Origin of the sequence: Parvibaculum sp. (genome assembly GCF_049671045.1) — a bacterium.
GTDB lineage: Bacteria > Pseudomonadota > Alphaproteobacteria > Parvibaculales > Parvibaculaceae > Parvibaculum.
Window position 1 is genome coordinate 1 of record NZ_JBATUH010000103.1, and the last position, 48,094, is coordinate 48,094.

Consider the following 48,094-nt stretch of genomic DNA (forward strand, 5'->3'; position numbering starts at 1 on the left):
CACCCGCGCCGCTCGGCCCGGAGGAGGCGGCCGCCCTGCGCGCGGCGGAGCTTCCCAGAAGCGATGCGCCCGCTCATTTGCGCCTCAACTATCCCGAATGGCTCCACGCCGAATTCGAGCGCGCTTATGGCGCGAGCCTCGAGCGCGAAATGGCGGCCCTCATGGAGCGGGCGCCGACCGACCTTCGCGTCAACCTGCTGAAGTCGGGCCGCGAGGCGGCGCGAGAGGCGCTCGCGGCCGAAAATGTCGAGACGGAGCCCACGCCCCATTCGCCCTGGGGGCTGCGTCTTCTGGGCCGCGCCAATATTCCGGGCCTTGGCGCCTTTCGCGACGGGCTCATCGAGGTGCAGGACGAAGGCTCGCAGCTTGCCTGCCTGCTGACGGGTGCGAGGCCCGGCGAACAGATCGTCGATCTCTGCGCGGGCGGCGGGGGCAAGTCTCTCGCCCTTGCAAGCCTCATGGCCAATCGCGGCCAGATCCACGCCTGCGACACGGATCGCCGCCGCCTCGGCAAGCTGATGCCGCGCGCACAGCGCGCAGGCGCGCGCAATATCCAGACGCGCTTCATCGGCCCGCTCGCAATGCCCGCCGCGCCCGATGCCGAATTTTCCGATCTCGCGGGCCGCGCCGATTGCGTGCTTGTCGATGCGCCCTGCAGCGGCTCGGGCGCCTGGCGCCGCAGCCCCGATGCCCGCTGGCGACTCACCCCGGAGCTTCTCGAAAGCTACAGGGCGATCCAGCGCGAGGTGCTTGCGCGCGGGGCGGCGCTCGTCCGGCCGGGCGGACGCCTCGTCTATGTCACCTGCTCGTTGCTGCCTTGCGAGAACGAGGATCAGGTCGCGGGCTTTCTCGCCTCGCATCCCGATTTCGCGGCGCGTCCATGGGCCGCTCTCTGGCCCGAGGATCTCCCGCGGCCGCCTGCCGCCGAGGGCGAGGCGCTGCGTCTCTCGCCTGCCTCGACGGGGACCGACGGCTTCTTCATCGCGGTCATGGAGAGGCGCCGATGACCCGGCTGGGACGGCAGAGCTGCGGGCTTGACGCCACGGGGCAGGGATGGTCTACCGGGCGAAGGTTTCCCGCGAGGCCCCCACGGATGACGGCCGCTTCCCTCCGCCACGCTTGCATAATGGCGCTACTGCTCGCATTCGCGGCGCCCGCTAGCGCGCATGCTGTGAACGCGGAGATGCAGAGGGCCTCCGTTTCGCTCGCAAGCAAGGGTGTCGCCGCCAGCGATGCGGGAGACACGGCGCGCGCCCGGCGCCTTTTCGAGGAAGCCATCGTGGCCGACCCCGCAAACGCCCATGCGCTGAGCAGGCTCGGCCTTCTTTATGCGGCAAAGGGCGAAGCGGCCACGGCGCGCAAATATTTCAACTTCGCGCTCGAGGTCGAGCCGACGGAACCCGACGCCCTGCTTGGCGTTGGCCGCCTCGACCTCGCCGATGGAAAGGCGGCCGAGGCGCGCGACAGGCTGCGCATACTCACCGTCGCTTGTCCGGCCTGCGAACAGACGAAGGAACTTTCTCGCGCGCTCGAGGCCGGACCCAATGCCGCCGCCGCCAGCCAATTGCCGACACCGGCGCCCACTCCGAAAAACAATCCTTAGACGGACCATGACCGATCGCATCCTCATCATTGATTTCGGCAGCCAGGTCACCCAGCTCATCGCCCGGCGCATTCGCGAAAGCGGCGTCTATTGCGAGATCGTCCCTTTCAACAAGACGCAAGGGCTTCTGGAGAGCTTCAGGCCGAAGGGCATCATCCTCTCGGGCGGCCCCGCCAGCACGACCGGCATAGGCTCGCCGCGCGCTGACGACTGGGTCTTCACCTGCGGGGTTCCGGTCCTCGGCATCTGCTATGGCGAGCAGACCATGTGCGCCCAGCTCGGCGGCAAGGTCGAAAGCTCCGACCACCGCGAATTCGGCCGCGCCGTCATCAGCGTCACGGAGGATTGCGCGCTCTTCGAGGGGCTTCTCTCCGTCGATGAGCAGGAGCCGGTCTGGATGAGCCATGGCGACCGCGTCATCGAGATTCCGCCGGGCTTCAAGGTCGTGGCGGTGAGCCGCAACGCGCCCTTCGCCGCCATTGCCGACGAGAAGCGGCGCTTCTATGGCGTGCAGTTCCATCCAGAAGTCGCGCACACGCCGCGCGGCCGCGACATGCTGCGCAACTTCACGCATCGGATCTGCGGCTGCACCGGCGACTGGACCATGGCCGCCTTCCGCGAAACGGAGATCGCCAAGATCCGCGCGCAGGTCGGCGACGGCAAGGTGATCTGCGGTCTTTCGGGCGGCGTCGATTCTTCCGTCGTCGCCGTGCTTCTGCATGAGGCGATCGGCGACCAACTCCAATGCGTCTTCGTCGATACAGGCCTCATGCGGGCCGGCGAGGCCGAGCAGGTGGTGAACCTCTTCCGCCACCACTACAACATTCCGCTCGTGCATGTGGATGCGAGCGATCTCTTCCTCTCCAAGCTCGATGGCGTGAGCGATCCCGAGCGCAAGCGCAAGATCATCGGCGCGACCTTCATCGACGTCTTCGAGGCGGAAGCGAAGAAGATCGGCGGCGCCTCCTTCCTCGCGCAAGGCACGCTCTATCCCGACGTCATCGAAAGCGTGTCCTTCATCGGCGGCCCGTCGGTGACGATCAAGAGCCATCACAATGTCGGCGGCCTGCCCGAGCGCATGAACATGAAGCTCGTGGAGCCGTTGCGCGAACTCTTCAAGGACGAGGTGCGCGAGCTTGGCCGCGAGCTTGGTCTGCCGGAGGAATTCGTCGGTCGCCATCCGTTCCCCGGACCCGGCCTTGCCATCCGCGTGCCGGGCGAGATCACGCGCGAAAAGCTCGATATTCTCCGCAAGGCCGACACGGTCTATCTGGAGGAGATCCGCCGCGCCGGTCTCTACAATGAAATCTGGCAAGCTTTTGCCGTGCTGCTTCCCGTCCGCACTGTCGGCGTGATGGGCGACGAGCGCACCTATGACTATGTCTGCGCGCTCCGCGCCGTGACATCGACCGATGGCATGACGGCCGATTACTACCCGTTCAGCCACGACTTCCTCAGCCATGTCTCGACACGGATCATCAACGAGGTGCGCGGCATCAACCGCGTCGTCTATGACGTGACCTCGAAGCCGCCGGGAACGATTGAGTGGGAGTGAGGACGGCGCCATTGATCCATATCAATGCGGGGCCGCGCTGAAGGGCTGAAGTTCACGGTTCTACGGAATCAACAGTGAGCCTCAGCCGAATTCTGATCGTCATGTTCGGTGCGGCGTCTTTCGGCGCGCCCTGCAGCGGTCCTGGTTTGGCCGCGGCGGTGTCCGCACAGCATGGATCAGGTGTCGCGAGACGCGCAGCAGGGCCAGGGACTGCCTGGCCCGAACTTGCGCGGCCTGACTGGAGCGGAGGCGCGGCGTCGTCTCGATCAGTTCGGGCCGAATGAAATCCCCGAGCAGCGGAGCCACCCGCTGGTCACGCTTCTGGGCAAATTCTGGGGACCGATCCCATGGATGCTCGAAGCGACCATTCTGCTTCAGCTCTTGCTGGGGAAGGGCGGAGAAGCGGCTGTCATCGCAGCGCTTCTCACCATCAACGCAGGCATCAGCTTCTTCGAGGAAGGCCGCGCGGGCAAGGCGCTCGAGCTGCTGCGCCATCAGCTGACGGCCACGGCTCGCGTGCTTCGTGACGGGGTCTGGCACACCACGGCCTCAGCGGGCCTCGTCCCCGGCGACGTGGTCCATCTGCGCATGGGCGATCTCTCGCCCGCGGATGTCCGGATCGTCGAGGGCGAGGTCCTGCTCGACCAGTCCGCGCTGACGGGGGAATCCGTGGCCGTCGAAGCTGGCGCGGGCGCGATGGCCTATGCCGCTTCGGTGGTCAGGCGCGGAGAAGCCACAGGCGAGGTCACGGCCACCGGCCAGCGGACCTATTTCGGCAAGACGGCCGAACTGGTCCGGACGGCCCGCTCGACGAGCCATCTGGCGGTAACGATCTTCAAGATCGTCCGCGTTCTCATTGCCATCGACGCGATGCTGATCGCGGCCCTGCTGGTCTATGCCGCCCGGGCCGATCTTCCGCTGCGGGATGTGTTGCCGTTCGCCCTGATCCTTCTGGTGGCGTCCGTCCCCGTCGCGCTTCCGGCGACCTTCACTCTGGCGACGGCCCTTGGCGCGGCGGAGCTCGCGCGGTCCGGTGTGCTGCTCACCCGTCTCTCCGCAATCGAGGAGGCGGCGGGAATGGATGTTCTGTGCACGGACAAGACGGGCACCCTGACCGAGAACCGCCTGAAGCTGACCGCGACCCGGGGCTTCGCCGCGACGTCGGACGAGGATCTCCTGAAGTTCGCGGTGCTCGCCTGCGATCCGGCGACGCAGGACCCGATTGATCTGGCCATTTTGACCGCGGCGGAAGAGCGCGGCGCGCGCGCCGGCCTGCCGCCCCGGCTCAGCTTCGTTCCCTTCGACCCGGCGACGCGCTATTCGCTCGGCTCCTACCGGCAGGCTGGCGGCGAGCTCTGGGTCGTGAAAGGCGCTCCCCAGGCCGTCGCCGCATTGATCGGCGCGGGGCCCGAAGTCGTGGAGGCGGCCGACGGCTTGGCAGCGTCGGGAGCGCGCGTCCTCGCGGTCGCTCATGGCGACAATCGCGCGAGCTTGCGTCTCTCCGGCCTGATCGCGCTCGAAGATCCGCCGCGTGCCGATTCCGCGGCTTTGGTGAAGGGCCTCAAGGATCTCGGAATTCGCGTGGTGATGGTGACGGGCGACAATGGCGCCACCGCGCGCGCCATTGCCGGGCGCGTCGGCGTGGATGGGCCGCTCGCGCCCGCCGATGCGCTCGACCATATCGATGGCGGGCACGCGCTTGACTATGGCGTCTATGCGCGCGTCTTTCCGGAACACAAGATCAGGCTGATCCGGCTACTTCAGAAGGCCGGTCACGTCGTGGGAATGACGGGCGACGGCGTCAATGACGCGCCCGCGCTGAAGCAGGCCGATGTAGGCATCGCCGTCTCCAGCGCCACCGATGTCGCCCGCGCGGCCGCGGGCGTCGTGCTCACTTCGCCTGGCCTCGTGGACGCGCTGACCACGGTTCAGATCAGCCGGCGGATCTATCAGCGGATGCTCACCTATACGATCAACAAGATCATGAAGACGCTGGAGGTCGCGATCTTCCTGACCATCGGCGTCATCATCACCAATACCTTTGTGATTACGCCGCTGCTGATCGTGCTCATGCTGTTCACCAACGATCTCGTGACCATGTCCATCGCGACCGACCATGTCGGCTACTCGCAGCGCCCGGACAGGTGGAATGTGCGCACACTGATGCTGATCGGCAGCGTGCTCGCGGCATTGGTGCTGGTCCTCTCCTTCGCCGTCTTCTTCGTCGGCCGCGATGCGCTCGGGCTGAAGCTCGCCGAATTGCAGACGCTGGTTTTCGTCATGCTGGTCGCAACCGGGCAGGGCAATGTCTATCTGGTGCGCGAACGCGGTCCGTTCTGGCGGTCCCGACCGAGCCGGTGGCTGGTCGCAAGCTCGCTGGCCGATCTTGTGGTTGTGACCGCGATGGCCGCCACGGGCATCCTCATGGCGCCGGTCAGCCTCACGCTGATCGTGCCGCTGCTGCTCGTGGTCGCCGTGTATCTCTTCATCCTCGACCACCTGAAGGTGCGGATATTTCGCCGCCTGGCGGTGAAGTGACGTTTGGCCCGAGGGCCGGACATAGCCGTTCAGCATCGCCCCCGTTCCCTCCGGGGCCGAACAACGCTACCCTTCATCCGTTCCATCGGAGGAGCCGGATGAAGGGTTTCGTTTTTTTCAGCCTTGTCGTGATTGTCCTGTCGCCGGTCGCCGCCCATGCGGATGCGATCGACGACAATACGCTCTGCTATGAGCAGTTCAGCACGGGCAACGACAAGGCGGCTGTCGATTACTGCAGCAGGGCGATCGAGTCCGGCAAGCTTCCCACGGAAGATCTCGTCGCCGCCTTCATCAATCGCGGCGTCGCCCTTCGCAATCTCGGCCAGTCGCGTCGCTCCATCGTCGATTACAGCATGGCGCTGAAGCACGCGCCCAAGGATGCGATGATCTATGCCAACCGGGCGAACGCGCTGCGCGACATTGGCGAGCTTGATCGGGCTCTGGACGATGCCAACATGGCCGTGAAGCTCGACGGGAAGCGCCCGGCCTCCTATTTCGTGCGCGGCGCGGTCTATGAAGCGCAGAGCCGGTTCGATTCCGCGCGCCGCGACTACATGCAGGCGCTGTCCCTCGATCCCGCCAATCGCGACTATCAGGATCACATTCTGGCGCTCGATGCCAAGCGGGCGAAGCAGGCGCAGCAGGGGGGAGGGATGCGATGATCGATCTGATGGATCATCCCGCGGACCCGCGAAAGCTCGATGTCTTCGCCATTACGCGCGAAGCCTATCAGGGCGGGTGGACGCATTTCGGCGAAATGGTCAGGCTGATCTGGCTTCCGGGCCTGCTCTATATCGCCGTTGCGCTCGTCTCGGGCGCGCTCGGCAGCGAGGGCAATCCGGGCCTGCGTCTTCTCTGCGATCTTGCGGTGTTCTTTCTCTGGCCGATCATCGCCGTCGCCTGGCATCGCTTCATTCTCGTCGGCGACGCGACGCCGGGGCGCTTCATTCTCCATTTCGGCAGGCGCGAGGCGCGCTTCCTCGTCGTTTCGATCTTTCTCAGCCTGCTCGCGCTGCCGGGCATTCTCATCGCATCGATGACGGCAGCCCTCAACGACCCGTCGCTCGGCACATCGGCATCGCTTCTGGGCTTTCTCGGCCTCATCGTGCTGATGGTCGGCCTCTACTATTTTGTCCGCCTGCTGCTTCTTCTGCCCGCTGTCGCCGTCGACGAGCCGATCAATGCGCGCCTCATTCTCGAGCGTACGCGCGGCAATTTCTGGCGCCTGCTCTCGCTTGTGATTTTGGCGAGCCTGCCGCTCGTGCTCGTCATCTTCGTCGGCACGAGCGTCGTCCTCGCGCTCGGGCTGCCGGGTGTCATCCTCCTCGTCCTCGGGGCGCTGGTGGGCGTCTTCTTCATGATCGTCAATGTCGCGGTCATCTCCATCGCCTATCGGGAACTCATCGGTCCGCCGGGAACGCTCGCCTTCGATCTCGAAGGCCCCGATGCACCGTTGAATTAGCGCTTCCTCTCCGCTAAGGTCCGGCTCGCAAGGATCAGGAACGGTGCCAGTGGGCACCTAAGAGCTTGTTTTGTAAGCTCTTTTCGCTGCGGCGTCCGGCCGCCTCGATATTCCCGGCGCTCGCTCCCATATGTGGCGAGGCCCATGAGTAAGGATGATCCGACATGTCGGTACAGGCGAAGATCAAGCGCATCACCGTTCCGGAACTTCGTGCGCGCAAGGGCGGCGATCCCATCGTCAGCCTGACCTCCTATCACGCGCACACGGCGCGCTATATCGACCCCTATGTCGACATGATCCTCGTCGGCGACTCGCTCGGCATGGTCATGTACGGCATGGAGACGACGCTGGGCGTCACCCTCGACATGATGATCGCCCATGGCGCGGCCGTCGTGCGCGGCACGGATCGCGCGCTCGTCGTCGTCGACATGCCCTTCGGCAGTTATGAGGAAAGCCCGGAAGTGGCGTTCCGCAATGCCGTCCGCATCATCAAGGAGACGGGCTGCACGGCGGTGAAGCTCGAAGGCGGCAAGCGCCTCGCGCCGACGATCCGCTATCTGATCGAGCGCGGCATTCCCGTCGTCGCGCATATCGGCCTGACGCCGCAGTCGATCCAGGTCATGGGCGGCTTCAAGACGCAGGGCCGCGTCGAGGAAGAGTGGGGCGCGATCGAGGAAGATGCGGCAGCCGTTGCGGAAGCCGGCGCCTTCGCCGTCGTGCTCGAGGGCATGGCGGAGCCGCTCGCCGCGAAGATCACGAGCGAGATCGACATTCCGACCATCGGCATCGGCGCCTCGCCGGCCTGCGACGGGCAGATCCTCGTTCTCGAGGACATGTTGGGCCTCTCGCCCAAGCCGCCCAAATTCGTCAAGGAGTTCGCGACTCTCGGCGCCCAGATCGCCGGTGCCGCGGAGGCCTATGCCCGCGAGGTACGGGCGCGGACCTTCCCGGCGGTCGAGAACACCTACGGCATGAAAAAAGTAAAATAAGAACAGGCGTTTGCGCTGTTTTCCTGCCGGTTGGCGTTTGCCATCTCCGGGCGCGCGGGCTATTTTACGCGGCCTGCCTGAGCAGGTGCGGGGGAGGTCGCCGCGCCCCGATGGGGTGCAACGCTTTCCTGCGCTATCCTGGTCATCCCTTGGAGTGCGCTCTTGACCGATCTCTTCCGTGAAATCGAAGAAGACATTCGCCGCGACCAGCTCAACAAGCTCTGGGAAAAATACGGCATCTACCTGGTCGGCCTCGCCGTCGGCATCGTCCTTGTAGCGGCGGCCATTGTCGGCTGGCGGGCGTGGGAGCGATCGAAGAGCGCGGCTGCCTCCGCAACCTATAGCGAACTGATCACCAAGGCCGAGGGGGAGAAGCCGGCGGAAGCCGCGGCCGCCTTTGGCGAGTTCGCCGAGCACGCACCCTCGGGCTATGCCGCGCTCGCCCGGCTGCGTCAGGCGGGGCTGCTCGTCGATGCGGGCGATACGAAGGGCGCCGTGGCGGTCTATGACACCCTTGCCGCGAGATCGTCCGCGCCGGACGTTTTCCGCGACATGGCGCGGGTCAAGGCCGCGCTGCTGCTTCTCGACCAGTCGACCTATGACGACATGAAGGCGCGGCTCGGTTCGGTCGATGTGGCCGGCAATGCCTGGCGCAACAATGCGCGCGAGATTCTCGGCCTTGCGGCGTGGAAGGCCGGAAAATATGCCGAAGCGGGCGCCTATTTCGACGCCATCGTCGGCGACAGCGAGGCATCCGCCGGGCTGCGCGACCGCGCGCATGTGATGCAGGCGGTGATCGCGCCGCATCTGCCGCGCCCGGAGGCGAAATCCGAGACGAAGCCGGAGGAGGCCAAGCCCGCCGCGGCAGGCGCCAAGGCTGAAACCAGCAACGCAGCGCCCGCCGAAGCGGCCGCGAACCCGAAGGCGGAGTGACCTTGATGGCTACGGGCGTGGATGTGAAACCTTCGGGCCTTCGGGCGGCGCTCAGGGCGGCGGGCTTTGCGGTTGTCGCCATCGCGGCCCTGGGGCTCGCCGGCTGCGACACGGTGGGCGATATGTTCTCCTCTGCTCAGAAGCCAAAGCTTCCGGGCAAGCGGCTCTCGGTGATGGAGCTCGAGACAAAGCTCGAGGTCGACCCGGAAGCGAAGGAAACGCAGATCGAGCTGCCGCAGGCTTACGAGAATAGCGAATGGACGCAGCCGGGCGGCACGGCGGACAACGCCATGTACCACCTCGAAGCGCCGGGCAAGCTCGACAGGGCGTGGAGCGTCAGCGCCGGTTCCGGCTCGAGCCGGGCGGCCCGTCTCGTCGCCACGCCGATCGTCGCGGATGGCAAGGTCTTCGTGCTCGACTCGCGCGCGACCATCCGCGCCTTCGATGCGAAATCGGGCAAGCAGCTCTGGAAGCAGGACGTCACGCCCGAGGATCAGGATTCCTACAAGGCGCGCGGCGGCGGCGTCGCATATGACAACGGCAAACTCTTTGCCGCCACGGGCTTCGGCAAGGTGCATGCGCTGAACCCGGCGACCGGCGCCATCCTCTGGACAGCGGATGCGGCCGTGCCCTTCCGCGCCTCGCCCACGGCCAATGGCGGCCGCGTTTTCGCGGTGACCTCCGACAACCAGCTCATCTGCTTCGCCGAGGAGAACGGCCAGATCCTCTGGCGCCATCGCGGCATCACGGAGAGCGCGGGCATTCTGGCGGCGACGAGCCCGGCCGTTGCGGGCTCCATCGTCATCGTTCCCTATTCCTCGGGCGAACTCTTCGCGCTCCGCGTCGAGAACGGTGCCGTGCTCTGGTCGGATTCGCTCACCCGCACCGGCAATCTCACCTCGCTTTCCGAGCTCAATGACATCGCCGGCCGGCCTGTCATCGACCGTGACCGCGTCTTCGCCATCAGCCATTCGGGCCGCATGGTCTCGATCGACCTGAGAACCGGCGAGCGCGTCTGGACGAGGGATATTGCGGGCGTGCAGACGCCCTGGGTGGCGGGTGAGTATATTTTCGTCGTCTCGACCGACCAGGAAGTCATTGCCATCTCGCGCCGCGACGGGCGCATTCACTGGCTGACCAAGCTCGATCGCTATGAGGACCCGGAGGACAAGGAAGACCCGATCGAGTGGAGCGGGCCGATCCTGGTGAGCGACCGCCTCGTACTCGTCTCGACCACGGGCAAGGCCATCTCCCTCTCGCCCTATACCGGCGAGATCAAGGGGCAGGTCGAGCTTCCGGGCAAGACGCTCATCGCGCCCATCGTCGCCAACGGTACGGTCTATATTCTGACCGACGACGCCGATCTGGTCGCGCTGCGCTGAGCCGCAATCGCGCGTCCGGTCGCATAAAAAGGGCCGCAGGCCGTGTCATTCAAGGTTGCTATTGTGGGGCGGCCCAATGTGGGCAAGTCCACTCTCTTCAATCGGCTCGTCGGCAAGAAACTCGCTCTTGTCGACGATACGCCGGGCGTCACGCGCGACCGGCGCGAAGGCGAGGGCCGTCTCGGCGACCTGACCTTCACCGTGATCGACACGGCAGGACTTGAGGAGGCGACGGGCGACAGTCTCGAAGCGCGCATGCGCCGCCAGACCGATGCGGCGATTGCCGAGGCCGATGTCTGCCTCCTGCTCATGGATGCGCGCGCGGGCGTTACGCCGCTCGACAAGCGCTTTGCGCAGATCCTCCGAAAGTCGCCGACGCCGGTGATCCTTGTCGCGAATAAATGCGAGGGCGGGGCAGGCGAGGCGGGGCGCATGGAAGCCTTCGAGCTCGGCCTCGGCGCGCCCGTTCCGCTCTCGGCCGAACATGGCGAAGGGCTCGCCACGCTTTATGAAGCGATCCAGCCCTTCGCGGACAGCATCGCCGAGGAGGAGCGCGAACGCGCCGTCGAGGATGCGCTCGCCTCCGACGACGAGGCCGCCAGCCGCTTCGATCCCGAGGCGCCCTATGAGCCCGACCTCGAAGCACCGCTTCGCATCGCCGTGGTCGGCCGCCCGAATGTCGGCAAGTCGACGCTTGTGAACCAGCTTCTCGGTGAAGACCGCATGCTGACCGGGCCCGAGGCCGGTATCACGCGCGACGCCATCGGCATCGAGTGGGAGTGGCGCGGCCGCCGCGTGAAGCTCTGGGACACGGCCGGCATGCGCCGCCGCTCCCGCGTCACGGAGAAGCTCGAAAAGCTTTCCGTAGCGGATACGCTGCGCGCCATCCGGTTTGCCGAAGTCGTCGCCGTCACGCTCGATGCGAGCATTCCCTTCGAGCGGCAGGACCTCCACATCGTCGATCTCGTGGAGCAGGAAGGCCGCGCGATGCTGATCGTCGTCAACAAGTGGGACGCGGTCGAGGATCCGCAGGCAAAGCTCCGTGAGCTGAAGGAAGAGCTGGAGCGCCTTCTGCCGCAGGTGCGAGGCATACCCATCGTCACCCTCTCGGCGCTGACGGGGCGCGGCCTCGACAAGCTGATGCCGGAGATCGAGCGCGTTCACACGATCTGGAATGCGCGCGTCTCGACCGCGCGTCTCAATCGCTGGCTTGAGGAGGCGATTTCGCGCCACCCGCCGCCCGCGGTCAAGGGGCGTGCCATCAACCTCAAATATATCTCGCAGGTGAAGAGCCGGCCGCCGACCTTCGTCGTCTTTTCGAGCCGCGCCGAAGAAGTGCCGACGGCCTATCGCCGCTACCTCATCAATTCGCTGCGCGAAACTTTCGGCCTGCCGGCCGTGCCCATCCGCCTCTTCATGCGGGCGCGCAGAAACCCCTTCGCAGAAAAGAAATAAGCCGGTCGAAAAGCCCGGCTTATGCTGTCTGGTGGTTCCTGCGCCTGAGGCCGCGGATGGCGGCGGCGCCGTTCTATGCCTTCGCCTTCTGATATTCGACGATCTCGCCGTTCCGCGTGCAGGAGGGAAGGGCAAGCTCGATGAAGAGCGGCACGAGATCGGCCGGCTTTGTGAGCGCCGAAGGGTCTTCGCCCGGCATCGCCTGCTTGCGCATGGCCGTGCGCACCGGGCCGGGGCTCAGCAGATTGACGCGCAGGTTCGTGTTCGCACATTCCGCCGCCCAGGTTCTGGCCAGCGCCTCGAGCGCCGCCTTGCTCATGGCATAGCCGCCCCAGAAGGGCTTTGCCTTGTGCGCGGAACCGGAGGTCACGAAGATGGCGCGGCCCGCATCGGAACGCTTGAGCAGGGGCTCGAAGGAGCGCATGAGCCGCCAGTTCGACGTGATGTTCGTCGCGACGAGCTTGTCCCACGCCTTCACTTCGAGATGGCTCACCGGTGTCAGCACGCCGAGCGTGCCCGCATTGCCGACGAGAATGTCGAGCTTGCCCCAGCGCTCGAAGATCGTCGCGCCGAGCCGGTCGATGCCGTCGAAGTCGGTCAGGTCGAGCGGAACCAGCGTCGCCTTGCCGCCCACCTTGCGGATCTCGTCATCGACTTCCTCAAGACCGCCGACCGTGCGTGCGACGAGGATGACATGGGCGCCTTCCGCCGCGAATCCGAGCGCGACCGCGCGCCCGATGCCGCGCGATGCGCCGGTGATGACCGCGAGGCGGTCCTTAAGCCGTCCGCTCATACTCTCTTCTTTCAGGCGATTTCGGCGAGCAGCGACAATTGCCGCGTGCGTTGTTCGCCGACTTTGTCGGTGAGGGGCGTCGGATAATCGCCCGTGAAACAATGATCCGTGAACTGCGGATGTTCCTGATCGCGATGCGTGTAGCCAAGCGCGCGATAGAGGCCATCGACAGAGATGAAGGCGAGGCTGTCCACGCCGATATAATCGCGCATGCCTTCGAGGTCGTATCTGGCGGCTAGAAGCTGCTCGCGCTCCGGCGTGTCGATGCCGTAGAAATCGGGATGCGTGATGGGCGGGCTCGCGATCCGCATGTGAACCTCGCGCGCGCCGGCCTCATACATCATCTTCACGATCTTGACCGATGTGGTGCCGCGCACGACCGAGTCGTCGACCAGAATGATCCGCTTGCCCTCGACGATGGCGCGATTGGCGTTGTGCTTGAGCTTCACGCCGAGCTGGCGGATCTGCTGCGTCGGCTCGATGAAGGTGCGGCCGACATAGTGATTGCGGATGATGCCAAGCTCGAAGGGGATGCCCGACGCTTCCGCGAAACCGAGCGCGGCGGGAACGCCTGAATCGGGAACGGGGATCACGACATCGGCTTCGGTGGCGCTTTCCCGTGCCAGCTCGCGGCCGAGCTGCTTGCGCACATTGTAGACGCTGCGCCCCGCCACGATGCTGTCGGGCCGGGCGAAGTAGATATATTCGAAGACGCAGGGGCGCGGGCGCTGGGGCGGGAAGGGGCGGATCGATTCGATGCCCTCGCGCGTGCAGACGACGATTTCGCCGGGCTCGATCTCGCGCACGAATTCGGCGCCGATGATGTCGAGGGCGACCGTCTCCGAGCAGAGGATGGGCGCGCCGTTGAGCTCGCCGAGAATGAGCGGGCGGATGCCGAGCGGGTCGCGCGCGCCGATGAGTTTCTTCGGCGTCAGCGCCACGAGCGCATAGGCGCCTTCGATCTGGCGCAGCGCGTCGACGAAGCGCTCCATGACGCGCGGGCTCTGGCTGCGGGCGATGAGCTGAAGGATCGTCTCGGTATCGGAGGTGGACTGGAAGATCGCGCCCGCGCGGACGAGTTCGTTGCGGAGCGTGATGGCGTTGGTCAGGTTGCCGTTATGCGCGATGGCAAAGCCGCCGCCCCAGAGATCGGCGAAGAGCGGCTGCACATTGCGAAGGATCGTTCCACCCGCGGTCGAATAGCGCACATGGCCGATGGCGATGTCGCCCATGAGGCGCTCCATGACCGTGCCGCTGGAGAAGTGATCGCCGACAAGGCCGAGGCGGCGCTCCGAGTGAAAATGCTCGCCATCGAAGCTGACGATGCCCGCCGCTTCCTGTCCGCGATGCTGGAGCGCGTGAAGCCCCAGCGCCGTCAGCGCGGCCGCATCCGGGTGCCCGAAAACGCCGAACACGCCGCACTCTTCGCGCAGCGTGTCACCCATGAGTTCTTCGTCCGTGATGCAGGTCGGGCGCAGGCCGCCGTGGTCATGTTTTTCCGATGCGGCGATGGTGGTTGGGGTCATGGTTCGGGCCGCATTCGGAAAGGAAAAGGATAATTGTTCATTCATCCGATGCGCTCCCAAACGGGTCCGGTCACTCTGTGCTCTCGAAAAGCCTGTCGAGCCCCCTCCGCTCGGAGGTGTTATAGCCGTCGTCCCGCGCGCTGTCAGCGCCCGATTTGCCGCTGCTTGCCGCGGGGCTTGCCGCGGGCGCGCTGGCTGCGGGATAGCGCTTATCGGGCGCGGGCGCAACTGCCCGGGGCTGCGTGAGCGTGCCGGGCGCGGGTTTCGCGCGGCTTTCGTTGTTCGGCGCGGGCGCGGTTTTCGGCACGGTCGGCGCCAGAGTGAAGAGCGTCGATGCCGAGGATTCGACCAGCGGCCGCAGCCTCGCATTCCTGATCCAGTCCGGCTGGTCGGCCGGGTTCGGCACCAGCCACGCGAAAAATAGGTAGGCGACGGTCACGATCAAGAGCCCGCGCGTGAGCCCGAACAGGAAGCCGAGCGTGCGGTCGAGCATTTCGGCCTGATCGTGCAGGGCGAGAAGGTGGTCGGCCCAGCGCATCGTGAACGCCGCAACGAGCACATATCCGGCAATGAAGATCGCCAGCGCCGCGACGACGGCGGCAAGCCAGCCCGGCGAGATCATGCTCCGGAAGAAGGGTGTCGCATAGGGAAAGAGCCAGAGCGCAGCGAGCGCCCCCACCACCCAGGCGAGGATCGAGAGAACCTCATTGGTGAAGCCGCGCAGAAGCGCGAGCACGCTCGATATGAAAAGAACCGCCAGGACGATGCCGTCGAATAGCGTCACCTATGTCCCTCCTTGAGACATTTATCCTATCACAATTCGCTGGCCCTGCGCTCGCGGGGCCGGCCGGCGCTTCCCGCCGCAAGATGCGCGACAAGACCGGCGAGGTCGGAGATTTCGGTCATTTCAAGACCGCTGGAGGGTTTTTGGCGCGATGCCGAGGCGGGCAGGATAGCACGGCGGAAGCCGAGCTTTTCGGCCTCTTTCAGCCGCGCCTCCATCTGGTTCACGGGCCGGACCGCGCCTGAAAGGCTGATTTCGCCGAAGATGACGCAATCGGGGGGCAGGGCGGAGCCCGTAATCGAGGAGATGAGCGCGCCCGCGACGGCAAGATCGGCCGCCGGCTCGTTGATTCGCAGGCCGCCCGCGACATTGAGATAGACGTCCTGCCCGGCAAGGCTCAGCCCGCAGCGCGCATCGAGCACGGCGAGCACCATGGAGAGCCGTCCCGTGTCCCAGCCCACCACGGCCCGGCGCGGCGTGCCGAGCGAGCTTTGCGCGACGAGCGCCTGGATCTCGACGAGCACGGGCCGCGTGCCCTCGATGCCCGCGAAGACCGCGCTGCCGCTCGTCTCCCCGTCGCGCTCGCCGAGAAAGAGGGCGGACGGGTTCGGCACTTCGGCAAGACCCATCTCGCCCATTTCGAAGACGCCGATTTCGTTCGCGGGTCCGAAGCGGTTTTTCACCGCGCGCAGGATGCGGAACTGGTGTCCCCGCTCGCCCTCGAAATAGAGAACGCAATCGACCATGTGCTCGACGACGCGCGGGCCCGCGATCTGGCCGTCCTTCGTCACATGGCCGACGAGAATGATTGCCGTGCCGTGCCGCTTGGCGAAGCGCACGAGGTCCTGTGCGGTCGCGCGTACCTGCGCCACCGTGCCGGGCGCGGATTCGAGCGCATCCGTCCACATGGTCTGGATGGAATCGATGACGACGGCGGCGGGCGCCTTCGCGCCGTCGAGCGTCGAGAGAATGTCCTTGAGGTTCGTCTCGGCGCCGAGCCGGACCGGCGCATCCGCAAGACCGAGGCGCCGCGCCCGCATGCGGACCTGCGCGATCGCCTCTTCGCCCGAGATATAGACGACATCGGCGCCATTGCGCCCGAGCGCGGCCATGGCCTGAAGCAGAAGCGTCGACTTGCCGATGCCGGGATCGCCGCCCACCAGCAGCGCCGAGCCGGGCACGAGCCCGCCGCCGCAGACGCGGTCGAATTCGGCGACGCCGGTGACGAGCCGCGGCGGATCGGCCGTTTCGCCCGCAAGCGAGACGAGTTCGATCTGCCGCCCCTTGCCGCGCGCGCCCTTTTGCGGGCCGCCGCCGACGCCGGAACTTTCGGCCGCTTCCTCGACGATGGTGTTCCATTCGCCGCAGGATTCGCACCGTCCCGCCCAGCGCGGTGTCACCGCGCCACAGGCCTGGCAGACGAAGATGCGCGAGGCGCGGGCCATGTGTACTCCCGTTTCGCGGCGGTTGCCGCCGTCAGCTTGGCCGGGCGAGGCTCGCCCGGTGGCGTGGAAACATCAGGGCTTCAGCACATCCATCTTGATCGGCCCTTCGGCGCGGCCATGGATGAACTGGTCGACATATTCGTTGCCGCTCGAGTCGATCCTGTCGCGCGCGCCTGTCCAGATGATCTGCCCCTTGTAGATCATTGCGAGTTCGTCGGCGATCTTGCGCGCGCTCGCCATGTCATGCGTGATCGAGAGCGCCGTCGCGCCGAGGTCCCTCACGCTGGCGATGATGAGATCGTTGATGACGTCGGCCATGATCGGGTCGAGGCCCGTCGTCGGCTCGTCGAAGAAGATGATCTCCGGGTCCGCCGCGATGGCGCGGGCGAGCGCCACGCGTTTCTGCATGCCGCCGGAAAGCTCGGCCGGATAAAGCTCGCCGACTTCCGGCCCGAGGCCAACCTTGGCGAGCTTGGCGATGGCGACGTCCTTGGCTTCCTTGCGCTTCATGTTGCGGCCCTGGATGAGGCCGAAGGCCACATTCTGCCAGACGGGAAGGCTGTCGAAGAGCGCCGAGCCCTGAAACAGCATGCCAAACTTGCGAAGCGTTTCCTCGCGCTCGCGTGCCGCCATTTTGAGGACGTTGCGCCCGTCCACGAAGATCTCGCCCTCGTCGGGGCGGAGGATGCCGAGCACGCATTTGAGCATCACCGACTTGCCGGTGCCCGAGCCGCCGATCACGACCAGCGACTTCTCTCGCGGGATCACGAGACTGAGTTTGTTGAGCACCACCTTGGAGCCGAAACGCTTGGTGACGTTCCTGAGCTCGATCTTCGGCACGTTCCGGTCGTCGGTCTTTTTCTGGTTGGCCATGGCCGGTCTCACTTCGCGAAGAGCAGCGACGTCATCACATAGTTCGACGCCAGAATGAGGATCGAGGCGGTGACGACGGCATTCGTCGTGGCGCGGCCCACGCCCTGCGCGCCGCCCTTGGAATGGAAGCCGTGGAAGCAGCCCATCAGCGCGATGATGAAGCCGAAGACGCCCGACTTGATGAGGCCCGATGTCACATCCTCCAGCTTGAGGAAATTGACGGTGTTCTGGATATAGACGCCGGGGTTGAAATGAAGGCTCGTCGAGCCGACGACGAAGCCGCCCATGACGCCGAGAATGTCGGCCACGAGAATGAGGATCGGCAGCGTGATGACGGCGGCCGCGATGCGCGGCACCACGAGATATTTGTAGGGGTTCGTGGAGAGCGTCGTCAGCGCGTCGATCTGCTCCGTGACCCGCATCGTGCCGAGTTCTGCCGCGATCGCCGCCGAGACGCGGCCCGCGACCATGAGGCCGCCGATGACGGGTCCGAGTTCGCGCGTGATGCCGAGGGCGACGATAGTGGCGACGATGTTCTCCGAATTGATCGTATTGCCGCCATAGTAGATCTGGAGCGCCAGCGCGCCGCCGGTGAAGAAGGCCGTGAGGGCGACGACGGGGAGCGAGAAATAGCCGATCCGTATCATCTGCTGGCCGAGCAGCAGCCAGAAAAAGGGCGGGCGGAAAATGTGGCTCACACTCGTCCAGGTGAATTGCGAAAGCCGTCCGATCTCGGCGAGCAGGGCCAGTACGACCCGGCCGATGATAGCGAAGAAATTCAAGGCAGCTCCCCGTGAGTGGTTTTGCCGGATGCCCCCGGGCGGGGGCTGGCGACAAGGTAGGTCATGATTCCGTGGTCGAACAACCGGCGCCAGTGTAAATCCGCTTGTACCGGTCTCCGAGATTGGTGAGAACCTCATATCCGATGGTTCCGGCCCTTGTCGCCACCTCGTCCAGCGTCACATGAGGCCCGATCAGCTCCGCAAGGTCGCCCCGCTTGACGGCGCCTTCGGACAGCTCGGTCACGTCTATCGAGATGAGATCCATGGAAATCCGCCCGGCAATGGGCGCGTAGTGCCCGGCGATATGGACGCGGCCCCCGACATGGCTGCGCTGCCGGTCGGAGCCGAGCACGCGGAAAAACCCGTCGCCATAGCCCATCGCTATAACGGCGATCCGGCGCGGCCCCTTCGCCTCGAATGCGGCGCCATAGCCGACCGTTTCGCCGCTGGCGACCTCGCGCACATCGAGGATGCGCCCCTGCAGCCCGACGACGGGGCGGCAGGGGTTGGTGCGGCCGGTGAACGGGTTGCCGCCATAAAGCGCGATGCCGGGCCTGACGAGGTCGAAATGATACTCGGCCCCGAGATGGACCCCGGCCGAATTGGCGAGGCTCGCCGTCACGCCCGGAAAGGCGGCGCGGATGGCCCAGAAGCGCTCGAGCTGGTGCCGGTTGAGCGGGTGATCGGCTTCGTCCGCGCAGCCGAGATGGCTCATGACGAGCGTCACATCGACGCCTGAAAGCGCCTCGGGGGTCGAGATGAGCCGTTCCGCCTCGCGCCCGGCGATGCCGAGCCGGTTGAGCCCGGTTTCGAATTGCAGGCCGGCTGAAAGCGGGCGGCCGCGCCTTTTCGCCAGCGCCCGCCATTCCTCGACCTCGGCAAGGCTCGAAAGGCAGGGGCGGAGGCCATGGGCCTCATAGGCATCCGCCGCGCCCGCGATGAGCCCGCTCAGGATGTAGATCGTGGCGTCGGGCAGGAGGCCGCGCAGCGTGGCGCCTTCCCCCGCCGTGGCGACGCAGAAGGTCCGGCAGCCCGCCCCCCAGAGCGCGCGTGCGACGGGGGCGAGGCCGAGGCCATAGGCCCGCGCCTTGACGACGCCCGCGACCTCGCTTCCCTTCGCCAGTTCTCTGATTGCAAGGTAATTGGCGACGAGGGCGTCGAGGTCGATGGTCAGGAACGCGCCAGCCGGAGCCGGGGCGAGAGCGGGGGAGGCGATGTCTGATGAAGGCATAATCAACTCGAGCGCGTCATGACCCGCCACTTGGGGCGGGCGATGCCCTTCTTGCGAGTGTCAAAGGCATGAGTGCCTGAACGGACTGCCGCCTGAACGCTTCGGCGGCAGCCTTGGATAGGCAAACATTCGGGCAAGCCTAGTCAGCCCCGGCCGATTGGCCAATCGCCAAATTAGGGCATGGCAGATGCCCCGGATTATGGGTGATGGTCCGGCAGCCTGTCGTCGTGAATGAGATCGGCAAAGCGCGTCACATTCGCCTCGAATTGCAGCTTGACCGTGCCGGTCGGCCCGTGGCGCTGCTTGCCGATGATGACCTCGGCGAGCCCGTGCACCTGGTTCATCTCTTCCTGCCAGGCCAGATGTTCCGGCGTTCCCTCGCGGGGTTCCCGGCGCTGCACATAATATTCCTCGCGGAACACGAACATCACCACGTCGGCGTCCTGCTCGATCGAGCCGGACTCGCGAAGGTCAGCGAGTTGCGGCCGCTTGTCGTCGCGCGCTTCCACCTGGCGCGAAAGCTGGGAGAGGGCGACGATCGGGACGTTGAGTTCCTTGGCCAGCGCCTTGAGCCCGGTGGTGATCTGCGTCACCTCCTGCACGCGGTTGTCGCCGAACTTGCCGGAGCCCGCGAGAAGCTGGAGATAGTCGACCACGAGAAGGCCGAGCCCGCGCTGGCGCTTGAGCCGCCGCGCGCGCGCAGCGAGCGTCGCGATGTTGAGGCCGCCCGTATCGTCGATATAGAGCGGGATGCTCTGCAATTCGCGCGAGGCATCGACCAGCGCGTGGAATTCATGCTCCTGGATGCGCCCGCGCCTGATGGCCTCGGAAGGCACGCCCGATTGCTCGGCGAGAAGGCGCGTCGCCAATTGTTCCGCCGACATTTCGAGCGAGAAGAAGCCGACGATCGCGCCGTCCTTCACCGCGACCGTGCCGTCGGCATGGTGCTCGGCCTTGTAGGCCTTGGCGGCGTTGAAGGCGATGTTGGTCGCGAGCGCCGTCTTTCCCATCGAGGGGCGCCCGGCAAGGATGATGAGGTCGGAAGGCTGAAGCCCGCCCATCATCTTGTCGAGGTCCATGAGGCCCGTCGAAATGCCGGAAAGGCCGCCGTCGCGCTCATAGGCCGCCGCCGCCATGTCGATCGCGCCCTTGAGCGATTCATGGAAGCCGCGGAAGCCGCCTTCGTATTTTCCACGCTCGGCGAGCTGATAGAGCGCCTGCTCCGCATCGAGGATCTGCGAGGAAGGCGTGTCGTCGACCGGCGCGTCATAGGCACGCGTATGAATGTCCACACCGACCTGAATGAGTTCGCGCCGGATGGCGAGATCATAGATCGTGCGTCCATATTCCTGGACGTTGATGATCGTCGTCGCAGCGCCTGCGAGCCGCGCGAGATATTGCGGGCCGCCGATTTCGGCCAGCGCCTCGTCGCGCTCGAAGAAGTTCTTGAGCGTCACCGGCGAAGCGAGATGCCCGGCCGTGATGAGCTTCGCCGCCGCCTCATAGATGCGCCCGTGAAGCGCGTCGAAGAAATGCGCCGGCTCGAGAAAGGTCGAGAGGCGGTCATAGGCTTCGTTGTTGACGAGGATCGCGCCAAGCAGCGCCTGCTCGGCTTCGATGTTGTGCGGGAGGACGCGGTAGCCCTGGGCACCCTCATCGTCGGACATTGCGGAGAAAGCAGGCTGAATATTTTCCATGGCCTCGTTTTACGCGATACCCGCCGGCAAGGAAGCCGCATTGAGCCGCATCGCCGTCTGTTCCCCATGATACTTTTCAACAGACCGGGATAACTTCGCATTCATTGCCTAAGCCCTTGGCATTTGGCCGTTTCCCCGGCCGCGGCAATTGTGGAAAATCCCGGTATGAAAGCCGGAGTATAAATCGAGTCGCGGGGACATTCCCGGTCCCCATTGTTGCGTGCCCCGAAACAGCCCGTCCTGCCCCAATGCCGTAGTCGGCCGGGGAGGGCGGCCGCTAGATTCGCTTCCGTGGCAACGCGCTCCCCGCGGTGGCGGAAAGGGCGCCAGAGAGGCCAGCAAGGCCGAAAGGGAGTCCGCAATGCAAAGCCTGTCGCCTTATTTTTCCTTCGTGGGCCGCATACTTCTGAGTTTCATGTTCGTCATGAGCGGCGCGCAGAAGCTCGGCGCGCATGACGCGACCGTCCAGCACATCGCCTCGTCAGGGCTGCCGCTTCCCTCGCTCGCATATATCGGCGCGGTCGTCATCGAGCTCGGCGGCGGCCTCTTGCTGCTCGTCGGCTATCAGGCGCGCCTCGCAGCGCTGGCCTTGAGCCTCTTCACGCTGCTGGCGGCGATCTTCTTCCACACCAGTTTCGCCGACCAGACACAGACCATCATGTTCATGAAGAACTTCACCATCATCGGCGGTCTGCTGATGGTCGCGGCGCATGGCGCGGGCGGGTTTTCCATCGACGGCCGCAGGGCATCCTGAGGGGCGCGGCGCGGGCGGTCACTCGCCCGCGCGCAATCGCAGCTGTGCCGGAAAGTCGGAAAGCCGCCTTTCCCGCTCGCCCATATAGTCGCGGGTCATGGGGAGCGCGTCGATCTTCCTCGTGAGCTGGAGCTGGAAGTTCACCATGCCTTCATGGCGGAACGAGGTTTCCGAGCCCGCGAGATAGAACTCCCACATGCGGCAGAAGCGCTCGTCATAGATCTTCGCCGCAATGTCGCGCCTGGCCATGAAGCGCCGCCGCCATTCGCGCAGCGTCTCGGCATAGTGAAGGCGCAGCACTTCGAGATCGGTCATGAAAAGCCCGGTCTTCTCGACCGCCGCCGCCATCTCGCTCAGGGCGGGGATATAGCCGCCGGGGAAGATGTATTTCGCGATCCACGGATTGGTGGCGCCGGGCGGGTCGAGGCGTCCGATCGTGTGGATGAGCGCGACGCCGTCCTCCTTCAGCAGGCGCTGCACGGCTTTGAAATATTCGCCGTAGTAGCCGACGCCGACATGCTCGAACATGCCCACCGAGACGATGCGGTCGAATTCGCCTGCGAGCGTGCGATAGTCCTGAAGGTGGAATTTGACGCGGTCGGCAAGACCGCGCTCGATCGCGCGCTGGCTTGCGATCTTGTGCTGCTCGCGGCTGAGCGTGATGCCGGTGACTTCCGCGCCGGTTTCCTCCGCGAGCGTCAGCGCCAGCCCGCCCCAGCCGCAGCCGATGTCGAGCACGCGCATGCCTGGCTCGATCATGAGCTTCGCCGCGATGTGCCGCTTCTTCGCCAGTTGCGCCTCTTCGAGGCTCATGCCCGGATGGGCGAAATAGGCGCAGGAATATTGTTTGTCGGCATCGAGGAAGAGATCGTAGATCCCGCCGTCGAGATCGTAGTGATGCGCGACATTCGCCTGCGCCTTGCCAACGGGATTGTGCTGGTCGATGCGCCGCTTCGTCCGCCGAAGCGCAGCGAAGACCTTGAAGGCGCGGCTGGGATAGTTCGTGCCCAGATTGCCGAGGAGGAGGTCGAGCAGATCGTAGATCGTCGAGGGCTCGTCCACGGTCAGGGAGCCGTCCATATAGGCTTCGCCGAGCCGGAGATAGGGATTGAGGGCAAGCCTCAGTTGCTGGCTGCGCTCGTGGAGCCGGATGGTGACCTGCCTGCCCGTTCCGTCGCCGAAGACCGAGGTCTTTCCGTTCCAGTCGACGACCCGGAGCGAGCCGCGCGCGACAACCTGCCTAATAAGGATACCGAACAGCATACAACCTCCGTTTCCAGAGTTGACGCGAGGTCGGCCCCGATCAGTACACGACCGGACCAGACCGGTTTTGCACCCCCTTATTTATCTCCCATTATGAGAGTTTAACCACAGTTTGGAATCAATAAAAAAATGCATTGTCCATCGCCGGTGAACGCATGGCCGTGCCGGTGCGTCAACTCGACTGTCCGTAGAGATAGATGACGGCTACGAGGACAGCGAGCAGCGTGGTCCAGACGAAGAGGCTGACATAGGTCGATTGCTGTGCGCCGCGTCGCTGCCACCAAGCGCGTGGCCGGATCCCCCGGGCGAGAAAGACGATCTGGGCGGTGAGATTGATGCAGACGATGTTGATAGCGAGAAGCGTTCCGGCGTCGAGTGCCAGCGAAATTCTCGATGTGCCGAGCATGTAGCCAAGTGTTACGGCGGGTGGCATCAGGGCGACCGCGACCATGACGCCGACGACCGCGCTCGACACATTGGTCGTGAGCGAAATGGCGCCCGCGGCGCCTGCGGCCAGCGCAAGGATGATGCTGTCATACCCGATCTCGGTGCGCGCCATCAGTTCGGGGCTGGAAATCTTGTCGGGCAGCAGAAAGCCGGCGATCGCTGCGCCGGCGACGGAAAGGGCGAGGCCCAGCGCGTTCGTCAGGGCGGCGCGGACGATCAGCTCGCGGTCGCCGAGCGCGCTGCCGAAAGCCAGGGCCACATTGGGACCAAGAAGCGGCGCGATCACCATGGCGGCGATGACGACCGCGATGTTGTTGTTGAAGAGGCCGATCGCTGCCACGATGGTCGACATCAGCACGAGCAGGATGAATGTAGTGTCCGCTTGCGCCCCGCGTGAGATATCGACATAGAGCTGTTCGCGCAGTGTGGCAGTTGACGTGCGGCGGGATTCTTCTTGCGGTTCAGGGTCGGGGATCACCGCGTCAACGGGTTGCATGACAATGCGCCAGCCTTGTTCCGCGCCGACGGCGGTTTGAAGCTGATCGACGAGCTCCTGCTGCTTGTCGGGATGAGCGAGAATGCGCACGGACTGGATGCCGGCATTGTCCGGCGGTGCTACCCGGCAGTCCAGCGCATTGAACTGCTCCGCGACCGCCCGGATCGTGTCGGCGTGTCCGGATTTCGCCATCACCTCGATCAGTCTTATCGGCACGAGGTTCTTCCTCCTGTTTCTAGTTCCAGTTTCGGATGATGCGCTGCCGGGTGCAATGATAGGGGAGGCAAAGAAAAACGCCGCCCCGGAGGGCGGCGTTTCGCAATTCTGATCGAGCGGATGCGGGAGCCTATCAGGCTTCCGTCTCGCCCTCGGCGGCTTCGCCTTCCTCGGCCGGAGCCAGTTCCTCAGCTTCGAAGAACTCCTCGGCCTCGGCCTCGAAGTCCTGATCGCGCTTGGTCAGGTCTTCGCCGGACGCCTGGCGCTGCGCCTCTTCCTCCGAACGGGCGACGTTGACCGTCACATTGGAGGAAACTTCCGGGTGCAGAACGATGCGCACTTCGCGAAGGCCGATCGACTTGATCGGATGATCGAGCGAGACCTGGTTGCGGTCCGTCGAGAAGCCGCCCGCGGTGAGCGCCAGCGCGATGTCGCGCGTGGTGACCGAACCGTAGAGCTGTCCCGATTCACCCGCCTGACGCAGGATGATGAAGGACTGGCCGTCGAGCCGGGCCTTGACCTGCTCGGCTTCGGCCTTGAGCTCGAGGTTGCGTGCCTCGAGCTGCGCGCGCTGCGACTCGAAGCGCGCGATGTTTTCCTTGGTGGCGCGGAGCGCCTTCTTGCGCGGCAGGAGGAAGTTACGGGCGAAGCCGTCCTTCACTCTCACCACATCGCCCATTTGGCCGAGCTTTTCCACCCGTTCCAGAAGTACGACCTGCATGTCTGTCTCCTTTCCCGGCTCAGCCGATGACGTAGGGCAGAAGCGCGAGGAAGCGCGCGCGCTTGATGGCGCGGGCGAGTTCACGCTGCTTCTTGGCGGAAACCGCCGTGATGCGGCTCGGAACGATCTTGCCGCGCTCCGAGACGTAGCGCTGCAGGAGCTTCACGTCCTTGTAATCGATCTTCGGGGCGTTGGCGCCGGAGAAGGGGCAGGTCTTGCGACGGCGGAAGAAGGGCCGGCGCGCGGGGGCTGCTGATGTGCTCATTATTCGTCACTCCCTTCCGAAGCAGCTTCGTCGCGGTCGCGCGAGAAGCGGGGGCGGTCGCCACGGGGGCGGTCGCCACGGTCGAATCGGTCGCCGCCACGGCGCTCGTCGCGGCCGCCACGGTTCTGCAGCATCGCCGACTGGCCGGTCTCATGCTCCTCGACGCGGATGGTGAGGATGCGGATGACGTCTTCGTTGATGCCCTGCTGACGCTCCATTTCGGCAACGGCTGCCGCCGGCGCGTCGATGTTCATGAGCGTATAGTGGCCCTTGCGGTTCTTCTTCACCTTGAAGGCGAGGTTCCGCAGGCCCCAATATTCGGTCTTGCTGACCGAACCGCCATTTTCCTTGATGATGTTCGAGAACTGTTCGACCAGTCCTTCGACCTGCTGCTGCGACACGTCCTGTCGCGCAATGAAAACATGCTCGTAAAGAGCCATTGAGCCTTTTCCCATTTGTATCCGGCCCCGGCGCAAAGCCCCCTTTGAGCCCTTGAAAAAGGCTCTAAAGGACCACCAAAAGAGCGGAGACACCGGAGCCCGGGATTTCTCCCTGCCGCGCCTTTGGGGCACGGTGCGCCGTTCAGCCTCCAACCAGGGCCTTCAGAAGCCGCGCAATATAAGGAAAACCACCGGAGAAGCAAGGTGGTACAAAAGGCGAACTTTTTGTGCTAGGAATTTCTAAATTTCGCTGGAGCGGGAAATGCCAGGCTACTGTTTTGTCATCCAGCCGTTTGACGGAGGGATGTTTGATCGTCGCTATGAGGAGGCCTTTGCCCCGGCAATTGTAGCTGCGGGCCTTGAGCCGTACCGTGTCGATCAAGATCCTAGTGCAAGCATTCCAATTGAGCAGATTGAGGCAAGAATTCCGGGTGCCGTTGCGTGTCTCGCAGACATTACTTTGGATAGTCCCAATGTGTGGTTTGAATTGGGGTATGCGCTATCGGCGGGAAAAGAAATTTGCTTAGTGTGCTCAACAGCGCGCTCGGGCAAGTATCCATTCGACGTTCAGCATCGCAATATTATTAAGTACCAGTCTGACTCTCCGAGCGATTTTGACGACCTTAAGAGCAAGATCTCTGATCGGCTAATGGCCATTCAGGATACGGCTAACAAATTAGCGGCAATCAAAACTAGGTCACCGCTGAAAGACGATGGTGGGTTGTCGCCCCACGAGATTATGGTTCTCGCCTCGATCATGGAAAGCCGAAGTGGGCCGGAGGAGGGCGTCTCTCATTGGACTGTGCAGCAAGCGCTAGATCGACAAGGATACAATAATTTAGGCTTGAATATTGGGATAGAAAGGCTTCTCAGAAAGGGCCTAATCACGAGTGCGAAGGAGGCAAATTTCGATAGCGACCCTTGCACGGTGTACTTCGTTGAAGACGCAGGTAGCACATGGTTGCTTGAGAACGTTGACATGCTCGATCTTCGTGCCACGCCAAAACGGCGTAGCAAGAAACCCGATTTTCCCAGCAATCTTGATGAAGAGATTCCCTTTTAGTTCATCGCAGGCACACTCGTGACAACCTGTGACTAACTTGACTCGACTCTGCCTGCCTGTATCTCTTTCCGCTTCCGGGCCGCGAAGGGCCCGTGCCAGTCAACAGGGTTCGCAGGGAGCGTCGATGAGCAGGGCTTTCATCTTTCCGGGGCAGGGATCGCAGGCGGTCGGCATGGGCCGCGAACTCTACGAGGCGTTCGCCACGGCGCGCGAAGTCTTCGAGGAGGTGAACGAGGCCCTCGGCCAGAACCTCACCCGGCTGATGTGGGAAGGCCCGCAGGAAGACCTCACCCTGACCGAGAACGCCCAGCCCGCCATCATGGCCGTGAGCCTCGCGGTCGTCCGCACGCTCGAGAAGGAAGGGGGCTTCCGCCTCGCCGACAAGGCGGCCTTCGTTGCCGGCCATTCGCTCGGCGAATATTCGGCGCTCGCGGCCGCCGGCGCCTTCAGCGTTGCCGATACGGCGCGCCTCCTGAAGCGTCGCGGCCAGGCCATGCAGCGCGCCGTGCCGGTCGGCGTCGGCGCCATGGCGGCGCTGCTCGGCCTCGACTATGACGCCGCCGCCGAGGTGGCGAAGGAAGCGGCGCAGGGCGAGGTCTGCGAGGCCGCGAACGACAATGGCGGCGGACAGGTCGTCGTCTCCGGCACCAGGGCTGCGGTGGAGCGCGCCATCGAGATCGCCAAGGGCAAGGGCGCGAAGCGCAGCATGCTTCTGCCGGTGAGCGCTCCCTTCCATTGCGCGCTGATGCAGCCCGCCGCCGACGAAATGGCCGACGCGCTCGCCGATGTCGAGATCCGCACGCCCTCCGTGCCGCTCGTCGCCAATGTCACCGCCTCGCGCGTTGCCGATCCGGCGACAATCCGAGACTTGCTGGTGAAGCAGGTGACGGGCATGGTGCGCTGGCGCGAAAGCGTGCTCTACATGGAAGAGCAGGGCGTCACGCATTATGTCGAGACGGGCGCGGGCAAGGCCCTTGCCGGCATGATCAAGCGCATCGCGCAGCAATCGCCTGAAATCGTTTCGGTGGGCACGCCCGCCGATATCGAAGCCATTCTGAAGACGATTTAAAAACGGGGAGCCAACATGTTCGACCTCACAGGAAAAACCGCGCTCGTCACGGGCGCGTCGGGCGGCATCGGCTCGGACATCGCCCGCGCGCTCCACGGGCAGGGCGCGACGGTCGCGCTCTCCGGCACGCGCAGGGAAGCGCTCGACGCGCTCGCCGCCGAGCTTGGCGGCCGCACGCATGTGGTGCCCTGCAACCTCTCGGACGCGGCCGCCGTCGATGCGCTGCCGAAGCAGGCTGAGGACGCGATGGGCGGCCTCGACATTCTCGTCAACAATGCGGGCCTCACCCGCGACAATCTCTTTATGCGGATGAAGGACGAGGAGTGGGACGAGGTCATCCGCGTCAACCTCACCGCCGCCTTCCGCCTGTCGCGCGCCAGCCTTCGCGGCATGATGAAGCGCCGCTTCGGCCGCATCATCGGAATCACTTCCGTCGTCGGCGTGATGGGCAATCCCGGCCAGGGCAACTATGCCGCCTCCAAGGCCGGCATGATCGGCATGACGAAGTCGCTCGCGCAGGAAGTGGCGAGCCGCAACATCACCGCGAATTGCGTCGCGCCGGGCTTCATCCGCAGCGCCATGACGGATGCGCTGACCGACGATCAGAAGAGCCGCATCATGGGAACGATTCCCGCCGGCCGGCTCGGCGAGGCGAGCGAGATCGCCGCCGCCGTGGTCTTTCTGGCCAGCAACGAGGCCGCCTATGTGACCGGCCAGACGATCCATGTTAACGGTGGTATGGTGATGATCTGATCCGTGAAGTTCGCGTCCAGAGCAGAAAATCAAATAAAATCAGTGGCCTGGTTAACCTTTTCAATGTAGCGCCTTTTCTGGTGCGGGAACGAAAAGTGTGTTACCTAGGCCCTCGATTTGGCTTGCGGTCCTGCCTTGAAATGGGCCAGAAGAAGGGCAGTCTTTCCGCCGAATTCGATCGCTAGTTTCCTCTGAGCCGATGGCATGGGGAGTGGGGCGTGAGGCCGGTCTAAAACAGGAATCTGAGGATTTAAAATGAGTGATATCGCGGAACGCTTGAAGAAGATCGTGGTCGAGCACCTCGGCGTCGACGCCGACAAGGTGACCGAGAACGCGAGCTTCATCGATGATCTCGGTGCGGACAGTCTCGACAACGTCGAACTCGTGATGGCGTTCGAGGAAGAATTCGGCGTCGAAATCCCGGACGATGCCGCCGAGAAGATCCTGACCGTCAAGGACGCAATCGAGTTCGTGAAGGCGAACGCGAAGGCCTGATCCGGACGCAAGGGAGCGCGGGCGACCGCGCTCCGCCGCGTGCGCGGGGCCGTCCGCGGCCCTAGCCTCGCGGCTCTGCTTCGGGTTTCAAGCAAGGCGCCTCTGATCGGATGGCGGGGGAGTAGGAAGAGACATGAGACGGGTTGTCGTCACCGGACTTGGCATGGTCTCGCCGCTCGGATGCGGCGTCGAAACTACATGGAAAAGGATTCTGAACGGAGAATCCGGCGCCGGAAGAATCGAGAAGTTCGAGACCGACGACCTCCCCTGCAAGATCGCTTGCGAAGTGCCGCGCACGGGCGAAGGCGCGTTCATCCAGGATGACTGGATGGATGCCAAGGAAGCCAAGCGCGTCGACGAATTCATTGTCTTTGCCGTGGCCGCGGCGACCCAGGCGCTGAACGATGCGGACTGGCATCCCTCGACCGAGGAAGAGCGCTGCCGCACCGGCACGCTGATCGGCTCCGGCATTGGCGGCCTGCAAGGCATCGCCGAAACGGCGCTCATCCTGAACGAGAAGGGCCCGCGCCGCGTGAGCCCCTTCTTCATCACGGGCCGCCTCATCAATCTCGCATCGGGCTATGTCTCGATCCAGCATGGGCTCAAGGGCCCGAACCATTCGGTCGTGACGGCCTGTTCGACGGGCGCGCATGCGATCGGCGATGCGGCGCGGCTCATCGCGCTCGACGACGCCGACGTCATGGTCGCGGGCGGCACCGAATCGGCGGTCAGCCGCATCGGCATTGCGGGCTTCGCCGCGTGCCGCGCGCTGTCCACGAGCTTCAACGACGAGCCCAAGCGCGCCTCGCGCCCCTATGACAGGGACCGCGACGGTTTCGTGATGGGCGAGGGCGCGGGCATTGTGGTGCTCGAGGAATATGAGCACGCCAAGGCGCGCGGCGCGAAGATTTACGCCGAAGTCGTGGGCTACGGCCTTTCGGGCGACGCCTACCACATCACCGCTCCGCCCGAGGACGGCAATGGCGGCTTCCGCTCGATGCAGGCGGCGCTCAAGCGCGCTGGCATCTCGGCTTCCGAGATCGACTATGTGAACGCGCATGGCACTTCGACCATGGCCGACACGATCGAGCTTGCGGCGGTCACGCGCCTTCTCGGCAACGCCGTCAGCAAGACCTCCATGTCGTCGACCAAGTCGTCGATCGGCCATCTGCTCGGCGCGGCCGGCGCGGTGGAGGCCATCTTCTGCATGCTGGCGATCCGCGACGGCATCGTTCCGCCGACGCTCAACCTCGAAAATCCCGAGGTCGAGACGGAGATGGATCTCGTGCCGCTGAAGGCGAAGCGGAAGGAAGTGAATTACGCCCTGTCGAACTCCTTCGGCTTCGGCGGCACGAACGCCTCGCTGGTGCTCAAGAAAGTCGATTAATTGACGAAGGAAGGCGAAACGCCTGCCGATGCTTCCGGCCCGCCGCCGGTTCGGCGAAGGCTGCTCGCGCGTGTCCTGCTGTTTCTTCTGGTCGTGCTGCCATCCGCTCTGGCCGTTCTCGCCGGCGGAGCCTTCCTATATGGCAAATGGCGCTTCGAGGCGCCTGGCCCCGCCGCCTCGCCGACGGTCGTGTGGCTCGCGCCGGGGCTCGGCCTCAATGCGATCAGCGAGCGCCTTGCGGACGCCCATGTGCTCGACGAACCGCTCGTCTTTCGCGCCGCCGTCCGTCTCAACCGGAGCGCGGGCAAGCTCAAGGCCGGCGAATATGAAATTCCGGCACATGCCAGCATGGCCGAAATCGTCCGTATCCTGAGGGATGGCAAATCGATCGTCCATCGCATTACCGTGCCCGAGGGGCTGACGAGCTGGCAGGTGATGGAGATCGTGAAGGCCGATCCGGTACTGACGGGCGACACGCCGCTCATTCCCGATGAGGGCTCGCTGCTGCCGGAGACTTATCACTTCACTCGCGGCACGACGCGCGCCCAGATCGTGCAGCGCATGCAGAAATCCGCCTCCGCGCTCCTCAACGAGCTGTGGCCGCACCGCGCGGAAGACCTGCCTTACAAGACGCAGAAGGAAGCGATCATCCTCGCCTCCATCGTCGAGAAGGAAACGGGGCTCGCCTCCGAGCGCCCGCGCGTGGCCGCCGTCTTCGTCAATCGCCTGCGCAAGTCAATGCGGCTGCAATCCGATCCGACGATCATTTACGGCGTGACGGACGGCAAGGGGTCGCTCGGGCGGCCGATCAGGCGGAGCGAGCTTGACCGCGTGACGCCCTACAACACCTATCAGGTGGACGGCCTGCCGCCGACGCCGATCAGCAATCCCGGCCGCGCTTCGATCGAGGCCGTGCTCAATCCGCCCGAGACGAAGGACCTTTATTTCGTCGCCGATGGCACGGGCGGTCACGCCTTTTCGACGTCGCTCGATGAGCACCAGCGCAATGTGAACCACTGGCGCCGCGTGGAAAAAGGCCTGGCGGGCCGATCCGCCGCGCCCGAGCCCGTGCCTGAATCCGAACGAAAAGCTCCGGGCAAGGCGGAAGCCGCGCCTGCCGCCGCCGCGCCGGTGCTGCCCATGCGGGCGCCTGCTAGGCGCGCGGGCGGCTAGCCGATCTTGCTATACTCCCGGCCGTAATCGCGTGATTCTTGGAAGGTTCCGCCGATGCCCCTGATCAGCATGACAGGATTTTCCCGCGCGGATGGCGAGCTGGGGCTCGCCCGCTGGCATTGGGAATTGCGAAGCGTCAACGGCAAGGGGCTCGACGTGCGCTTCCGCCTGCCGCCGGGCTTCGAGAGCATCGAGCCGCGGCTGCGCGAGGAACTGGGGCGGCATGCGCGGCGCGGCAATGTGCAGGCGTCGCTGACGCTCGACCGCGCGAAGACCGCAGCACCTCTCCGCATCAATCAGGACGCGCTCGCCGCCGTTCTGGGCGCCATCCGCAGTCTGCAGGGTTCGGTCGAGCTCGCGCCGCCGAGCGCGGAAGGCATTCTGGCGCTGAAAGGCGTGCTCGAAAGCGCTGAGGCCGAGGAGAACGAGGAGGAGCGCGCCGCCTTCGAGGCCGCGCTCGTTTCGTCCTTCGGCGTGGCGGCGGCCGCGCTTGCGAAGGCCCGTGCCGATGAGGGGAGCAAGCTCGAAACCGTCCTGCGTGAGCATGTCGACGAAATAGAGCGGCTGACGCGACAGGCGGCGGCCTCGCCGGTCGTGAGCGTCGATGCCATGCGCGCGCGCCTCAAGGCGCAGATCGCCGAACTTCTCGGAGCCTCGCCGTCGCTATCGGAGGAGCGGCTCGCGCAGGAAGCCGCGCTGCTCGCGACCAAGGCCGATGTGCGTGAGGAGATCGATCGCCTCATCGCCCATGTCGCGCAGGCCCGCGACCTTTTCGCGAGCGGCGAGCCGGCGGGCCGCAGGCTCGATTTCCTCACGCAGGAGTTCAACCGCGAGGCGAACACGCTTTGCTCGAAGGCCGCCGATGTGAGCCTCACTCGCATTGGCCTCGAACTCAAGGCGGTGATCGATCAGCTCCGCGAGCAGGTACAGAACGTCGAATGAAGAGAGAGAGCGCATGAGCGTGGTCAATGTCGGACGCCGGGGCCTGATGCTTGCCTTGTCCTCGCCCTCGGGCGCGGGCAAGACGACGCTTTCGCGGATGCTGCTGGAAAGCGACCCGATGATCACCATGTCGGTTTCCGCGACCACGCGGCCGCCGCGTCCGGGCGAGGTGCATGGCCGCGACTATTACTTCATCAGCGCCGAGGATTTCGGCGTGATGCGAAACCGCGGCGAGTTTCTGGAGAGCGCCAAGGTCTTCGGCAATTACTACGGGACGCCGAGCGCGCCGGTGCAGGAGGCGCTGGCGCGCGGGCACGACGTTCTTTTCGACATCGACTGGCAGGGCACGCAGCAGATCGACGAGATGGCGCATGAAGACCTCGTGAAGGTCTTCGTTCTTCCGCCTTCGGCGCAGGACCTCGAGCGGCGCTTGCGGACCCGCGCGCAGGATGCCGACGATGTCGTGGCCACGCGGATGGCCAAGGCGTCCGACGAGATCAGCCACTATCAGGAATACGAATACATCATCATCAACGACGACATTGACCGCGCGTTTCTGGAATTGCGCGCGATCCTTCAGGCCGAGCGCATCCGCCGCAGGCGGCTCACCGGCCTGTCGAATTTCGTCAAGCAGCTCCGCGACACGCTCTGACCGCGCCGCCGCCCGTGCGTCGGGCTAGAGGCAGCCCATGAAGGGCAGGAGGTCGTCGGCCCTCTGCTTCTGTTCCGCCGACAGAACCTTGTAGAGCCCTTCCGTCGCGGGCTTCAGCGCCTCGAGCGCGGCGAGCCTCGATTTCATCATGCGGATATGCAGGTCGAAGAAATTGACCGCCGAGCGATCGTTCGAGCGCAGGGCCTCGAACATCTGCTTGTGCATGCTGGCCATGACCTGCGCATTGGCGCGCTGCGCGTCGGCATAGGCGTTCCATGCCGCGCCTTGCGCATCCGTGATCTTGAGTTCCGCCTTGAGGAAGGCAAGCCGCCCCTCGACATAGCTGTCGATATCGGCGCCGTCGCTGCCGGCGCGATAGCCGTACATGCCGCAGCCGCCCATCATGCCGGGGCCCCAGCCGCGGCCGCCGCCATATCCGTAACCCATCATCCCGCGGCCCCAGCCGCCCATCATGCCCGGCCCCCAGCCGCCCATCATGCCCGGCCCCCAACCTTGCCCCCAACCGGGCCCGGGCCCTCGTCCCTGTCCCATCATTCCGGGCCGGTTGCCCTGCTGTTGTGGACTCGCTTCCTGCGCGATGGCGATCGGGATGCAAAAAAGCGCAAGCAGGGTGATGAGCGCGGCCAGCCGGAGTTTCATTGCGTCCTCCTCGCATGGGTGAGGCGGCCATCTTGCGGCGCGTGCGCCGGGCAGGTCATTGCGCGAGGTCAAAAATCAGGCGCTGTCCAGGGCGGCGCGGAGCAGGGCATCGACCCTCGTGGCGACCTGATCGAGCCTCGGATTGCCGACGGCGCTCATGGAGGCGAGGGGATTGATCGCCGCGATCTCGACCCAGCGCGGCCCGCTCTCGCGCACGATCACATTGCAGGGCAGCATGGTGCCGATCTTGTTTTCGATCTCGAGCGCCTTCGCCGCCATTTCGGGATTGCACGCGCCCAGGATCCGGTAGGCGGCGATGTCGAGACCGAGCTTCTTCTTCATCGTCGCGGCGACGTCGATATCGGTCAGGATGCCGAAGCCCTGCCTGGCGAGCGCGGCTGTGATGCGCGTGACCGCATCGTCGAACGAGGTCTCCAGCGTCCGGGCGTGGTAGTAGGTCATGGCGCGCGCCTCCCTGGAAGCCGTCGGCGGGCATCGGGAAGGCGGGCGCCCCTATGCGGGGGAAGCCGCTACCCCGTGCCGAAGATGAGCTTCAGCATGGAGAAGCGGCGCTCCGCCGCATTGAGCGAGATCAAGACGCGAGGATGAGCCTCAGGGCTTCAGCACGACGCGGCCGAGAACCTGGCCGTGCCGGAGATCGTCGAGCGTCTTCGAGGCCTGGCCGAGCGGGCGCTCCTGAACGGGGATCGGATCGATCTTGCCCGCCTTCACGAGCTCCATCATTTCGAGCGTGTCGCCGAGCGAGCCGACATAGGAGCCGCCGATCGTGATCGCGCGCATGGGGAACATCGGGATCGGCATGGAGAAGCCGCCGCCGAAAAGCCCGACCACCACGACATGGCCGCCCTTGCGTACCGCGCTGGTGGCGAATTTGAGCGACGCTTCGGAACCGACGAAATCGACGGCGGCGGGCACGCCGCCATTGGTGTCGGCGAGAAGCTTCTTCAGCGCGTCCTCGTCCTTCGGATTATAGACCTCATGCGCGCCCGAGCCGCGCGCCGCCTGAAGCTTCTGCTCGTCGACATCGGCGCCGAGCGGGGCCGCCTTGAACATCGCCTTCGCGAATTGCAGGCCCATCATGCCGACGCCGCCGAGGCCGACCACGAGCACGCGCTCTTCGGGGCTCACCTCGCCGAGCTTCTTCATCGCGCTATAGGCCGTGAGCCCGGAGCACATATAGGTGGCGGCGAGGCCCTGCGGCACGCCGGTGTAGTCGATGAGGTAGCGCGGATGGGGCACGAGCACATGGGTCGCATAGCCGCCGGCGACCTGGATGCCGAGATTGGCCGGCTTGTTGCAGAGATGCTCCTCGCCACGCCGACAGGTCGGGCACTCGCCGCAGCCGATCCACGGGAAGGCGACGCGGCGCTGGCCGACGGCCACGCCTTCCGCGTCCTCGCCGAAGGCAATCACTTCGCCTTCGATCTCATGGCCGAGCGTGAAGGGCAGCTTGCGGCCGCCGCGCACGTCGAGCTTGTTGCCGCCGCCGAGATCGAAATAGCCGTCATGGAGATGCACGTCCGAGTGGCAGACGCCGCAATGCGTGACCTTGAGCAGCACCTGCGTGCCCGTCGGCTGCGGCGTCTCGCCTTCGATTTCCTTGAGCGGCTGGCCGTAATCGACGATCGCTTGCGATTTCATGGAGTGTCTCCTGTACTGTGCATGAGGCCGTCTGCGCATTTCCGCAACGTCCGGTTGGCGCAATGTTGCACGCCGGGGCCGACGCGACAACTGCTACGGAGCGGCGTTCAGCCCGCTGCAGCGAAGGCTCTCGCCAGCGCGCAGAACTGCTCGACGCTGAGTTCCTCCGCGCGCTGCGTCGGGTCGATACCTGCCGCCTCGATCATCGCGGCGGGATTTGCCGTCAGCGATTTGAGGCTTGAGCGCAGCATCTTGCGCCGCTGGCCGAAGGCGGCGGCAACAACGCGCTCGAGCGCGCGCGGATCGGCGGGCGCGAGCACCTCTGCGCGCGGGATGAGTTCGACCACGGTCGATGTGACGGCGGGCGGGGGCGTAAAGGCGCTGCGGTTCACATCGAAGAGCATGCGGGGCCGCGTCCGCCATTGCGCCAGCACGGCAAGCCGCCCATAGGCCTTGCCGCCGGGCGGGGCGACGATCCGCTCTGCGACTTCCTTCTGGAACATGAGCGTCAGGCTCGCATACCAGGGCGGCCAGGGCTCGGTCTGGAGCCAGCGCACGAGGAGCGGCGTCGCGATGTTGTAGGGGAGGTTGGCGACGATGCGCGCCGGCCCCTTCACGAGCGCGGCCATGTCCGTCTCGAGCGCGTCGCCCTCGATGATGGTGAGGCGGCCGGGATAGGCGGCGGCGATTTCCTCCAGCGCCGGGAGGCAACGCCGGTCGCGCTCGATGGCGATGACGCGGGACGCGCCCTCGGCCAGAAGCGCGCGCGTGAGACCGCCCGGTCCCGGCCCGACCTCGACCACCTCATGGCCTTCGAGCGGGCCCGCAGCCCGCGCGATGCGCCCGGTCAGATTGAGATCGAGAAGGAAATTCTGTCCGAGCGCCTTCAGCGCGCCGAGCCCGTGCTTCGCGATGACTTCGCGCAAGGGAGGAAGCTCATCCCCGCTCATGCGGCCGCCCGGTGGCGCGCGATTTCCTGCGCGAGCCTGATGGCTTCGATAAGGCTTCCCGGATGGGCGATGCCCTTGCCCGCAATGTCGAGCGCCGTTCCGTGGTCGGGCGATGTGCGGACGACGGGAAGGCCGAGCGTCGTGTTGACGCCACGTTCGAAGTTGATCGTCTTGAGCGGGATCAGCGCCTGGTCGTGATACATGCAGAGCGCGGCGTCGTATCGCGCGCGCGCCGCGGCGTGGAACATGGTGTCTGGCGGCAGCGGCCCCGTCACCTCCGCGCCCTCGCGCCGGATCGCATCGAGCGCCGGTTCAATGATCTCGATTTCCTCCCGCCCGATATGTCCCTCTTCGCCCGCATGCGGATTGAGGCCCGCGACAGCGATGCAGGGGCGGGCGATGCCGAAGTCGCGGCGAAGCGCGCGGGCGAGGATGACGCCCTTTTCGGCGATCATGGAAGTTGTGAGCGTGGGCACGACGGCGCCGAGCGGAATATGCACGGTGACGGGCACGACGCGAAGTCCGGGGCAGGAAAGCATCATGACCGGCGTCGCGCCGCCCGTGCGCATGGCGAGATATTCCGTGTGCCCCGGCACGTCGAGCCCTGCTTCATAAAGCGCGCGCTTGTGAATGGGGTTGGTGACGAGCGCCGATGCCGCGCCCGACGACGCGAGATCGCAGGCGAGGTCGATCGCGCGCATGACGGCGGCCGCATTGGCGGGCGCGAGGCGGCCTGCCTCCACCGGCGCGCCGAGCGCGACGGGCAGCACGGGAAGGGCGCACTCGAACGCCGACAGGGCCTCGGCCGCGCTCGAAATTTCGGCGATCGGAATGTCTAGCTTGAGCCGCGCCGCGAGGTCGCGATAGAGCGATGGCGCGCCGACCGCGAGGAAGGCTGGCAGGGCTTCGGCCTTGCGCGCCGCCCATGCCTTGAGCGTCACCTCGGGGCCGATGCCCGCGGGCTCCCCCATGCTGAGCGCAATGGGGGCCAGCGGCGTCGAGCGTGGCTCTGCGGAGCTCTTCATGGCTTTGAGGTCCGGCCCGTCGCTTCGGAACCGGCTCCCGGATTTGTTCACCTGATGTCGATCACGGCATCGCGGCGCAGGTCGCGGAGGTGGCGGCGCGCCATCATCGACAATTGCTGCGAGAAGAGATTGTCCTCGATGTCGTCGCGCGTCGGCATGGCGGTCGCGTCGGCCTTGTAGTCGCAGACGGCGATCATCTCGAAACCCTGCGCGCTGCGGATCGGCGTCGTGACATGGCCGGGCTTCGCGCCGGCAAGCGCTTCGCGGATCCTCTGGTCGAGCTGGCCGAAGCTGATGGTGCGCGGCGCCTGCGCCACCGCGCCGACGATCGACTTGATCTGGTCAGGGATGCCTTCGCAGGACTTGAAGTCGCGCATGAACTTCTGGGCCTCCGCCACGCGCCGCTCCACGAGTGCGGCAGGCGCTTCAGGTGTCAGCGGCAACAGGATATGCGCGAGGGTCCACTGGTCCTGCATCGCATCGGGGCCGATGCCGGTCTGCTTGTTGCGGAGCTGCACGATGTAGAAGCCGTTCAGCGTCTGGATCGGATCGGAAACCGCCCCGATCTGCATCTGCTCGATGCTCGGCGCGACATCCTTGGGCAACTGGCTTGCATGCACCCAGCCGATGTCGCCGCCATTGGCCGCGCTCGGAGACTGGCTGAACTGGCGCGCGACGGCGGCGAAGGGCGCGCCCTGCCGGAGCTGTTCCACCAGGCGCTGCGCGCCGCCCGCCATTTCCTGCTCCTGCTGCGGGTTGTCGTAGGTCAGCAGGATTTCGGACACGAGATAGCGCGGCTGATCGGCCTCGGCCTTGAGCCTGTTGAGGACTTCGTCGATCTCGTCCTGCCCGATATTGATCAGCGGGCCGAATTGCTGCCCGATCACCTTGTTCCAGGCGATGCCCGCGAAGATCTGGCTGAGCAGGGCGTTCTTGGTGATGCCGTTCTCGCTGAGATATTCGTCGATCTCCTTCGGGGTCATGTTGGCCCGCGCGGCGATCTGGTTGTATTCCTTCTCGATGTCCTTCGGATCGACCTTGAGTTCGAGCCGCTGCGATTCCTGAATTTCCAGAACCTCGTCGATGAGGCCCCTGAGCACCTGGCCCCTGATGCGGTTCACCGTTTCGGGGTTGTCCGGGATGCCCGACGTCACCATCACGAGCTTCACGCGCTGATCGAGGTCGTAACGCGAAATGATGTGGTCGTTGACGATGGCGGCGATGCCCTGCGCGTCCTGCGCCGCCGAGCCTCCGTCCGGCGTCAGGGCCGCGATGCCTGCCGGGTTCTGCATCGGCATGCCTTCGCTGTCGGCCGCCTGAAGCGGGCTGGCCGCCGCGATCCCGAGCAGGCCGGCAAAGGCGACGATGGAGAAAAGCCGGGACAAATTCTTGGCGGCAGGCGTGAACGCGCACGCGAGCTTCATTGGCTTCATGACTCTTTCACAGGGGCCGGAACCCCTCCAGTTAGGCCCGGACGGCCCCGGCCTGAGGCGCACAGAATACTTCAATCGGGTCCCTAATCAACCAAGGACACTGGGCAAAAAATGCAACTTTTCAGCGGCTTGGCGCCATTCGATGAGGCGGGCGATCAGTATAGGCCATTCCCCCGGCGGCGATAACCGAACACCTCCTTGGCTGGATTGCCGAGAACCGAGGTGCTGGGATCGCCAAAGAGGGTGGGGCCGGGATTGACAATGCCCATCTGGCCCCGGCGGCTGCCCAGTCCGGCCTCCGATCCGAGGCCCGTCGTGCCGAGATTCTTGAAGGTGATCTGGATGAGGAAGGTGTTGGACTTCTGGATGTCCTGATAGCTGATGTTGGACTGATAGAAGCCGATGGCGAGGCCGAAGCAGTCGTCCTGATAACCGAGGCCGATCTCGTTCGAAATCGTCTGCGAATTGGCGAGGTCGCGCACCGAGCCGCCGAAGAGGCGCCAGTAATCGCTGAGCTTCAGCACCGTGCCGAGCGAGACTTCCTCGCGCGCGCCGGCGGCGGTCGTGAGCGCCTGGTCCGCGGCGAAATAGGCATAGCCGAACTGCGTCGTCAGCGGCCCCGTCCGCGCGAGAATGTCGAATTCGTTGCGGCTGAACTTGAAGTCGTTCTTGTTGATGCGGAAGCGATGGACGGCGAACAGATTGTCGTTGGGTGCAACGCGGATGGCGCCGACATAGTCCGAGCGCTGATCGCGCAATCCGCTCGCTGAGGTGAAGCTCGTATCCTCGTTCATGCGGAAGCTCTGGCCGAAGAGCACGCTCGCCTGGCCGCCGCCCGAGCCGAAGATTGAATAGCGCATGCCGACATTCGTGCGAGCGCCCGTTTCCCAGCGATCGAGGCCGGGAAAGCGATTCTCCGAAAAGAGGCTCGTGTCGTCGAATTCGACATTGAGCGAATCCATGTTCGGAATGCGTTCGCTATTTCCGATGCTGGGCGAGTAGATGACCTGCGCAATCGGCTCGATCACCTCCCTGAGCGAGCGGCCCGCGCGCACCAGCGGATAGCTCGCCTCGGCGCCGAAGGTGGGCAATCCTCGGACGATCGTTTCATTGTCGAAGTTGATGCCGGGCGCCGCCGGATTCGGCACCTTGTCGGTCCAGTAGGCATCGCCGCGAAGGCTGGCGAAGAGCCGGTAAACCTCGCCGCCTCTGGCGGTGAACGGCATGTCCCATTCGAAGGTGCCGGAGACCCGCCGCGAGCCGAGCCCGCCCGGCGTTCCGAGCAGCATGGCGTTGCTGGAGAAGTTGAGGCGCCCGGCCCCGAGCAGATCGCCGAAATAGTGGTTGAAATCCACCGTCGGCGCGACCCAGGGCGTATCGCTGTTGCTGGGGAGCAGCAGGTTCTGGAAGTAGTAGGCGTTGGCCGAGAAGCTGTTGCGCCCGTCCACCTGATTGAGGTGGAGGTTCGAGGTGAGATCGGTCGCGTTCGACAATCCGTATTTGCGCAGATAGGTGTTGTCGGTGACGAACTCGCTCTGGAAGCCCCAGCTCCAGTCCGGCGCGAGGCGGAACTCGCCATTGCCGAACAGGCTGCCGCGGAAAGGCTCGTCGCCTTGCGTGCCGGGTTTGCGTGTTTCGGGCCAGTTGGCGGTGCCGAAGAAGCGGTAGGAGCCTTCCGCGATCCGGTGGCGGAATTCGCCCTGATAGACGAGGCCTTCCTTCGTGGTGAAGCGCGGCGCGAGCGTCACATCCATGTTGGGCGCGATCGCCCAGAAATAGGGGATGGTGATCTGCTGCCCAAGCTCGGTCGAGCTTGCGAAGTCGGGCGCGAGGAAACCGGACTTGCGTTTGACCGTCGGATCGGGTTGCGAGAAGAAGGGCAGATAGAAGACCGGAACGCCGAAAAGCTCCATGAACGCATCTTCGAAGACGATGCGCTGTTCCGTCTTGTTGTGGACGACGCGAAACGCCTTGATCTGCCAGAGCGGGGTCGTCTGCCCCTTCTTCGTGCAGATTTCGCACGGGCTGTAGACGCCGCGATGGAGCGTGGTGATTTCGCCGCCCTTGCGTTCGGCATCCCGGCCCGCGAGGCGCGACTTGTCCGTCATCAGAACCGAGAGCGTCTGCGCGACGCCGTCCTTCAGTTCGTTCCGCAGCACGACATGGTCGGCAAAGGCGACATTGCCATCCGGGTCGAGCAGGGCGACATGCCCGTCGGCCGTCGAGACGCCGGTGGTCTCGTCATAGGTCACCTTGTCGGCGAGCAGGATGCGCCCGCCATAGGCGATTTCGACATGGCCGGTGGCGGTGACGACCTTGCGCTCGCGGTCATAGGTCAACTCATCCGCCTGCATCAGGACTTCGCCCGATTCGGGGTAGGTCTTTGCCGCCTCGGCACCGCCCGGCGCGGGGGGCGTGGCAGCCGCCGGGGCGGCCCCGGCCGGCAGCGCGGCAAGGAACGGGAACGCCGCCGCCGCGACAAACAGTGCAAACCGGCGGCCGGTCGACCCCATCCTCGATCCCCTCTTCAAGTTAGCCCCCAACGTCGATGGATCCGTCCGATATTTAACCGTCTTCGAGGTGAAAGAGAACCGTAAGACCCAAAAGAGCTGCCACGATAGCGGGAGCCCATGCGGCAAGGAAGGGCGGCATGACCCCTGTCGTGCCCAGGGCGAGGGACAGATCGCTCAGGAAGTAGAGCAGAAAACCGGCGAAAACGCCGCCGAGAACGAGCTGGACGAGGCCGCCGAGCCGCGACGCCCGCAGCGAAAAGATCGCCCCGACAAGCACCATGGTGCAGAGCAGAAACGGCGTCGACAGAACGTCATAGAGGTGGAGCCGGTAGCGCAGGGCGGAAAAGCCCGCATCCTCCGCCATCTCGATGAAATGCGGCAGGTCCCAGAACGATATGGTGTCGGGATCGGCGAAGCTTTCCTGAACCTGGGTGATCGTCAGCGTGGTCGGCTGACGGTAGCGGTCGAAATATCGGGGCTGGTCGTCGGCCATCGTCACCCAGGCGTCCTTGATGTCCCAATACCCGGCCTCCAGCGATGCGCCCTGCGCGTCGATGCGCCCGATGAAGCGGTCGCCCCGGCTGTAGAGGAGGATGATGACATCCTCCAGCCTGAGGCCGCGCTCGCTGATCCGCAACGCGTGGACGACCGACTGCCCGTTCGGATCGGCCTGGCGCAGCCAGAGCCCGTTCGACGAGACCGCGAGCAGGCTCGTCTGTCCGCGCAGGAATTTCGCCTCGAGCTGGCTGTAGCGCGCCGACATGGTGGAGGCGACCGGGTTGTAGACGGTGACGATGAAGATGCCGATGGCAAAGGCGACGCCCAGAGCGGGCGCCAGAAACTGCCAGGCCGAAATGCCTGCCGCCCGCGCCACCACCAGCTCCTGATTTCGCGTCAGCCGCAGGAAGGACGCCATGCCGCCGAAAAGCACCGCGAAGGGAAGCGTATCGGCGCCGATGGTCGGCAGTTCGAGCAGCGCCATCGAGGCCAGAACATCGAACGGGATGTTCGGATTGTTGGCCGCGCGCCGCATCAGCTCGACAAGGCTGATCATGTAGATGAGGCAGAGCACGATGCCGAAGGTGATGAGCACCGTCACCAGAAACTGGCGGGCGAAATAGCGCGACAGCGTCCATGAAAGGTTCATGCCGTCACCGCCTTGCGCTGCCGATGAAGGGCAGCCCCGCGAATCTGGACCGCAAATGCCGGAAGCTCCGATCGAACCGGAAGCCGGACAGAACCGCGATGCACGCTGCGCAGACGGCGATCGGCAGAAGATAGATGAGCACGATGGCGGCGGGCTGCGTCGCTGCCGTGTTGACGACGCCGAAGCCCGCGACCCGCGCGACGACCGCCACGAGCGCGGCAAGCCCTATCCGCAGCGTGTAACCTCGCCGGTTGAGCGGCGCGGGGAGCAGCGTCGCAAGCGCGATCAGCGCGAACATGAGTGGATAGATGCCGGCGACCAGCCGGTCATGGCCTTCGGCGCGCAGCCGTTTTTTCCGCGTCTGCCCGTAAATGTCGTTGCTGGCCGGGTTGAAGAGTTCGCCCAGATAGCGTTCGCGGACTTCCCAGGGCGACGCGCTTTCCGAGGCCGTGGAATATTGCGAGAGGTCGTATGTGTATTTGTCGAAATAGAGGAGTGTCAGCGGGCTTTCGGTCTTGTCGCCGCTTCTGACGACGCGCTCGATGTTACCGTTATACATGACGAGCCGCGGCCCCTCGGGCAGGCGAACGAGTTCGCCCGACTCGGCCATGTAGGTGACGGGCTGCTTGGGATCGCGCCCGTCATGAACGAGGATGCCCTTGATGCCGCCATCGGGCGTGCGCGCCCGCACATAGACGGTGAGCCCCGAAACGGGATTGGTGAACGCGCCTTCGCGGATGAGGGAGGAGGCCACATCGCCGCGAATTTCAAAGAGCTTGGTCCGCAGCGTCCGCATGCCGAGCGGCATGAGATAGAGATTGAGCACCATCACGATGACGATGGTGATGACGGTGAGAATGAGCACAGGCGTGGCCAGCGCCCAGCGGCTGACGCCCGCGGAGTACATCACCACGATCTCGCTATCGGTGATGAGCTTGTTGAGCGCATAGAGAAGCGCGCAGAAAAGGGCGATGGGCAGGACCGTATTCACCGCCGTCGGGAATGCGAGAAGGCTCAGCTCGAAGAAGACCGCCAGCGTCTGCCCCTGCGTGATCAGCAGGTCGAGCATCCTCAGCGCCTGGGTCAGCCAGATGACGCCCGACAGCACGAAGCTCGCAATCACGAACGGACCCGCACATTGCCAGAATACATATCGCGTCAGGGCTGTTGGCATCCGTTCCAGCTTTCAACTCGGGTCCAGGAGGATCGGGTCCGCGTTCGGCGTGATGAGATGGCTTTTACTCCCAAGGGTTTCCGGTAGGATAGCCGCTTGGCCGAGAGGAATGGTTATCCCATTTTGACCGACCGGAAAAGGCGGACGCGCGAAGGCCCGGCGGAGCGCATGCGATGCGCCTCGGCGGAGATGGGCGCGTCCGCGCCCGCTGATTCGGCTTGCCCCCTGCCGCCCCTGCGGCGCTGGCGGCATGCCTGCCCGAGAGATTGAAAGGTCCATCCGATGAATATTTCCTTTGCCGATGTATCGCTGGCGAAAGCCGGCGCCCTGGCGCTTGTGGTGACGGAAGGCAATGCGCTTTCCGGCGCGGCGGCCGATCTCGACCGCATGTCGGGCGGGGCGCTGAAGCGCGCCGTCAAGGCGGCCGACTTCACTGGCAAGGCGGGCAGCGTCCTCGAAATCGTCGCGCTCCACGGCGTGACGGCGAGCCGCGTCTATCTCATCGGCGTCGGCAAGGCGGCAGAGCTTTCCATCTCGGCGCTCGAAAATGCGGGCGGCGAGCTTGTGGGCCGCTTGCAGAAGGCGAAGGAGACAGCGGCGGCGGTCATCGCCGATGGCGCGCATTCCGCCAAGATCGACGCTGGCGAGGCGGCGGCCCGCATCGCCTTCGGCGCGAAGCTCAGGAGCTATCGCTTCGACAAGTACAAGACGAAGAAGAAGGACGATAACGGCGCCGTCAAATCGCTCGCCGTCATGACCAAGGCGTTTGCCGCCGCGCGCAAGTCCTATGGCACGCTCGGCAAGATCGCGGATGGCATCTTCCTCACTCGCGATCTCGTCAACGAGCCGGCGAACATTCTCTCGCCGGTGGAATTCGCCAAGCGCGCCCGCGCGCTCACCAAGCTCGGCGTCAAGGTCGAGGTGCTCGGCGAGGCGCAGATGAAGAAGCTCGGCATGGGCTCGCTGCTCGGCGTGGGGCAGGGCAGCGTGCGCGAGAGCCAGCTCGTCATCATGCGCTGGAACGGCGCCAAGGCGACAGAGAAGCCGGTGGCCTTCGTCGGCAAGGGCGTCTGTTTCGATACCGGCGGCATCTCGCTGAAGCCGCCGGCGGGCATGGAGGACATGAAGGGCGATATGGGCGGCGCGGCCTGCGTCACCGGCCTTCTCCATGCGCTCGCCGCGCGCAAGGCCAAGGTGAACGCCATCGGCGTCATCGGCGTGGTCGAGAACATGCCGGATGGCAATGCGCAGCGGCCGGGCGACATCGTGACTTCCATGTCGGGCCAGACCATCGAGGTCATCAACACCGATGCCGAAGGCCGCCTCGTGCTGGCCGACGCGCTCTGGTACACGCAGAACCGCTTCAAGCCGAAGTTCATGGTCGACCTTGCGACGCTGACCGGCGCCATCATGATTGCGCTCGGCAAGGAATATGCGGGTCTTTTCTCCAATGACGACAAGCTCTCGACGCAGCTTGCCGAGGTTGGCGAGGCGGAGGGCGAGAAGGTCTGGCGGATGCCGATGGGACCGGCCTTCGACAAGATGATCGATTCCAGATTTGCCGATATGAAGAACACGGGCGGCCGCGATGGCGGCTCGATCACGGCAGCGCAGTTCCTCCAGCGCTTCGTCAACAACACGCCCTGGGCGCATCTCGACATCGCCGGAACGGCCATGGCGTCGCCGCAGACAGCGACGAACCAGAGCTGGGGCTCGGGCTGGGGCGTCCGTCTCCTCAATCGTCTGGTTGCGGATTATTATGAGGGTTGACGAAGGATCGAGGGGCGCTTCGGCGCCCCTTGACCCGGTGGGGCACCAATGAAGTTGAAATCGGAAATCGCCTGGCGTCTCGGCTATGAGCTGGTCCGCATCAGGAAGGGGCACGGGCCCCGTGCGCTCGTATGGCAGATCATCAATGCGAGCGCGCCGACGGTCTGTTTCGATGTCGGCGCGAATGAAGGCCAGTGGGCCGGAGGCGTGCTGTCGGATGACGCCACACGCCGGATCGTGTCATTCGAGCCATTGTCGGAGGCGCACCGCGTCCTGTTGGAGAAAGCGCGAGGCTATCCGAACTGGGTGCTGGCGCCGCGCATGGCGATAGGCAACGAGGATACCGAGACGGTCATCAACATCTCGGGATTTTCGCAGTCTTCATCGCTTCGGCCGATGACGCATGTGCATTCGGATGCCGCGCCGGAAACCGCCTATGTCTCGACGGAGACGGTCGCCGTTCGCAGGCTCGACGGCGTCGCGGGCGAGTTTCTGCGTCCCGGCGACCGCATCTATCTCAAGATCGACACACAGGGCTTCGAGCGCGAGGTGCTCGAAGGCGCGACGGGCATCATGGAAAGCGTGGTTGCCTTGCAGGTGGAGCTTTCGTTCCGGGAACTTTACGCGGGCGAGACGCTGGCGGCCGAAATGATGGCGATGATCGGCAAGCTCGGCTTTCAGCTTTTCGGCTTCTGCAACGGACTCCGCGATCCGAAAACGAAGGCGCTTCTTCAGGCGGATGCGTTTTTCATTCGCTGAAACGGGGCCGTGACTGGACGACATGACCGAGGTGCTTTTCTACCATCTCCAGAACGCGACGCTCGAGCAGGTGCTGCCGCAATTGCTCGAGCGCTCGCTGGCGCGCCCCTGGCGATGCGTGGTGAAGGTCGGCAATCCGGAGCGGCTGGAAACGCTCGTCAACGAGCTTTGGACCTGGAGGGACGATGCCTTCCTCCCGCATGGCACGCGCGAGGACGGGCCCGCCGAACTCCAGCCGATCTTCCTGACCGTCGACGACGAGAACCCCAACGGCGCCCAGGTTCTGTTTCTCGTCGATGGCGCCGAGCCGGGCGACCTCTCGGGCTATGAGCGTTGCGTGCTGATGTTCGACGGCCGCGACGAGGCCGCGCTTGGCCGCGCGCGCGAGCAGTGGAAGCGCCTCAAGGCGGAAGGGCACGACGCGACCTACTGGCAGCAGAACGAACAGGGCCGGTGGGAGAAGAAGGCCTGATCCCCGGCCATAAGAATTCGTAGAGCGGATATAAGATATCGCCGATTGATCGCGGCATCGGCCCTCCAATATCGTTGCGGCACATCGTCAAGGCCCGGCAATCGCGCCGGGCCACGAACCGAGGGGGCTCAGCCATGTCCTGGAAACGTATCGCGCTCATCGTGCTTGCCGTGATCGCCATTGCAGGCGGCGGCGCCTATTACTGGTTCATCGTCGAGAGCCATGTGCCGGCGGATGCCGAATTCGCCATCGACATGACCGAGGTGCGCAGGCTGGCCGCATCTATGCCGGGGGACAAGGCGCTCGAAATCGACGCGGAAAAAGTCGCGGCCTTTTCCTTCCCGAAAACGGCGGTGGTCGCCGGAGACGGCTGGAGCCGCGTCGAGATACCGGTCTATTCCTATCGCCTCGTTTTTCCCGACGGCATCACCGCGATCATCGACACGGCGCTCGACAACAAGCTCGGCGGCTCGAACCTCGTCTCCTTCGACAAGGCGGCCTATGACCGGATGAGCGCCGCGCTCGACAAGGCGTCGCTCATTCTCATCACGCATGAGCATATGGATCACATCGGCGGGCTTACCGAGCATCCGGATGTGAAACGCATCCTGCCTTCGACAAAGCTGACGCAGGAGCAGGTCGATCACCCGGAACGCTCCGCTCCCGCCGCTTTTCCGGAAGGCGCTCTCGATGGCTACGAGCCGCTCGTCTATGGCAATTACATGGCCATCGCGCCGGGCGTCGTTCTCATCAAGTCGCCCGGCCATTCGCCCGGCAGCCAGATGATCTATGTGCAGAAATCGGATGGCACGGGGGTTCTTTTCGTCGGCGATGTCGCCTGGCAGTACCGCAATATCGAGCTCGTTCGCGAGCGCGCCCGGCTGATGACGCAGTTCTTTCTGAAAGAGGACCGCGGGGCGGTGTTCGGCCAGCTTCGCGAGCTTCATCGTCTGCATCAGGCGGAGCCGAAGCTGCGCATCGTGCCGGGACATGATGGCGAGGCTGTCGCCGCTCTCGTCGAGGCGGGCGTGATGAAGCCGGGGTTCTGATCGCGGTCCTTTGCTCCCTGCCTGCCGCTCTGGATCCCGGCATCCCGGCCTGCGCCGGGACAGGCAAGGCCGGGGTGACAGGAAGTAGGGAGTGACCAAGATGGACCCCGGGTCAAGCAACCGTGGACGTTATTGAGCGAAAGCGGGGTCTGAGCGAGCGATGGCATTAAGGATGGTGATGAGCTTTCGCACGGTGGCGATCATGGCGAGCTTGAAGGGTTTTCCACGCGTTCTGAGGTTTTGATAGAAGCCGCCGAGAACGGGATCCCTGACCTTGATGGCGCTGAGGACGGCCA

General features: G+C 64.9%; 45 protein-coding genes and 1 pseudogene. 23 read left to right on the plus strand and 23 right to left on the minus strand.

The features are described from left to right. From WBG82_RS11495 to der, 10 genes are all read left to right on the plus strand, one after another. Window positions 1-1,007, plus strand: a 1,007-nt coding sequence (locus WBG82_RS11495; RefSeq protein WP_424424663.1) for an RsmB/NOP family class I SAM-dependent RNA methyltransferase, incomplete at its 5' end; no start/stop codon positions are given. Window positions 1,008-1,183: 176 nt separating this feature from the next. Beyond that, window positions 1,184-1,603 (plus strand): tetratricopeptide repeat protein, encoded by a 420-nt coding sequence (locus tag WBG82_RS11500; RefSeq protein WP_424424664.1) that lies wholly within the window; start codon window positions 1,184-1,186, stop codon window positions 1,601-1,603. A 7-nt stretch (window positions 1,604-1,610) separates the two neighbouring features. Then, window positions 1,611-3,158 carry a glutamine-hydrolyzing GMP synthase gene (guaA, locus tag WBG82_RS11505; protein WP_424424665.1) on the plus strand — a complete coding sequence of 516 codons (1,548 nt, stop codon included), beginning with the start codon at window positions 1,611-1,613 and terminating at the stop codon, window positions 3,156-3,158. 180 nt (window positions 3,159-3,338) lie between these two features. Continuing rightward, complete coding sequence (locus WBG82_RS11510) at window positions 3,339-5,696, plus strand: plasma-membrane proton-efflux P-type ATPase (protein ID WP_424424666.1); 2,358 nt, start codon at window positions 3,339-3,341, stop codon at window positions 5,694-5,696. A gap of 98 nt (window positions 5,697-5,794) precedes the next feature. After that, entirely contained in the window at window positions 5,795-6,358 is a 564-nt protein-coding gene (locus tag WBG82_RS11515; protein WP_424424667.1) for a tetratricopeptide repeat protein, read from the plus strand. Then, complete coding sequence (locus WBG82_RS11520; protein ID WP_424424668.1) at window positions 6,355-7,158, plus strand: hypothetical protein; 804 nt, start codon at window positions 6,355-6,357, stop codon at window positions 7,156-7,158. Before WBG82_RS11515 ends, WBG82_RS11520 begins: the two co-directional genes overlap by 4 nt. A 164-nt stretch (window positions 7,159-7,322) precedes the next feature. Next, window positions 7,323-8,147, plus strand: coding sequence for a 3-methyl-2-oxobutanoate hydroxymethyltransferase (panB, locus tag WBG82_RS11525; RefSeq protein ID WP_424424669.1), 825 nt, complete (start codon window positions 7,323-7,325; stop codon window positions 8,145-8,147). A gap of 162 nt (window positions 8,148-8,309) precedes the next feature. Further along, on the plus strand, window positions 8,310-9,080 hold the full coding sequence (locus WBG82_RS11530) for a tetratricopeptide repeat protein (protein ID WP_424424670.1): 771 nt from the start codon (window positions 8,310-8,312) through the stop codon (window positions 9,078-9,080). 5 nt (window positions 9,081-9,085) lie between these two features. Further along, window positions 9,086-10,462 carry a PQQ-binding-like beta-propeller repeat protein gene (locus tag WBG82_RS11535; RefSeq protein WP_424424671.1) on the plus strand — a complete coding sequence of 459 codons (1,377 nt, stop codon included), beginning with the start codon at window positions 9,086-9,088 and terminating at the stop codon, window positions 10,460-10,462. Between the two features lie 42 nt (window positions 10,463-10,504). Next, on the plus strand, window positions 10,505-11,917 hold the full coding sequence (der, locus tag WBG82_RS11540; RefSeq protein WP_424424672.1) for a ribosome biogenesis GTPase Der: 1,413 nt from the start codon (window positions 10,505-10,507) through the stop codon (window positions 11,915-11,917). 73 nt (window positions 11,918-11,990) lie between these two features. On the opposite strand, the gene WBG82_RS11545 is transcribed toward der, so the two are convergent. The 8 genes from WBG82_RS11545 to WBG82_RS11580 form a co-directional block, all read right to left on the minus strand. Next, window positions 11,991-12,710 (minus strand): SDR family NAD(P)-dependent oxidoreductase, encoded by a 720-nt coding sequence (locus tag WBG82_RS11545; protein WP_424424673.1) that lies wholly within the window; start codon window positions 12,708-12,710, stop codon window positions 11,991-11,993. Window positions 12,711-12,721: 11 nt separating this feature from the next. Next, window positions 12,722-14,155 (minus strand): amidophosphoribosyltransferase, encoded by a 1,434-nt coding sequence (gene purF / locus WBG82_RS11550; protein ID WP_324301316.1) that lies wholly within the window; start codon window positions 14,153-14,155, stop codon window positions 12,722-12,724. A gap of 151 nt (window positions 14,156-14,306) precedes the next feature. After that, window positions 14,307-15,020, minus strand: a complete 714-nt coding sequence (locus WBG82_RS11555; protein ID WP_424424674.1) for a CvpA family protein — start codon at window positions 15,018-15,020, stop codon at window positions 14,307-14,309. 29 nt (window positions 15,021-15,049) lie between these two features. Beyond that, window positions 15,050-16,465, minus strand: a complete 1,416-nt coding sequence (gene radA, locus WBG82_RS11560) for a DNA repair protein RadA (protein WP_424424675.1) — start codon at window positions 16,463-16,465, stop codon at window positions 15,050-15,052. 72 nt (window positions 16,466-16,537) lie between these two features. Then, entirely contained in the window at window positions 16,538-17,338 is an 801-nt protein-coding gene (locus WBG82_RS11565) for an ABC transporter ATP-binding protein (protein WP_424424676.1), read from the minus strand. An 8-nt stretch (window positions 17,339-17,346) separates the two neighbouring features. Beyond that, complete coding sequence (locus WBG82_RS11570; protein WP_424424677.1) at window positions 17,347-18,120, minus strand: MlaE family ABC transporter permease; 774 nt, start codon at window positions 18,118-18,120, stop codon at window positions 17,347-17,349. A gap of 61 nt (window positions 18,121-18,181) precedes the next feature. Next, window positions 18,182-19,351 carry an alanine racemase gene (gene alr, locus WBG82_RS11575; RefSeq protein ID WP_424424678.1) on the minus strand — a complete coding sequence of 390 codons (1,170 nt, stop codon included), beginning with the start codon at window positions 19,349-19,351 and terminating at the stop codon, window positions 18,182-18,184. 197 nt (window positions 19,352-19,548) lie between these two features. Next, window positions 19,549-21,048, minus strand: a complete 1,500-nt coding sequence (locus tag WBG82_RS11580) for a replicative DNA helicase (RefSeq protein WP_424424679.1) — start codon at window positions 21,046-21,048, stop codon at window positions 19,549-19,551. A gap of 361 nt (window positions 21,049-21,409) precedes the next feature. Here WBG82_RS11580 and WBG82_RS11585 point away from each other — a divergent pair, with 361 nt between their 5' ends. After that, window positions 21,410-21,802, plus strand: a complete 393-nt coding sequence (locus WBG82_RS11585) for a DoxX family protein (RefSeq protein WP_424424680.1) — start codon at window positions 21,410-21,412, stop codon at window positions 21,800-21,802. 18 nt (window positions 21,803-21,820) lie between these two features. Here the strand turns inward: WBG82_RS11585 and WBG82_RS11590 are convergent, their stop codons facing one another. From WBG82_RS11590 to rpsF, 5 genes are all read right to left on the minus strand, one after another. Continuing rightward, window positions 21,821-23,065 (minus strand): class I SAM-dependent methyltransferase, encoded by a 1,245-nt coding sequence (locus WBG82_RS11590; RefSeq protein WP_424424681.1) that lies wholly within the window; start codon window positions 23,063-23,065, stop codon window positions 21,821-21,823. A 172-nt stretch (window positions 23,066-23,237) separates the two neighbouring features. Then, window positions 23,238-24,224 (minus strand): TIGR00341 family protein, encoded by a 987-nt coding sequence (locus WBG82_RS11595; protein WP_424424682.1) that lies wholly within the window; start codon window positions 24,222-24,224, stop codon window positions 23,238-23,240. Between the two features lie 133 nt (window positions 24,225-24,357). Continuing rightward, window positions 24,358-24,945, minus strand: a complete 588-nt coding sequence (gene rplI / locus WBG82_RS11600; protein ID WP_424424683.1) for a 50S ribosomal protein L9 — start codon at window positions 24,943-24,945, stop codon at window positions 24,358-24,360. A gap of 19 nt (window positions 24,946-24,964) precedes the next feature. Beyond that, a complete protein-coding gene (gene rpsR, locus WBG82_RS11605) occupies window positions 24,965-25,210 on the minus strand; it encodes a 30S ribosomal protein S18 (RefSeq protein WP_424424684.1) in 246 nt (81 codons plus the stop codon). Continuing rightward, a complete protein-coding gene (gene rpsF / locus WBG82_RS11610; protein ID WP_324299420.1) occupies window positions 25,210-25,650 on the minus strand; it encodes a 30S ribosomal protein S6 in 441 nt (146 codons plus the stop codon). Before rpsF ends, rpsR begins: the two co-directional genes overlap by 1 nt. Window positions 25,651-25,912: 262 nt before the next feature. Here rpsF and WBG82_RS11615 point away from each other — a divergent pair, with 262 nt between their 5' ends. The 8 genes from WBG82_RS11615 (at window position 25,913) to gmk (ending at window position 33,184) form a co-directional block, all read left to right on the plus strand. Beyond that, on the plus strand, window positions 25,913-26,713 hold the full coding sequence (locus WBG82_RS11615; protein WP_424424685.1) for a hypothetical protein: 801 nt from the start codon (window positions 25,913-25,915) through the stop codon (window positions 26,711-26,713). Window positions 26,714-26,837: 124 nt separating this feature from the next. Continuing rightward, complete coding sequence (fabD, locus tag WBG82_RS11620; RefSeq protein WP_424424686.1) at window positions 26,838-27,782, plus strand: ACP S-malonyltransferase; 945 nt, start codon at window positions 26,838-26,840, stop codon at window positions 27,780-27,782. Window positions 27,783-27,797: 15 nt separating this feature from the next. After that, window positions 27,798-28,535, plus strand: a complete 738-nt coding sequence (fabG, locus tag WBG82_RS11625) for a 3-oxoacyl-[acyl-carrier-protein] reductase (RefSeq protein WP_424424687.1) — start codon at window positions 27,798-27,800, stop codon at window positions 28,533-28,535. A 255-nt stretch (window positions 28,536-28,790) separates the two neighbouring features. Then, on the plus strand, window positions 28,791-29,030 hold the full coding sequence (locus WBG82_RS11630) for an acyl carrier protein (RefSeq protein WP_324299426.1): 240 nt from the start codon (window positions 28,791-28,793) through the stop codon (window positions 29,028-29,030). 133 nt (window positions 29,031-29,163) lie between these two features. Continuing rightward, window positions 29,164-30,417 (plus strand): beta-ketoacyl-ACP synthase II, encoded by a 1,254-nt coding sequence (gene fabF / locus WBG82_RS11635; protein WP_424424688.1) that lies wholly within the window; start codon window positions 29,164-29,166, stop codon window positions 30,415-30,417. Next, window positions 30,418-31,590 (plus strand): endolytic transglycosylase MltG, encoded by a 1,173-nt coding sequence (gene mltG, locus WBG82_RS11640; protein WP_424424689.1) that lies wholly within the window; start codon window positions 30,418-30,420, stop codon window positions 31,588-31,590. Window positions 31,591-31,644: 54 nt separating this feature from the next. Next, on the plus strand, window positions 31,645-32,532 hold the full coding sequence (locus WBG82_RS11645; protein ID WP_424424690.1) for a YicC/YloC family endoribonuclease: 888 nt from the start codon (window positions 31,645-31,647) through the stop codon (window positions 32,530-32,532). A 13-nt stretch (window positions 32,533-32,545) separates the two neighbouring features. Continuing rightward, on the plus strand, window positions 32,546-33,184 hold the full coding sequence (gene gmk, locus WBG82_RS11650; RefSeq protein WP_424424691.1) for a guanylate kinase: 639 nt from the start codon (window positions 32,546-32,548) through the stop codon (window positions 33,182-33,184). 24 nt (window positions 33,185-33,208) lie between these two features. Here gmk and WBG82_RS11655 read toward each other — a convergent pair whose 3' ends face one another. The 9 genes from WBG82_RS11655 to lptF all read right to left on the minus strand — a co-directional run bounded on the left by WBG82_RS11655 (window position 33,209) and on the right by lptF (window position 43,748). Further along, window positions 33,209-33,844 (minus strand): Spy/CpxP family protein refolding chaperone, encoded by a 636-nt coding sequence (locus WBG82_RS11655; RefSeq protein ID WP_424424692.1) that lies wholly within the window; start codon window positions 33,842-33,844, stop codon window positions 33,209-33,211. A gap of 75 nt (window positions 33,845-33,919) precedes the next feature. Then, complete coding sequence (locus tag WBG82_RS11660; protein ID WP_424424693.1) at window positions 33,920-34,306, minus strand: DUF302 domain-containing protein; 387 nt, start codon at window positions 34,304-34,306, stop codon at window positions 33,920-33,922. A gap of 150 nt (window positions 34,307-34,456) precedes the next feature. After that, complete coding sequence (locus WBG82_RS11665) at window positions 34,457-35,506, minus strand: alcohol dehydrogenase (RefSeq protein ID WP_424424694.1); 1,050 nt, start codon at window positions 35,504-35,506, stop codon at window positions 34,457-34,459. Window positions 35,507-35,613: 107 nt separating this feature from the next. Beyond that, window positions 35,614-36,456, minus strand: a complete 843-nt coding sequence (gene rsmA, locus WBG82_RS11670) for a 16S rRNA (adenine(1518)-N(6)/adenine(1519)-N(6))-dimethyltransferase RsmA (RefSeq protein WP_424424695.1) — start codon at window positions 36,454-36,456, stop codon at window positions 35,614-35,616. Continuing rightward, window positions 36,453-37,481, minus strand: a complete 1,029-nt coding sequence (pdxA, locus tag WBG82_RS11675) for a 4-hydroxythreonine-4-phosphate dehydrogenase PdxA (RefSeq protein WP_424424696.1) — start codon at window positions 37,479-37,481, stop codon at window positions 36,453-36,455. Before pdxA ends, rsmA begins: the two co-directional genes overlap by 4 nt. 47 nt (window positions 37,482-37,528) lie before the next feature. Further along, window positions 37,529-38,905: a peptidylprolyl isomerase gene (locus WBG82_RS11680; protein ID WP_424424697.1), complete on the minus strand. Its 1,377-nt coding sequence runs from the start codon at window positions 38,903-38,905 to the stop codon at window positions 37,529-37,531. 164 nt (window positions 38,906-39,069) lie between these two features. After that, complete coding sequence (locus tag WBG82_RS11685) at window positions 39,070-41,427, minus strand: LPS-assembly protein LptD (protein ID WP_424424698.1); 2,358 nt, start codon at window positions 41,425-41,427, stop codon at window positions 39,070-39,072. A gap of 52 nt (window positions 41,428-41,479) precedes the next feature. Beyond that, window positions 41,480-42,574 carry an LPS export ABC transporter permease LptG gene (gene lptG / locus WBG82_RS11690; RefSeq protein ID WP_424424699.1) on the minus strand — a complete coding sequence of 365 codons (1,095 nt, stop codon included), beginning with the start codon at window positions 42,572-42,574 and terminating at the stop codon, window positions 41,480-41,482. Between the two features lie 4 nt (window positions 42,575-42,578). Beyond that, entirely contained in the window at window positions 42,579-43,748 is a 1,170-nt protein-coding gene (lptF, locus tag WBG82_RS11695) for an LPS export ABC transporter permease LptF (RefSeq protein ID WP_424424700.1), read from the minus strand. Window positions 43,749-44,030: 282 nt separating this feature from the next. Between lptF and WBG82_RS11700 the strand changes: the two genes are divergently transcribed. The 4 genes from WBG82_RS11700 to WBG82_RS11715 all read left to right on the plus strand — a co-directional run bounded on the left by WBG82_RS11700 (window position 44,031) and on the right by WBG82_RS11715 (window position 47,798). After that, entirely contained in the window at window positions 44,031-45,518 is a 1,488-nt protein-coding gene (locus tag WBG82_RS11700) for a leucyl aminopeptidase (RefSeq protein ID WP_424424701.1), read from the plus strand. Between the two features lie 48 nt (window positions 45,519-45,566). Then, on the plus strand, window positions 45,567-46,277 hold the full coding sequence (locus tag WBG82_RS11705; protein ID WP_424424702.1) for an FkbM family methyltransferase: 711 nt from the start codon (window positions 45,567-45,569) through the stop codon (window positions 46,275-46,277). 22 nt (window positions 46,278-46,299) lie between these two features. Continuing rightward, window positions 46,300-46,749, plus strand: coding sequence for a DNA polymerase III subunit chi (locus tag WBG82_RS11710; RefSeq protein WP_424424703.1), 450 nt, complete (start codon window positions 46,300-46,302; stop codon window positions 46,747-46,749). A gap of 134 nt (window positions 46,750-46,883) precedes the next feature. Continuing rightward, complete coding sequence (locus tag WBG82_RS11715) at window positions 46,884-47,798, plus strand: MBL fold metallo-hydrolase (protein ID WP_424424704.1); 915 nt, start codon at window positions 46,884-46,886, stop codon at window positions 47,796-47,798. A gap of 129 nt (window positions 47,799-47,927) precedes the next feature. Here WBG82_RS11715 and WBG82_RS11720 read toward each other — a convergent pair. Then, a pseudogene (locus WBG82_RS11720) lies at window positions 47,928-48,094 on the minus strand (IS110 family transposase); the annotation flags it as partial.

Coding starts and splice junctions, on each gene's coding strand:
- WBG82_RS11515 (WP_424424667.1), top strand. CDS start 5,795: ATGAAGGGTTTCGTTTTTTTCAGCCTTGTCGTGATTGTCCTGTCGCCG.
- fabF (WP_424424688.1), top strand. CDS start 29,164: ATGAGACGGGTTGTCGTCACCGGACTTGGCATGGTCTCGCCGCTCGGA.
- rsmA (WP_424424695.1), bottom strand. CDS start 36,456: ATGAGCGGGGATGAGCTTCCTCCCTTGCGCGAAGTCATCGCGAAGCAC.
- WBG82_RS11660 (WP_424424693.1), bottom strand. CDS start 34,306: ATGACCTACTACCACGCCCGGACGCTGGAGACCTCGTTCGACGATGCG.
- guaA (WP_424424665.1), top strand. CDS start 1,611: ATGACCGATCGCATCCTCATCATTGATTTCGGCAGCCAGGTCACCCAG.
- rplI (WP_424424683.1), bottom strand. CDS start 24,945: ATGCAGGTCGTACTTCTGGAACGGGTGGAAAAGCTCGGCCAAATGGGC.
- WBG82_RS11655 (WP_424424692.1), bottom strand. CDS start 33,844: ATGAAACTCCGGCTGGCCGCGCTCATCACCCTGCTTGCGCTTTTTTGC.
- WBG82_RS11500 (WP_424424664.1), top strand. CDS start 1,184: ATGCAGAGGGCCTCCGTTTCGCTCGCAAGCAAGGGTGTCGCCGCCAGC.
- fabD (WP_424424686.1), top strand. CDS start 26,838: ATGAGCAGGGCTTTCATCTTTCCGGGGCAGGGATCGCAGGCGGTCGGC.
- rpsF (WP_324299420.1), bottom strand. CDS start 25,650: ATGGCTCTTTACGAGCATGTTTTCATTGCGCGACAGGACGTGTCGCAG.
- WBG82_RS11535 (WP_424424671.1), top strand. CDS start 9,086: ATGGCTACGGGCGTGGATGTGAAACCTTCGGGCCTTCGGGCGGCGCTC.
- gmk (WP_424424691.1), top strand. CDS start 32,546: ATGAGCGTGGTCAATGTCGGACGCCGGGGCCTGATGCTTGCCTTGTCC.
- WBG82_RS11685 (WP_424424698.1), bottom strand. CDS start 41,427: ATGGGGTCGACCGGCCGCCGGTTTGCACTGTTTGTCGCGGCGGCGGCG.
- WBG82_RS11520 (WP_424424668.1), top strand. CDS start 6,355: ATGATCGATCTGATGGATCATCCCGCGGACCCGCGAAAGCTCGATGTC.
- alr (WP_424424678.1), bottom strand. CDS start 19,351: ATGCCTTCATCAGACATCGCCTCCCCCGCTCTCGCCCCGGCTCCGGCT.
- lptG (WP_424424699.1), bottom strand. CDS start 42,574: ATGAACCTTTCATGGACGCTGTCGCGCTATTTCGCCCGCCAGTTTCTG.
- WBG82_RS11590 (WP_424424681.1), bottom strand. CDS start 23,065: ATGCTGTTCGGTATCCTTATTAGGCAGGTTGTCGCGCGCGGCTCGCTC.
- panB (WP_424424669.1), top strand. CDS start 7,323: ATGTCGGTACAGGCGAAGATCAAGCGCATCACCGTTCCGGAACTTCGT.
- WBG82_RS11565 (WP_424424676.1), bottom strand. CDS start 17,338: ATGGCCAACCAGAAAAAGACCGACGACCGGAACGTGCCGAAGATCGAG.
- WBG82_RS11680 (WP_424424697.1), bottom strand. CDS start 38,905: ATGAAGCTCGCGTGCGCGTTCACGCCTGCCGCCAAGAATTTGTCCCGG.
- rpsR (WP_424424684.1), bottom strand. CDS start 25,210: ATGAGCACATCAGCAGCCCCCGCGCGCCGGCCCTTCTTCCGCCGTCGC.
- WBG82_RS11705 (WP_424424702.1), top strand. CDS start 45,567: ATGAAGTTGAAATCGGAAATCGCCTGGCGTCTCGGCTATGAGCTGGTC.
- WBG82_RS11715 (WP_424424704.1), top strand. CDS start 46,884: ATGTCCTGGAAACGTATCGCGCTCATCGTGCTTGCCGTGATCGCCATT.
- WBG82_RS11585 (WP_424424680.1), top strand. CDS start 21,410: ATGCAAAGCCTGTCGCCTTATTTTTCCTTCGTGGGCCGCATACTTCTG.
- WBG82_RS11700 (WP_424424701.1), top strand. CDS start 44,031: ATGAATATTTCCTTTGCCGATGTATCGCTGGCGAAAGCCGGCGCCCTG.
- WBG82_RS11545 (WP_424424673.1), bottom strand. CDS start 12,710: ATGAGCGGACGGCTTAAGGACCGCCTCGCGGTCATCACCGGCGCATCG.
- WBG82_RS11710 (WP_424424703.1), top strand. CDS start 46,300: ATGACCGAGGTGCTTTTCTACCATCTCCAGAACGCGACGCTCGAGCAG.
- purF (WP_324301316.1), bottom strand. CDS start 14,155: ATGGGTGACACGCTGCGCGAAGAGTGCGGCGTGTTCGGCGTTTTCGGG.
- WBG82_RS11645 (WP_424424690.1), top strand. CDS start 31,645: ATGCCCCTGATCAGCATGACAGGATTTTCCCGCGCGGATGGCGAGCTG.
- fabG (WP_424424687.1), top strand. CDS start 27,798: ATGTTCGACCTCACAGGAAAAACCGCGCTCGTCACGGGCGCGTCGGGC.
- lptF (WP_424424700.1), bottom strand. CDS start 43,748: ATGCCAACAGCCCTGACGCGATATGTATTCTGGCAATGTGCGGGTCCG.
- WBG82_RS11580 (WP_424424679.1), bottom strand. CDS start 21,048: ATGGAAAATATTCAGCCTGCTTTCTCCGCAATGTCCGACGATGAGGGT.
- WBG82_RS11665 (WP_424424694.1), bottom strand. CDS start 35,506: ATGAAATCGCAAGCGATCGTCGATTACGGCCAGCCGCTCAAGGAAATC.
- WBG82_RS11630 (WP_324299426.1), top strand. CDS start 28,791: ATGAGTGATATCGCGGAACGCTTGAAGAAGATCGTGGTCGAGCACCTC.
- radA (WP_424424675.1), bottom strand. CDS start 16,465: ATGGCCCGCGCCTCGCGCATCTTCGTCTGCCAGGCCTGTGGCGCGGTG.
- pdxA (WP_424424696.1), bottom strand. CDS start 37,481: ATGAAGAGCTCCGCAGAGCCACGCTCGACGCCGCTGGCCCCCATTGCG.
- WBG82_RS11615 (WP_424424685.1), top strand. CDS start 25,913: ATGCCAGGCTACTGTTTTGTCATCCAGCCGTTTGACGGAGGGATGTTT.